Source organism: Paenibacillus sp. V4I5 (assembly GCF_030817255.1).
GTDB lineage: Bacteria > Bacillota > Bacilli > Paenibacillales > NBRC-103111 > Paenibacillus_E.
The window spans coordinates 2,076,054-2,133,724 of the sequence record NZ_JAUSZB010000002.1 but is presented as its reverse complement, the minus strand read 5'-3'; the positions used below and the strand labels follow the sequence as shown (position 1 = coordinate 2,133,724).

General features: G+C 45.3%; 38 protein-coding genes (1 of these 38 only partly in view). 27 read left to right on the top strand and 11 right to left on the bottom strand.

What is annotated here, in order from left to right; translation table 11 throughout:
* From QFZ78_RS11680 to QFZ78_RS38515, 4 genes are all read left to right on the top strand, one after another.
* On the top strand, positions 1-4,536 hold the 3' portion of the coding sequence (locus tag QFZ78_RS11680) for an OmpL47-type beta-barrel domain-containing protein (protein ID WP_307547611.1). Its footprint begins 2,181 nt before the window's first position; only the last 4,536 of its 6,717 coding nucleotides appear in the window; its start codon lies beyond the left edge, outside the window; it ends in the stop codon at positions 4,534-4,536.
* Between the two features lie 294 nt (positions 4,537-4,830).
* Complete coding sequence (locus tag QFZ78_RS11675; RefSeq protein WP_307547610.1) at positions 4,831-10,584, top strand: LamG-like jellyroll fold domain-containing protein; 5,754 nt, start codon at positions 4,831-4,833, stop codon at positions 10,582-10,584.
* A 244-nt stretch (positions 10,585-10,828) separates the two neighbouring features.
* A complete protein-coding gene (locus QFZ78_RS11670) occupies positions 10,829-12,904 on the top strand; it encodes an RICIN domain-containing protein (RefSeq protein ID WP_307547608.1) in 2,076 nt (691 codons plus the stop codon).
* 124 nt (positions 12,905-13,028) lie between these two features.
* Complete coding sequence (locus tag QFZ78_RS38515; protein ID WP_373461024.1) at positions 13,029-13,148, top strand: immunoglobulin-like domain-containing protein; 120 nt, start codon at positions 13,029-13,031, stop codon at positions 13,146-13,148.
* Between the two features lie 206 nt (positions 13,149-13,354).
* On the opposite strand, the gene QFZ78_RS11665 is transcribed toward QFZ78_RS38515, so the two are convergent.
* The gene (locus QFZ78_RS11665) at positions 13,355-13,552 is read right to left on the bottom strand and encodes a PspC domain-containing protein (RefSeq protein WP_307547605.1); all 198 of its coding nucleotides are present in this window, start codon (positions 13,550-13,552) and stop codon (positions 13,355-13,357) included.
* A 317-nt stretch (positions 13,553-13,869) separates the two neighbouring features.
* On the opposite strand from QFZ78_RS11665, the gene QFZ78_RS11660 reads away from it, so the two are divergent.
* The 8 genes from QFZ78_RS11660 (at position 13,870) to QFZ78_RS11625 (ending at position 24,133) form a co-directional block, all read left to right on the top strand.
* Positions 13,870-16,107 carry a helix-turn-helix domain-containing protein gene (locus QFZ78_RS11660; RefSeq protein WP_307547604.1) on the top strand — a complete coding sequence of 746 codons (2,238 nt, stop codon included), beginning with the start codon at positions 13,870-13,872 and terminating at the stop codon, positions 16,105-16,107.
* A gap of 291 nt (positions 16,108-16,398) precedes the next feature.
* Positions 16,399-17,325, top strand: coding sequence for an ABC transporter permease (locus QFZ78_RS11655; protein ID WP_307555628.1), 927 nt, complete (start codon positions 16,399-16,401; stop codon positions 17,323-17,325).
* Between the two features lie 133 nt (positions 17,326-17,458).
* The gene (locus QFZ78_RS11650; RefSeq protein WP_373460384.1) at positions 17,459-18,295 is read left to right on the top strand and encodes a carbohydrate ABC transporter permease; all 837 of its coding nucleotides are present in this window, start codon (positions 17,459-17,461) and stop codon (positions 18,293-18,295) included.
* Positions 18,296-18,415: 120 nt separating this feature from the next.
* Entirely contained in the window at positions 18,416-20,110 is a 1,695-nt protein-coding gene (locus QFZ78_RS11645) for an ABC transporter substrate-binding protein (protein WP_307547599.1), read from the top strand.
* 121 nt (positions 20,111-20,231) lie between these two features.
* Positions 20,232-21,467 (top strand): alpha-L-fucosidase, encoded by a 1,236-nt coding sequence (locus QFZ78_RS11640; protein WP_307547597.1) that lies wholly within the window; start codon positions 20,232-20,234, stop codon positions 21,465-21,467.
* Between the two features lie 44 nt (positions 21,468-21,511).
* On the top strand, positions 21,512-22,384 hold the full coding sequence (locus QFZ78_RS11635; protein WP_307547595.1) for a sugar phosphate isomerase/epimerase family protein: 873 nt from the start codon (positions 21,512-21,514) through the stop codon (positions 22,382-22,384).
* Between the two features lie 196 nt (positions 22,385-22,580).
* Positions 22,581-23,084 carry an AAA family ATPase gene (locus QFZ78_RS11630; protein WP_307547594.1) on the top strand — a complete coding sequence of 168 codons (504 nt, stop codon included), beginning with the start codon at positions 22,581-22,583 and terminating at the stop codon, positions 23,082-23,084.
* Positions 23,085-23,422: 338 nt separating this feature from the next.
* Positions 23,423-24,133 (top strand): YebC/PmpR family DNA-binding transcriptional regulator, encoded by a 711-nt coding sequence (locus QFZ78_RS11625; protein WP_307547592.1) that lies wholly within the window; start codon positions 23,423-23,425, stop codon positions 24,131-24,133.
* A 105-nt stretch (positions 24,134-24,238) separates the two neighbouring features.
* On the opposite strand, the gene QFZ78_RS11620 is transcribed toward QFZ78_RS11625, so the two are convergent.
* Positions 24,239-24,469, bottom strand: a complete 231-nt coding sequence (locus QFZ78_RS11620; protein ID WP_307547591.1) for a cold-shock protein — start codon at positions 24,467-24,469, stop codon at positions 24,239-24,241.
* Positions 24,470-24,539: 70 nt separating this feature from the next.
* A complete protein-coding gene (locus QFZ78_RS11615; RefSeq protein WP_056625586.1) occupies positions 24,540-24,740 on the bottom strand; it encodes a cold-shock protein in 201 nt (66 codons plus the stop codon).
* A 263-nt stretch (positions 24,741-25,003) separates the two neighbouring features.
* On the opposite strand from QFZ78_RS11615, the gene QFZ78_RS11610 reads away from it, so the two are divergent.
* On the top strand, positions 25,004-25,459 hold the full coding sequence (locus QFZ78_RS11610) for a CBS domain-containing protein (protein WP_373461113.1): 456 nt from the start codon (positions 25,004-25,006) through the stop codon (positions 25,457-25,459).
* A 92-nt stretch (positions 25,460-25,551) separates the two neighbouring features.
* Here QFZ78_RS11610 and QFZ78_RS11605 read toward each other — a convergent pair whose 3' ends face one another.
* Positions 25,552-25,773 carry a hypothetical protein gene (locus QFZ78_RS11605; RefSeq protein WP_307547585.1) on the bottom strand — a complete coding sequence of 74 codons (222 nt, stop codon included), beginning with the start codon at positions 25,771-25,773 and terminating at the stop codon, positions 25,552-25,554.
* A gap of 261 nt (positions 25,774-26,034) precedes the next feature.
* Here QFZ78_RS11605 and QFZ78_RS11600 point away from each other — a divergent pair, with 261 nt between their 5' ends.
* A complete protein-coding gene (locus QFZ78_RS11600; RefSeq protein WP_307547583.1) occupies positions 26,035-30,162 on the top strand; it encodes an OmpL47-type beta-barrel domain-containing protein in 4,128 nt (1,375 codons plus the stop codon).
* Between the two features lie 183 nt (positions 30,163-30,345).
* On the opposite strand, the gene QFZ78_RS11595 is transcribed toward QFZ78_RS11600, so the two are convergent.
* Positions 30,346-32,121, bottom strand: coding sequence for a cache domain-containing sensor histidine kinase (locus QFZ78_RS11595; protein WP_307547582.1), 1,776 nt, complete (start codon positions 32,119-32,121; stop codon positions 30,346-30,348).
* Entirely contained in the window at positions 32,118-33,656 is a 1,539-nt protein-coding gene (locus QFZ78_RS11590) for a response regulator transcription factor (protein WP_307547580.1), read from the bottom strand. Before QFZ78_RS11590 ends, QFZ78_RS11595 begins: the two co-directional genes overlap by 4 nt.
* 228 nt (positions 33,657-33,884) lie before the next feature.
* Between QFZ78_RS11590 and QFZ78_RS11585 the strand changes: the two genes are divergently transcribed.
* The 4 genes from QFZ78_RS11585 to QFZ78_RS11570 all read left to right on the top strand — a co-directional run bounded on the left by QFZ78_RS11585 (position 33,885) and on the right by QFZ78_RS11570 (position 39,591).
* Positions 33,885-34,808, top strand: coding sequence for an ABC transporter permease (locus tag QFZ78_RS11585; protein WP_307547578.1), 924 nt, complete (start codon positions 33,885-33,887; stop codon positions 34,806-34,808).
* Between the two features lie 29 nt (positions 34,809-34,837).
* Positions 34,838-35,728, top strand: coding sequence for a carbohydrate ABC transporter permease (locus QFZ78_RS11580; protein ID WP_307547577.1), 891 nt, complete (start codon positions 34,838-34,840; stop codon positions 35,726-35,728).
* 123 nt (positions 35,729-35,851) lie between these two features.
* The gene (locus tag QFZ78_RS11575; RefSeq protein ID WP_307547575.1) at positions 35,852-37,471 is read left to right on the top strand and encodes an extracellular solute-binding protein; all 1,620 of its coding nucleotides are present in this window, start codon (positions 35,852-35,854) and stop codon (positions 37,469-37,471) included.
* A 77-nt stretch (positions 37,472-37,548) separates the two neighbouring features.
* On the top strand, positions 37,549-39,591 hold the full coding sequence (locus QFZ78_RS11570; RefSeq protein WP_307547573.1) for an alpha-galactosidase: 2,043 nt from the start codon (positions 37,549-37,551) through the stop codon (positions 39,589-39,591).
* 616 nt (positions 39,592-40,207) lie between these two features.
* Here QFZ78_RS11570 and QFZ78_RS11565 read toward each other — a convergent pair.
* The 3 genes from QFZ78_RS11565 to QFZ78_RS11555 form a co-directional block, all read right to left on the bottom strand.
* The gene (locus QFZ78_RS11565) at positions 40,208-41,089 is read right to left on the bottom strand and encodes an AraC family transcriptional regulator (protein WP_307547571.1); all 882 of its coding nucleotides are present in this window, start codon (positions 41,087-41,089) and stop codon (positions 40,208-40,210) included.
* Between the two features lie 220 nt (positions 41,090-41,309).
* Positions 41,310-42,524, bottom strand: a complete 1,215-nt coding sequence (gene fdhA / locus QFZ78_RS11560) for a formaldehyde dehydrogenase, glutathione-independent (protein ID WP_307547568.1) — start codon at positions 42,522-42,524, stop codon at positions 41,310-41,312.
* Positions 42,525-42,561: 37 nt separating this feature from the next.
* Positions 42,562-43,413 carry a sugar phosphate isomerase/epimerase family protein gene (locus QFZ78_RS11555; RefSeq protein ID WP_307547566.1) on the bottom strand — a complete coding sequence of 284 codons (852 nt, stop codon included), beginning with the start codon at positions 43,411-43,413 and terminating at the stop codon, positions 42,562-42,564.
* Positions 43,414-43,760: 347 nt separating this feature from the next.
* Here QFZ78_RS11555 and QFZ78_RS11550 point away from each other — a divergent pair, with 347 nt between their 5' ends.
* From QFZ78_RS11550 to QFZ78_RS11525, 6 genes are all read left to right on the top strand, one after another.
* Positions 43,761-44,459: a helix-turn-helix domain-containing protein gene (locus QFZ78_RS11550; RefSeq protein ID WP_307547565.1), complete on the top strand. Its 699-nt coding sequence runs from the start codon at positions 43,761-43,763 to the stop codon at positions 44,457-44,459.
* 274 nt (positions 44,460-44,733) lie between these two features.
* Positions 44,734-45,639, top strand: coding sequence for an aldo/keto reductase (locus QFZ78_RS11545; RefSeq protein WP_307547564.1), 906 nt, complete (start codon positions 44,734-44,736; stop codon positions 45,637-45,639).
* 17 nt (positions 45,640-45,656) lie between these two features.
* Entirely contained in the window at positions 45,657-46,802 is a 1,146-nt protein-coding gene (locus QFZ78_RS11540) for a glycoside hydrolase family 88 protein (RefSeq protein WP_307547562.1), read from the top strand.
* Positions 46,803-46,815: 13 nt separating this feature from the next.
* Positions 46,816-48,750 (top strand): DUF8034 domain-containing protein, encoded by a 1,935-nt coding sequence (locus tag QFZ78_RS11535; RefSeq protein ID WP_307547560.1) that lies wholly within the window; start codon positions 46,816-46,818, stop codon positions 48,748-48,750.
* Between the two features lie 28 nt (positions 48,751-48,778).
* Positions 48,779-49,663: an amidohydrolase family protein gene (locus tag QFZ78_RS11530; protein WP_307547559.1), complete on the top strand. Its 885-nt coding sequence runs from the start codon at positions 48,779-48,781 to the stop codon at positions 49,661-49,663.
* Entirely contained in the window at positions 49,663-50,331 is a 669-nt protein-coding gene (locus QFZ78_RS11525; protein WP_307547557.1) for a hypothetical protein, read from the top strand. The genes QFZ78_RS11530 and QFZ78_RS11525 overlap by 1 nt, the downstream gene beginning before the upstream one ends.
* 55 nt (positions 50,332-50,386) lie before the next feature.
* Here QFZ78_RS11525 and QFZ78_RS11520 read toward each other — a convergent pair whose 3' ends face one another.
* Together QFZ78_RS11520 and QFZ78_RS11515 are read right to left on the bottom strand one after the other, a co-directional pair.
* Positions 50,387-52,195 carry a sensor histidine kinase gene (locus QFZ78_RS11520; RefSeq protein WP_307547555.1) on the bottom strand — a complete coding sequence of 603 codons (1,809 nt, stop codon included), beginning with the start codon at positions 52,193-52,195 and terminating at the stop codon, positions 50,387-50,389.
* Complete coding sequence (locus QFZ78_RS11515; RefSeq protein WP_307547553.1) at positions 52,179-53,780, bottom strand: response regulator transcription factor; 1,602 nt, start codon at positions 53,778-53,780, stop codon at positions 52,179-52,181. The genes QFZ78_RS11520 and QFZ78_RS11515 overlap by 17 nt, the downstream gene beginning before the upstream one ends.
* 227 nt (positions 53,781-54,007) lie before the next feature.
* On the opposite strand from QFZ78_RS11515, the gene QFZ78_RS11510 reads away from it, so the two are divergent.
* The 3 genes from QFZ78_RS11510 (at position 54,008) to QFZ78_RS11500 (ending at position 57,597) form a co-directional block, all read left to right on the top strand.
* Complete coding sequence (locus QFZ78_RS11510; protein ID WP_307547551.1) at positions 54,008-54,976, top strand: ABC transporter permease; 969 nt, start codon at positions 54,008-54,010, stop codon at positions 54,974-54,976.
* A 35-nt stretch (positions 54,977-55,011) separates the two neighbouring features.
* Complete coding sequence (locus QFZ78_RS11505; RefSeq protein WP_307547549.1) at positions 55,012-55,905, top strand: carbohydrate ABC transporter permease; 894 nt, start codon at positions 55,012-55,014, stop codon at positions 55,903-55,905.
* An 87-nt stretch (positions 55,906-55,992) separates the two neighbouring features.
* Positions 55,993-57,597, top strand: a complete 1,605-nt coding sequence (locus QFZ78_RS11500) for an ABC transporter substrate-binding protein (protein WP_307547548.1) — start codon at positions 55,993-55,995, stop codon at positions 57,595-57,597.
* Positions 57,598-57,671: the final 74 nt, after the last annotated feature.

Here is a 57,671-nt window from a genome sequence, read left to right as displayed (position 1 = left end):
CAGAAACTATTTGACTTGAACAGTGCAGTTCAAGGTCTTGAAGAATTGACGCCTTTGATGAATGACGGAAGCGTTAATTATACGAATATGTTTATCAGCTCAACCATGGGCAATGCCGTTCCCAACTGGTTGGATGGTACGAATGATAGCTTTGTAGGATTTTTTACAGCTCAAGATCGGACGCATTACATGGATTTCGGGCCAAGCTACAAAATATCGGCCAATGCCTTCGAGCTTCAGGTAAGAGCGAGCTTTCCGGAACGTATAGGCGGCGTTGCCATGTTCGGCTCCAATGATAAAGAAAATTGGACAAGATTAACCCCTGGCCTAACGACGGTTACGGAAGATATGCAGAGACTTGAGGTACAGGCCGGACTCGAAAATCAGAAATTCCGCTTCTTGAAAATGCAAATGATTCAACCGTCCAGCTCGATGCTGGAAGTGGGTGAGTTTAGAATCTTTGGCCAGCGTTTTGAGACAATAAACAAGCTGGAGTCCGTCTCCATCGGCTCGGACCAAAGCTTGAAAAATCGAATCGTTCCGGGCGATACGATCAAATTATCCTTCAAGTCAACCGAACAGATTCAAGATGTAGCAGCCACAATTCAAGGCCAAGCTGCAACGATTTCCACTACTGATAATCTGAACTGGACAGCAACGCTGGTTGCAGATCCAAGCGTGCAAGCAGGTACAGTCAAATTTAAGCTCAATTACAAAACGGCAGCGGGAATAGATGCGGCAGAAACTATCTTTTCAACGGATGGCTCATCTTTATTTATTTCTGATCAGACAGGTTATGTTTCCAATCTGCTTGAGATCGCCAATCTCATTGATTCCAGCGGCAGAAATCCGGCAGATCTTTTGGCAACGGCGAGCAATCTGTTTGATAGCAATTTAGGAACGTTTACTGATTTCCGTCTAAATGGCAGCGGCTATGGAGGATACCTTACCTTCGACTTTAAAGAAGGCGGCGAGGCCAGACTTTCGAAGGTGGAAGTGATTGCAAGGCAAGATGGTTTTTCTGGCAGAATTAATGGCACAGTGGTGCAAGGCTCCAACGACAATGTGACATGGTCAACCATCTCCAACGTAGCATGGAATACAACGGAATGGCAGACGCTAACAATTAACAGTACAGATCCATATCGTTATATCCGTGTAACAAATGGAAACAACTGGTTTGGGAATATGGCTGAATTACGCTTGTATGGCGATGTTCAAATCAAGTCCAAGCTTGATTCGGTTTCCATAGGCTCAGCACAAAGCATCCAAAAACGAATTGTTCCGGGCAACACAGTCAAAGTGTCCTTCAAGTCAACGGAAATAATTAATAATGTCAATGTCAATATTCATGGACAAGCTGCAACGGTGTCCACGGCTGACAATATCAACTGGACAGCAGCGGCCGTTATGGGCAGCAACACAAGTCCGGGTCAAGTAGCCTTCAGTATCAATTACAAAACGGCAGCCGGAATCGACGGGCCGGAAAAAACCACGACAACTGACAGCTCATCGCTATATATTGCCGACGAGACCGGGTTGATTAGCAATATACTTGCCATCACCACGTTAAGTGATTCCAGCGGAAGAACTCCGGCAGATCTTTTGGCAACGGCAGGTAATTTATTTGACGGAAATGCCGGTACAATTACCGATTTCCGTGTAAATGGCAGCGGCTATGGCGGATACATTACGTTCGATTTTAAAGAAGGCAATCTCGTCACGCTGTCGAAGGCAGAGGTGCTTGCAAGGCAAGATAGCACTTATACCCGAATCAACGGTACGGTGGTACAAGGCTCCAACGATAACACGAACTGGACGACCATTTCCACGACAGCTGGAAAGACGATGGATTGGCAAACCTTAAGTATTAGCGATACTGTACCCTATCGTTATATCCGCATTTACAATGCGAACCAATGGTTTGGCAATATGGCAGAATTACGGTTGTATGGCGCAGTTCAAGCCACGAACAAAATTGAGACGGCTTCGATCAGCTCGGCTCAGAGCATCAAGACGAGGATTGTGCCAGGCAACACGGTAAAACTGTCCTTCAAAGCAAAAGAAGCGATCAATAACGTCAAGGTCAAGATGCAAGGTCAGGATGCAACGGTTAGTTCTGCCGATAACATCAACTGGACAGCAGTGGCGACCTTAAATCAAGGTGTAGCAGCAGGAAACGTAACGTTCACTGTTAATTACATGACGCAAAGTGGAGTGGATGGATACCCGGCAACATCTACAACAGATAGCTCCAAGCTGTATATTGTCGATGAGTTGGATTTGATTCGCAATGTGACAAGCATCGCCAATCTCATTGATGCTACTTCAGGAAGAACTGCAGCAACAACCTTGTCAATAGCGAATAGTCTGTTTGACAGCAATTTAGCTTCGGTAACTGATTTCCGTTTGGGTACCAATGGATCGGGAGGCTATATTACCTTTGACTTTAAGGATGGCAATCAAGCTACGCTTTCGAGTGTAGAGATGATTGGAAGACAAGAAAGTAATTTGCTTGGCAGAATTAAGAATACCGTAGTCCAAGGCTCCAACGATAATACGACCTGGACGGATCTCACAAAAGCAGCTGTAGCTTCTGCGGATTGGCAAAGCTTCCCGGTCAGCAGCAAAGTACCGTACCGGTATATCCGCGTTTGGAATTGGAGTAACTGGTTTGGAAATATCGCTGATTTGAGACTGCATGGCGTAGTGAAACAGGCAGACCTGACGTCTCCGGTGACAACAGATAATGCATCGCAGGGAACGACGGTAAGCCTCAATGCCACTGATGCAGGTTCTGGTGTTGCGGCAACCTACTTCCAAGTAGACGGCGGCGCGCAGCAAACCGGGAACACGGTTACATTACCCACCGATGGAACGCATACGTTAGTGTATTGGAGCGTAGACTGGGCAGGCAATGTGGAGCTGCAGCATACGGTCGTCTACATCGATAAGACTGCACCTGTTGAGGCCGGTTTGTATGCAGATATTACAGTGCCGACCAACAAAGATGTTAATGTAACGATCTACTATCCGCTTGACGCTGCGGTGACAGAGTACAAAATTGGCGATAACGGCGAATGGACCGTGTACACTGCTCCTGTAATGGTTTCCGAAAACGTAACGGTGTATGCAAGAAGTTCGGATGCTGCAGGCAATGTTTCGGAGGTGGCGAGCTACATGGTAAGCAACATTTACAAGACAGCACCTTCGGACGCAATCTTCACAGCTGACATGACAGATCCAACCAACGGCAATGTCACTTTGACGATCAGCTACCCGGATAACGTGGTGGTCAAGGAGTATAAAGTAGGAGATAACGGCACATGGACAGCGTATGCTTCACCTGTGATCGTATCCGACAATGATACCGTCTATGCACAGAGCAAGGACATTGCGGGCAATGTATCGAATGTGACCAGCTATACCGTCAGCAATATCGACAGGATGCCGCCTGCGGACGCCGAATTGTCGGCCGACTTTACAGGGCCGACTAACCAGGATGTCACTGTAACGGTTACCTATCCGGACGATGCTGCGGTGAAGGAGTATAAGGTAGGCGATAACGGCGTTTGGACCGCGTACGGCGCGCCTGTGGTTATCTCCGAAAACAACACGGTGTATGCAAAAGGTACGGATGCTGCGGGCAACGTCTCGAACGCTACCCCATATGTGGTTGGCAACATCGACCGTATTGCACCGGCTGATGCAACCTTGGCCGTAGATACCTCAGCTCCGACCAATCAAGGTGTCACCGTAATGATCACCTATCCGGCCGATGCGGCGGTGAAGGAGTATAAAGTGGGCGAAAGCGGCTCGTGGAGTGCTTATACGGCATCCGTTATTGTCCAGGATAATGACACCGTATATGCAAGAGGAACGGATGCTGTAGGCAATGCATCGAATGTAACCAGCACTATTGTAAGCAACATTTATAAGATTGCTCCTAACACTACAGCTGTGTTAAGCCCATCTTCGCCTAACGGCAAGAACAACTGGTACTTGACGGATGTTACCGTTAGCTTATCGGTATATGCCAGTGTATATGGAGGAGCTGTAACAACGGAGTACCAGGTTAATGACGGTGACTGGATGGTATACACCGGATCTATTCCTGACTTTGGCGAAGGAGCTTATAAGCTGGGTTACCGCAGTATGGATGAAGCCGGCAACTTAGAACAACTCAAAACGATTGAGTTCAAAGTGGACAAGTCAGCTCCTGTATTATCTGTTCAGTTGGACAAAACGTCGATTTGGCCGCCGAATCATAAGATGATAACTATCAATGCCGCTCTGACTTCGAGTGACGATGGTTCAGGCGTTGAATCTGTGGTGTTGACCTCCATCACGAGCAATCAGCCGGATAGTGGACAAGGCGACATTCTAGCCAATTTCGGTACAGCCGCCACTTCATTCAGCGTGCGTGCGGAAAGAGGAAATATCTACACCATCACGTACACGGCTACTGATAAAGCGGGCAACAAAACGGTTTCAACTGAAACCGTCACCGTGCCTCACGATCAATCCGGCCATTAATAAGAAGAATTACATGAAACCGGAAGAAAGCCATTAATGTCTTCCTCCCGGTTTCAATAACTTTCTGTGCGCATCTATCACCATTAAGCCTCCAGCAAGACACTCAATATCATCGGTGAAGCCACAGTGATCAGTTCATCAAAATCAGGCTTATGAAAAACAAAAAAACATTCCTTACGGCATTAGAAACCCCCTCTACTGCAGGACCTTCATCATCGAAAGGTGCTAATGTCGGCACAACGCAACTGAATTTCAGTTTCTCGTTGATTTTATAAATAAATGGAGGAATGCATAATGAAGGTTCGAAAACGGCTTAGATTTGGAAATAGTCTTAAGCGTAAGTTAGCTATATTTGTTTCCATTTGTTTAATGGCAACGATCCTGCCTTTAGCGGCGGGAGTAGCTGCGGCGGAAACAACAGCATCGATGATTACGGATTATCAACCAACGATTAATGAGACCATCGATGCAAGCGGGTTCAAACATCCCGGTGTCGGACTTACCAAGGATATTCTTGAAAATATGAGGGCACAGGTAAGGGCGCAAAAGGAACCTTGGAATACCTATTTTAATGAAATGCTCAAATCTTCAGCAGCCTCAAAGACCGTCACGTCCAGCAATCAGAGCGGCACTGATCCGACGAAACCAGCTAGTGACGCTTTTAATAGCCAGAGCTTTGATTCTAGATTTATTGCCGATGCTTTGAAGGCTTATACCCAGGCTATTTTGTATGTTGTAACCGGTGATGAGACTTATCGGGCAAATGCCATGCATATTATTCGCATTTGGTCGCAGATGGACCCTGCGAAATACGTGTATTTTACAGATGCGCACATTCACACGGGAATCCCTCTGAACCGTATGGTTACCGCTGCGGAAATCTTAAAGTATACAAGCACCCAAACAGAAGAACTGAAGTGGACGGATAAAGATACCACCGATTTCACGACTAATCTGATCACTCCGGTAATCGAAACCTTTCAGCATACGAATTACCGCTTTATGAACCAGCATCTTTATCCGCTGATAGGAGCTATGGCAGGTTATATTTTTACCGGTAACAAAGACAGGTATAAGGAGGGAGTTGAGTGGTTTACCGTTAACAAGACCGCTGTAGACCAGGGTCAAAACGGCGCTATCAAGCAACTATTCAGATTGGTGGATAAAAATGACTTAACAGGTGAGACGGTAAATCCTCCGGTAGTTCAGCATGTCGAAATGGGCCGGGACCAGGCGCATGGCGCCGGAGACGTCACCAATGCGGAAATTTTGGCGCGTTTATTGCTTGCCCAGGAAACAAAAGTCGATCCGGTAGTGGGGACTGTTTCCACAGCGCCGAATGCTGTAGGCCCCTATGAATTTCTGAATGATCGAATCCTGGACGCTGCTGAATATTTTGCCAAGTTCATGATCGGTTATGATACACCATGGATTCCTGTGGCGGCACATACCGATGTCAATGGAAATCCAACTATCATTTATAAGGAACTGTCACAGCAATACAGAGGAAGATTGACTCAAAATACGTGGGAGCTGTTCTATTACTATAAGTATGTCAAGGGAATCAATATGGAAGAAAGAGCCCCATACTTTACCCAAATGTTCGCAGACCGAGTGTTTTACAATTGGGATGGAGTAGATGGAGGAGGAGATTTCTGGCTCTTCATACCTAAAGCAGCTGAGGCTGAGGGTACAAAGTATCTTGTAAAAACAATAACAGAACCATTGAGAGAGATTGAAGATCGTTACACGGCTTTTGACAGTAATTCTACGACAAAACAAGAGGGAGATACTTCCTTCGCTCAGATCAAGGCGACGGAAGCGGGAAGCAAAATTGCGCTCGTAGGTGCAGGCACCGGCGAGAAAACCATTGGATTCAGGATTCGGACCAATGGGGTAGCCAAACTGGAAATGAGCTATAGTATTAACGACACGTTGACGCTGCCGGATACGAAGGGGCAGTGGAGATATGTGACCTATAAGATGAATGATTTCCAGGGTTTTGGTGACCTTGCGTATTTCAAAGTAATTGGAGCCGGCACTAAGGTTGACATTGACCACCTTAATTATCAAGCAGGAACATTGCTGACGCCTCCGGTATTTTCGTCAGGAAATAAAGCTGTACACTTATTTACCTATGCCGGGTCTCAGGCAACGATCAACTACGATTTCTCCGCAACAGACGCGAGTGCTACCGATGTAGTTACTTATCAGATTGATAATAAACCTGAGGGTGTAGTGTTCAATGAAAGCACCGGCGCATTTTCGTGGAAGCCGACACAAGCCGGAACCTATTCCTTCGTAGTGGGGGCGTCGGACGGAACCACGGTTACAGCGAAAGATGTTATAGTTGTCGTAACCAATGATCGGCAATCGGCAGTAAGCGCAGTAATCGCTCCGTATAATGCCAATATTAGTTATATTTCGTCAACCCTTGATAATTATAATCGAGCGTATGCTGACGTCATGAATCTGATCTCCAGCGCATCCGATGATGTTTTCTATCAGAAATTATCGGACTTGAACAATGCAGTTGAAGGTCTTCAATTATTGACGCCATTGTTAAGCGACGGAAGCATGGATTATTCCAACATGTTCGTTAGTTCAACCTTTGGAACTCAATTACCCAACCTTCTGGATAATTATGCAGGCAGTTTTGCAGGATATTATTTAGCTCAGAATTTGAGTTATTTCATGGATTTTGGGCCTAACAATAAAGTGTCGGCCAATGCCTTCGGGCTCCAGGTAAGAGCCAGTTTCCCCGAACGGGTCGGCGGTACTGCCATTTTTGGATCCAATGATAGAGTGAATTGGACCCGGTTAACGCCTGGTCTGACAACGGTTACGGAAGATATGCAAACACTTGAGGTACAAGATGATCTCAAAAATCAGGAGTTCCGCTACCTGAAAATTCAAATGATTCAGCCGTCGAGCACCATGATTGAATTGTCCGAATTCAGAATTTTTGGAGAGCGCCATGAGATGGTTGATAAAATTCCGGGCACTATTGCCGAAGCGCTGGCGGAAGCGGCGAAGCTGCCTGCCGAAAATTATACGAAACAAAGCTATTATCTGTTCCAGAAAGAATTGGAATATGTGAAGAACGCCGTCGGCAATCCTGATTATACCGAGCAAGAGCTGATTAACGAAATTTATGATGCCCGCAGTTTGTTGGTACCGTACACGACGTCACTGTATTCGCTCGAAGGAAACGCAAAGAATACGTTCGGGTTTTCTTCGTCAACTGACGGAACCGTCTTTGGAACCGCAGCTTACGCACCAGGAAAGGTCGGGCAAGGGATCAGCTTGAACGGCACGGATAGCTACGTTATGCTGCCGGCCTCGCACCCTATGTCCGCTTACAACGAGATCACCCTCGCAACTTGGGTGTATTGGAATGGAAGCAGCCAGTGGCAGCGGATCTTCGACTTTGGCAACAACACTAATCAATACATGTTCCTTACGCCGAAATCGGGCAGTAATAAGCTGCTGTTCGATATCAAGAACGGCAGCAGCGAACAATCCGTGGAAACTGCGCAATTGCCTGCCAATCAATGGGTGCATGTGGCGGTGACGCTGGGGAATGGCACGGCGAAGCTGTATGTGGGAGGCGCGCTGAAGGCGACCAAAAGCGGTTTCACGATCAAACCGAGCGATTTACAGCCTGGCACGAACTACATCGGCAAAAGCCAGTTTGCCGATCCGCTGTTTAACGGCATGATCGATGAATTCCGCGTATACAATCGCGTCTTAAGCGATGCCGAAATTGGGGCCGTGTATAACCAACCAGGAAATGGAGCTGACAAGAGCTTACTTACATTCTTGCTGGATCAAGCTGCTGCAGCAGGCAATGCCGGCATCTATACGGCTGACAGCGTGCAAGCTTTGCAGCAGGCAATACCTGGAGCGCAGGCTGTCGCCTCCGACTCCGGCGCAAGCCAGGCTCAAGTCGACACCGCAGCCGACAGCTTACGCACGGCCTATGAAGGTCTGGTCTATCTGCCGGGCGTTCCGGCGATCGCGCCTGTCATGGATAAAGCCGTCATCGCGGACAATCAGCTCGCCTTCAAGCTTCATCAGTTGAACTCCGTTGCCGGCACCATATTCAGTGTCAGCGGACTGCCGCAAGGAGCGGTTTTCGATGCGGATAAGCGTACCGTCGTATGGATACCGGACAAAACGCAGGGAGGCGTCTATACCGTAACTTTAACCGCGGCAGCGGACGGAGGGACAACTTCCCGCACCGTCAAGCTCACCGTAAAAGGTCAACCGGTCATCGCACCCAACGAAACTGTGGAGCTTGCGTCAAAACAAGCATTTACGTATCAGGTGAATGCAACGGATTCGACGGGTGCGACGCTGACTTACAGCGCAGCCAAGCTGCCTTCGGGCGCGGCACTCAACCCTGTCACTGGCGTCTTCACATGGACTCCGGCTCATGCGAATTACGGCGACAACTTTGTCACCTTTACAGTGAGCAATGGCTTGTATAAGGTCAGCCAAACGGCCCAATTTAAGGTCAATCTCGGCATTTTGAAGCCCGACGGCTACACCAAGGGCAGCTACTACCTGTATGAGAAGGAATTCAAGCGGATCCAAGCTGCGCTCGCTTTGCCTGGTGCCGATAAAGCGGCGCTTGTAGCACAGCTCGCTCAAGCAGAAGCGGCGCTGGTGTCAACAATCACACTCACTGCGCCGAAAGTTGATGTGACGTCTTCGATGGTCGTTGCTTCCACTGTAGCCTGGCCTAACGCCAGCGCAGGGTCGGCCGCAGTGAACGGATGGCGGGCGTTTGACGGCAATACGGGCACCTATACCGATACCACGGCCAACCCAAGCTGGATTCTCATCGATTTGGGTGAAGGCAATGCCAAATCCATCGGCAGTCTCAGGTTCTATCCGAGAAGCAATTTTGTTCCCCGGATCAACGGCTCGATCATTCAAGGTTCGGGCGATGGAACGAACTGGACCGATCTTTATACGATTAACGGCATCGGTGCGTTGGCATGGAATTCAGGCGTGATCACGAATACGACGGCCTTCCGTTATCTGCGCTTCTATTCTCCGGGCGGGAGCTCGAACGTCGCCGAGCTCGAGTTCTACGAGAAGCCGATCGACCGAACCCTGATCAATGTCTTGAATTCGGAAATCAAAGCGCTGAACGGCACGCAGTACGCGGCGAATCAATGGCAAGCTCTACAGAATGCACTCGACAAAATGAATGCTGTGCCGGCTGCCGCGTCTCAAGAGATCATTGATGCGGCTACCGCGGATGTGATTGCCGCGCTGAAGGCGCTGCCGCCGGTGACGACGGCTGCTGTCTCACCAGCTCAGCCGGATGGGCTTAATGGATGGTATGTACACGCTGTAACAGTTAGCCTTAATGTTTATGACAATCTGTCGGGCACAGCCAAAACCGAGTACAGTCTGGACGGCGGCCATACATGGCGGGCTTATACATCGGCGTTAGCGTTCGACAAAGATGACAAATATACCGTGAGCTACCGTTCGACGGACAATGCCGGTAATGCTGAAGAGGCCAAAATAATTAGTTTCAATCTGGATGCGACTCTACCTGCGATTACGGTTTCCGGCGTGGTGTACGGAACGTTCAACGATTCCGGGGATATGACTCCGATCATTAAGCTGAGCGATAACTTGTCCGGAGTTGACGGCAGCAAGACAACAGTCACGCTGGATACGTATGGCATACAGCAAGGAGCGACTATTCCGCTTTATACGCTGCCTCTCGGCTCGCACACACTGGTCGTGACGGCAAGCGACCTGGCAGGGAATACGAACAGCCAGACGATCATGTTCCAGACTACGACAAGCATCCAATCCTTGCAGGCTTTGGTCACTCGCTTTATAAATATGGGATGGATCGATAACCCGGGAATTGCCAAAAGCTTGCAAAGCAAATTGGCTGCGAACAATCTGCCCGATTTCGTGAACGAAGTGCAGGTGCAAAGCAGCAAGCATATCTCTGTGCAAGCCGCAGACTACTTGCTTCGGGATGCCAAGTATTTGTCCGCCTCCGTAAAATGACGTATCAAATTTGCTTAGTATAATAGTCTTTTGTTTTTCAGCTCCCTCTTGTGCAGACAGTATGGAAATAAACTTTCCAATTGTATGAGAGGGAGTTTTTCATACACCCTGATTCGGAAAGGCCGGTATTAGGGCAAAGCAAAGGTGATATTTTGCAAGGGGGGGATGCGATTGGAGAAACGCCGGTAAAGTAGCTGCTGCGAAAAAAAGGCTAATGAATGTTCAAACAAAAAGGAGATGATTTATGATGAAGAAGATGTTAGCGTTTTCAATTATTTTAAGTCTTCTGGTGAGCATGATAGGATATGTTAATAAAGGACAAGCAGCTACTGCCTTTGTACATCCTGGCATCCTGCATACACAGACAGATTTCGACCGCATGAATCAGATGGTTAACGCGGGCACACAGCCGTATCTAGACGGTTATAATCAACTGTTGGGCAGCCCTCTTTCATCATCCAATTGGACCCCGCATGCTACGGATACGATCATTCGCGGCGGTGATGGCGACAATGTATCCTTGTTGTACGTCGATGTTGCCCGCGCTTACCAGAATGCCTTACTATGGAAGATCACCGGAAACACGGCTAACGGCGACACGGCGCGTAACATTCTGAACGCTTGGTCGTCCACACTTACGACGGTCTCCGGCAATGCCGACCGCTATTTGGCTGCCGGACTTTTCGGATATCAAATGGCTAACGCGGCAGAGATTATGCGCGGCTATTCCGGTTTTAACGTGACCCAGATGCAAACCATGCTGTTGGATGTATTTTATAAGCCTCTTAACGAGCGCTTCCTTATTGGTAATGAATACGGCGGGGATCACAACGGCGCATACATCCAAAATTACTGGGCGAACTGGGATTTGGCCAATATGGCGGCGACAGTTGCAATTGGCATTTTCACTGACCGCCGGGATATCTACGACATAGGAATCGAATACTTTAAACATGGCGCTGGAAACGGTTCCATCTATAATGCGATTCCATTCCTGCACCCGGGTGGGCTCGCACAGTGGCAGGAGTCCGGGCGCGACCAGCCGCACACACAGCTGGGCATTGGATTAATGGCTTCGATAAATGAAATGGCTTGGAATCAAGGCGACGACTTATATGGGTGGGCCAATAACCGCTTCTTTCGCGCCGCCGAATACGTTGCCAAATATAACAACGGAGATGATAACGTACCGTTTGCGACCTACGAATGGGGCTCTGGCACAAACGGCGCTGTTCAAACACAAACGGTCATATCGGGCGCCGGTCGCAACGAATTACGTCCGGTTTGGGAAATGATTTACAACCATTACGCAAACCGTAAGGGGCTGTCGGTGCCCAATATTGCCGCACGCGCCCAGCTAATGAGACCTGAAGGCGGCCCTAACACCCAATGGCCTTCGACATTTGACCAGCCCGGACTCGGTACACTTCTCTATACCCGGCCGTCCGGCAGCGGTGGAACTGCAACTCTTCCTGGCGGAAATATTCCCGACGGCACTTATCGTTTCATTGTGCGCCACAACAGCAAGGCTATGGATGCAGCCGGAACAGCAAGTGGTTCAAGTATACAGCAATGGACATCTAATGGGGGAACTGATCAGCAGTGGACTGTGACCCATCTTGGCGGAGGTCAATATAGCGTCAAGAATGTGCAGAGCGGACTATATTTGGATATAGCAAGTGCCTCTTTGGATCATGGCGCCAAATTTAAGTTGTGGACCAGTAATGGCGGAGACAATCAGAAATTTGCTTTTATCCCTGTAGGCAGCGGTTATCATCGTATCACCCCAGTGCATAGTAACAAGCCAGCTGACGTGGAAGGTATCTCCACAGCAGATGGAGCCCTTATACAGCAATGGCGATATACGCTTGGCAGTCATCAGCAGTGGAAGCTCGAACCGATATCAGTAAACGTTCGCTTGCAATCGTATAATAATTCGGACCGTTACGTGCGGCACTCTAACTATCGTGCACGGATAGATGCTAATGTTTCTCCGGCTCAAGACGCACAGTTTAAGATGGTTTCCGGATTAGCCGATTCGAACGGGGTTTCTTTCGAATCCATCAACTTCCCTGGTCGCTTCCTGCATGTCCGTTCCAATGGAGAGGTATGGCTGGATCAGAACGATAGCACGACAACTTTCAAAAGTGATGCAACCTTCCGTCGCGTGGCCGGATTGGCGGATGCCCAAAAATCGTCCTACCAAATGTGGACGGATTCTACCAAATTTCTGCGCCACTCCAATTATCTGATGTATGCTCAGGCTGGATCAGGATCAACGTTTAACGCGGATGCGACATTCACTGAGGTCGCTCCTTAGGCCAAGTATTTTTCCAGAGGGCAGCTTCTTGTAACTCTCTGGAAGAAATATGGATATCGGAGGATGGTAAATCTGCCATCCTCCCTTTTTTTGTGGACTCGGTACAGCCGCCACTTCCTTTAGCTTGCGTACGGAGAAATCATGCATCTACACCATCACGTACACGGCTACCGACAAAGCAGGCAACAAAACAGTAAAAACTGCAACCGTCACAGTGCCGCATGATCAATCCGGCAATAACTAAAAAGCACCAAGTTAAGGGAGGAAGGCATTTGTGCCTTCCTCCCGATTCCAATTTATCCGACTTGGTGCTGTATGCAACCGCCAGCTTCGGTAACCACTTGGCGATCAAGCAAGGAGGAATTTATCATGAGTCATAATGAGGTGAATACAGCGTATGTCATGGGCTATTAAAAAGCGGATAAGAGCTTTAACTCTTATCCGCTTTTTTTATATGTGGCTATAAGGCATTTTCGGAAAAAGGATAGAGCCGATGAAGTAAAGCAGTGTGATGGTTCCAAAGCTGCACAGAGCAGCAAAAACAACGATTAGACGAATGATGGTTGGATTAACTCCGAGCCATTCTGCAATTCCTCCGCAAAGGCCGGTTAATTTACTATCTGTAGTGGATCTGAATAATTTGTTCATCGTATAAGTCTCCTCTCAAATATAAGCATTTTGTATATCTGCTTCGTTCTTATGTCTTTATTGTAGCTTCTTTGAACTTCTACGAAAACGGACCGTTGGCGGTTATGGAGGCTGTACTAAAGTCGGGGATGTTCCACTACTTAAGGGGAGTTTAGGCTTCGACCCTCAGCCCATTGCTGAGGGCTTTTTGCTGTCCAACTAATGGCTATATAGTTCCATTTAGTCTGACATTTTCATTTAGTTTTAATAAGTTCAAAGGGAATAACCTCTGAATAAAGAAATAAACAGTAGCAGGTATTCTAAACGGGAGGCTGAACATGGGAAAAACGTTATTTCATCGGCTGCTGCTTTCGTATATACCAATCTTTTTTATCGTTGTCACGTTTACGTTTTTCGTCTTTTTTCAGCTGCTAAGCGAGCAAAGCCGCAAGGAGGCGCTGAACGCCAACAAAATGCTGTCACTACAGGCGATGCGCCTGATCGATACCTCCCTGAAAGCAATTGACAATATGGTGATGACCGAATCGATTAACAATAAGCAATTGATTGATTTCTTCAATAATGAAGCGAAAGATAACGTTTACATCAATATAAGTGCGGTAAAAAAAATGCAAGATATGATCTCTTCCTATCCAATTATCGATTCGATCTATTTGGTGCGTTTTGAAGACAATTTCGTTCTCAGCAATGCGACAAGCGATCAGCTCAGCAATTATAAGGATGAGCCGTTCATTAAGCGAGCCATGGTTCCACAGTTGTCCAAACACTGGTCAGGCGTTAGAGACTTTGAGCAGTTTACGGTGAAAGGCAGCAAGCCTGTTGTCAGTCTTGTCCGGGGGGCGCCGTTCATAACGAGCGAGAAAGGAATGATCGTTGTCAATGTGGCGACCGATTCTTTGCAAAAAAATATCGCCGACCTGTACGATTCGAAAGCAAGCTTTATCGGGGTTCAGGATGCTTCAGGCAACGATTTGTTTAAAGATGCGAGCTCTAATGAACAAGCAAGGGTATTCTCCAATTACGTATCGAGCTATACAGGATGGTCTTATCAAAGCGGACTTGTCAACGGCAGGGTGTTTCATATCGTCTCCTCGCTATATAATGTGTGGTTTATTATCGGGATCGCGATGATTGTGTTTGGATTCATATGGCTAGTTTATGTGACCAGACGCAATTCCAAACCGCTTGAGCAGATTGTGGCGCGTATTCGTGGTTACCGTCTTCCGCTGTCAGGTAGTGTGTCCAAGGAGGGCGGGGATGAGTTTTCATTCATCGAATCGGCACTCGTAAACATTATTGAGCAGTCGAATCAGTATCAGCAAAAGCACAAAGAAGACATGCATCTTCGAACGAAGTATTTGTTTCATCAGCTCATTGAAGGCGGTACGGGCTTAACGATGGATGAATGGATGGAAGAAACGAGCAGTCTACAGCTTCCGCGCCCTTCCGACGGACAAGTGGTGCTTGTGATCGAAATGGATAAATACAATGAATTTTGCCGCCAATACTCGCGCATAGACCAGAATCTGCTTAAATTCGCGCTTCGCAGCGTCATTCAGGAGCTTGCCCCTAAGCATGAGCTTGAGTTGTGGGCAGAGTGGACTTCCGCGTTTCAGCTTAGCGTCATGGTGTTCGTCGACAGCGAGGAGGAGACCAGCGAGCATTCTGCGATTCTCGAGCTTTTTGAAAGCGTACGTGTGTGGACGCAGGATAACCTTAAGTTTACGGTAACTATCGGTATCGGCGAGCAGGTTGTACAACTTTCCGATGTTGCAAATTCGTATAAAGAGGCGCTTACGGCGCTGAAACACAAAATTGTGCTCGGGGAAAACCGGCTCATTACAAGCAAGCACATCGCAAATCACGGCCAAGCCGAAGTGTTCTCGCATCTGAACGCGATTCGCTCCATTGTCCAGTCGTTCAGACTGCTCGATGACGAATGGATGGCGAAGTACGACGAGTTGTTTGGCGAAATGAAACAGGGGCTGCTGACGAAGGACGAGATTACGAATCTGATGAATTATTTAATTTACTATTTGGGTCGGGAAATGGCGGGCATGACGAAAGAGTTTCAAGAAATATGGGTTCGAGATGGTTTACCAAAGCTCAGTGAAACCATTGATAATTGCCATTCACTCGATCAAATGCGGGAAGAGACTTTAGTCGTGCTGAATAGTCTGGGTACTGTTTTGCAGGAAGCGCAGGAGCAGCGTCTGCATGCAGCTACGATTCGCGATATGCGGAAATTCATCGAAGAGCAATACGCCAATCCGAATATGTCGCTCGATTATCTCAGCTCAAACTTCAACATCAATGCCAAATATGTAAGTAAGCTGTTTAAGGAAGAGACCGGACAGAAGTTCGTCGACTTCCTGATCGATATCCGCATGCAGGTTGCACAGCGTCTCCTTGCGGAATCGCAAGTCTCCATGCAGGAGGTAGCTGAACAGGTCGGTTATACGAGCGCGATCTCATTCAGTCGCGCGTTTAAGAAAGTGGTTGGCTGCTCCCCCAGCGAATTCCGCGAGGAAGCGGCACGTAGGGAGACTGGGTGAAATTGGTTAAGCGGTAGAAAAGAGTTTGCAGAGCTTGTTCACCTATCAGTTTAATAATGATTATCCTGCAGCAGCTCCGGCTATTAACCGGAGCTGCGCGTATTTTTAGGCTATGCGAAAAAAGTTAGGGCCACGATTCTTGTTTCTTGCAGCGTCCTATTATCGCACTCTAATATTAAGATATGAAAGCGCCATCAGCACAGACGAAAGGAGAAGGAGCTAATGTCAATCATCCAAAAGGTAGTAAGGACGTCCATACCTCCAAACCACAGCAAGCAGCATAAAACGGCAATGCCCGGCAGTAAGTCATCTTTAAACATTGTTGGGAAAAAAATGAAGCGTCACTGGCAGTTATATTTGGTTGTATTGCTGCCGCTTCTTTATCTGGTCATTTTTAAATATATACCTATGGCTGGTGTTGTCATTGCTTTCAAAGATTACAACGTCATCAAAGGCATTTGGGGAAGTCCCTGGGTTGGTTTGAAATATTTTGAACAATTTTTTGAATCGCCGAATTTTTGGTTGTATATGAAGAACACACTCGGCATCAGTACGTACGGTTTGCTTGTCGGATTTCCGGCCCCGATTCTACTGGCGCTGGCTTTGAATGAAATACGCAACGGATTTTTCAAAAAGAGCGTGCAGATGGTCACTTACGCGCCTTACTTTATTTCGACGGTTATCATGGTATCTATTCTTATCGTAACACTGTCGCCGAACGTCGGAATCATCAGCAAGTTTCTGCAAATGCTCGGTGTGGAAAACACAAACTTCATGGGGATCCCCAGCTTGTTCAAATCGATCTATGTCTGGTCGGATGTTTGGCAGTATACGGGTTACGGTGCCATCATTTATATAGCGGCTCTGTCAGGTGTTAACCCTGAATTGTATGAATCGGCTAAAGTGGATGGCGCGTCAAGACCTCAGAAGATCATCCATATCGATATCCCTAGTCTTATCCCGGTTTCTGTCATCCTGCTCATTTTGAATTTAGGTAACATTATGAAGCTTGGCTTCGAAAAAATATATTTGATGCAAAATCCACTCAACGTCAGCACGTCGGAAGTCATTTCGACCTATGTGTACAAGGTGGGTCTGCTTAGCTCCAGCTTCAGCTTTTCGGCAGCAATCGGCTTATTCAACTCGGTCGTTAACCTGATTCTTCTCGTGGGTATCAATTATTTGGCAAAGAAGCTGTCTAATTCGAGCTTGTGGTAAAAGACGGCGAGACAAGAACCGATGATGCGCACAATTCCAGAGTGTCAGTCCGTAGTAAGGAGGAGTATATGTGTTAAAAACATCAACGATTCAGGAATCGCGGGGCGACCGGTTGTTTCTGCTAGGCATCTACATGCTATTAACCGTGGTGCTGATAATCGTCCTGTTCCCGCTCATTTTCATCATCAGCTCATCGTTTAGCTCGCCGCAAGCTGTCGTATCCGGTAAGGTGTGGCTGTTTCCGGTCGATTTTACGCTGGAAGGCTATAAAGCAGTGTTCCGCAATCCGCAAATCGTATCCGGTTACTCGAATTCGCTCTTTTATGCCGTCGCCGGTACGGCCGTCAATGTTGCATTGACCGTTATGCTTGCTTATCCGCTGGCCAGAAAAACATTCTACGGCCGCAATTTTATTATGGTACTCCTAGTCATCACGATGATGTTCGACGGAGGACTTATCCCGTTCTATCTGGTCGTGAAAAACCTGCATATGCTCGATACTCGCTGGGCGATGATTTTACCAGGGGCGATGGCGGTGTTTCAGGTTATTGTCGCCCGCACCTTTTTCCAGACAACAATTCCCGATGAGATCGCTGAAGCGGCTGAACTTGACGGCTGCAGTGACATCCGCTTCATTACCAGTATCGTGATTCCGCTCTCTAAACCGATTCTGGCAGTGCTAACGCTGATGTATGCTGTCGGCCATTGGAACGCTTACTTCGATGCATTGATTTTCCTGAAATCGCCGAATTTATTCCCTCTGCAAATCGTGTTGCGCAACATTCTGATTCTGAACACCATCGATCCGACCATGGTGTCCAAAGTTGATCAAATGTTGGCTCAGCAGGGGTTGAAGGACTTGCTCAAGTATTCGCTTATCGTTGTTGCGAGTGCACCTGTACTGATCATTTATCCGTTCGTGCAGAAGCATTTTGTTAAAGGCGTCATGATTGGTTCATTGAAAGGGTAGCGCTATAGCGTCCAAGCAGCCCAATTAACATGAAAGGTGGTGGTGAGTTCGTCGTGCAGCTTAGATCACTTCATTTGGGTTCAAATGATAGGGTTCGATAAAACGGGAGGAGTCGTCTATATGAAAAAATGGAATAAAGCTTACACGGGTACGATGGGGGTAGCATTAAGCTTATCGCTCGTTTTGAGCGCTTGCAGCACAGAATCAGGTACGCCAGCGGCAAACACACCTTCAGGTAGTGCGCCTGTCGCTAGCGATGTGTTCTCACCTGTAGGAGAGTATCCGATCGTAAAGAAGCCGATGTCGATCAAAATGTTTGCACCTCAGCTCGCCAGCATCGAGAATATGGAGACCAATACATTTACCAAATACGTTCAGGACAAGACAAACATTCAAATTAAATGGGACCTCGTACCTGACAAAGCGCTTAACGACCGCAAACAACTAATGCTGGCAAGCGGCGATTATCCAGAAGTGATTTTACATGGGTCCTTGACCAAAGACGAGCAGATGAAGTTCGGCAAGCAGGGTGTGTTTATTCCGCTGAACGACTTGATTGATAAATATGCGCCGAACTTCAAGAAAGCGATGGCCGATCTGCCATATCTGAAGAGCTCGATCACGGCGCCAGATGGCAACATTTATGCGCTTCCGCAAATAAACGAATGCTATCACTGTAACTACGCCCAGAAGCTTTGGATTAACCAGTCTTGGCTTGATAAGCTCGGGCTGAAAATGCCGACAACGACGGATGAGTTTTACGAAGTGCTGAAAGCGTTTAAGGAAAAAGATCCGAACGGCAACGGTAAAAAAGACGAAATTCCGCTTACGGGTTCCGACGACATGTGGGCAGGCAACATCTCCTCCTTTTTGATGAACTCGTTCATAATCGACGACCAGGTGGATAAAGACAGTGGCACATTCCTCCAGTTGAAAGACGGCAAAGTGGATTTGGTCGCCAATAAGGCAGAATGGAAACAGGGATTGTTGTACCTGAACAAGTTATATAAGGAAGGACTGATCGATCCAGCGTCATTTACGCAAAATTCCGACGCGATTCAACAGTTGGGCAACCGTCAGGATGCAAATGTGATGGGAGGCATTACAACGGCATTGATCAGTTACGCGCACTCGCCGGATGAAAAGCACCCGCGACATAGAGACTACGTAACCGTTCCTCCACTCAAAGGACCGAACGGTGTGCAGCAAGCAGGGTATTTTGCGGGAGTGGGCAGCTCGCAGATGGCGATTACGAATAAAGCGACGAAAGAACAGCAAATTGCCGCAATCCGTTTGGCCGACTATTTGTACACGGAAGAAGCGATCGTACTTCAAGAGCGCGGTCCGGAAGGCCAAGGATGGCGCAAAGCGAAGGACGGCGAGCAGGATATGAACGGCAAGCCGGCGAAATATGCCATTATTCCAAAAGCTGAAACCAAAACGACGCACAACGATGGTTGGGAGCAGATCGGTCCATCTCTCCGCACGTTCCAATATCGCGATTCGTGGGCAGCTCTTCAAGATCCGTTTGCAGAAGGCGCATATGAAGTTCGACTAAAGCGTGAATCGGCGAAGTATGAACCTTTCCAATCGAAGCATATGTACCCGTCTAGCGTGTTCATCGCACTGGAAGATGCGGAAGTGGCAGCTCAACTGAAAACGACAATCCGCGATTACATTAAGTCCAACATGGCACAGTTCATTACGGGCAGTAAAGACATTGAGAAAGATTGGGATAGCTATGTAAAAGGTTTTGACGGTCTGCAGTTAGGTAAGTATATCGAAATCTATCAAAAGGCAATTGCCAAAAAGTAACTATTATAGCTTCCTTATGTTCCGCCTCTGGATCTGATCTGGTGGCGGAACTATATGATTTCTGACTGCTCAATCTAAGGCGATTAACATACAAATGAAAGAAAGCGAGTGTGGCTCATTCATGGATACTAACGTTTTAGCGATACCGACCCTGCAGCAGATGGCCTGGCAGGACTTGGAGCTGGGTATGTTTTGCCATTTTGGCATGAACACGTTTTGCGATCAGGAATGGGGGGAGGGTACAGACTTACCACAAAAGTTCAATCCGACGCAGCTGGATGCGCGCCAGTGGGTGAGGACAGCAAAGCTGGCCGGATTTAAATATTTTGTTTTGACGGCCAAGCATCATGACGGGTTCTGCTTATGGCCAACGAAGACGACCGATTATTCGGTTAAGTCGAGCCCTTGGAAAGATGGACAAGGGGACGTTGTCCGTGAAGTGTCCAATGCTTGCCGGGAGGAAGGCTTGCAGTTCGGTTTGTACTTGTCGCCTTGGGACCGTCATGAGCCGTGCTATTCGGACAAAGCGGCATACGACGATTTCTATGCCGAACAATTGACGGAGCTGTTGACACGGTACGGTCCGCTTGTTGAGGTATGGTTTGATGGGGCAGGCTCTCAGGGACGGGAGTACGACTGGCAGAGAATTATCGGACTTGTCACACAGTACCAACCGGATGCGATGGTGTTCAATATGGGGCAGCCGACGATTCGCTGGGTTGGAAACGAAGACGGCGTTGCCCCATACCCGTGCTGGAATACGGCGGAGAGTGCACGCGAGAGTATGTTCACAAGTGACATGCTTACTTGGATGGAAGGAACTACGTCATGGGTGCCTGCGGAGTGCGATGTGCCGATTCGCAAACGGCATTGGTTCTGGCATCCGGACGACGAGAGCAGCCTGCACAGCTTGGAACACTTAATGGATCTTTACTACCGCTCTGTCGGGCATGGTGCTACACTGTTGTTAAACGTGGCTCCTGATGACCGCGGTTTACTGCCGGAAGTGGACGTTCAGCGTGTGATCGAATTGGGCGATGAAATCCGTCGCCGGTTTGATGCTCCGCTTGCTGTTACAACAGGAGGAGGAACGGAAGTTACGCTTCATTTGGAGGGCGAGCAATTCGTCGACCACGTTGTTTTGATGGAAGATATCGCGCACGGCGAACGGGTACGGGAATATGTGCTTGAAGCGAAGTGTAAGGGCGAGTGGGTGGAGCTTGTAAAAGGAAGCGCCATCGGTCACAAAAAAATCGACAAGTTTAAAGCGGTTGAGACAAGCGAATTGAGAGTCCGGTTTACCGCGTGCGCAGCGACGCCGATTGTACGTAAATTTGCCGCTTACTCAGTAAATTGATTCGAAGGTTGAATGTTAATCGATGAATACTTGGAGGTATGAAGATGAAAATCGGGCTTAGTTCTTATAGTTTGCTGCAGGCGTTGAAGTCGGAAAAAATGACTATTCTGGATGTTGTTCAGTGGGTGAAAGACAACGGAGGCGAGCATCTGGAGCTTGTTCCGTATGGCTATACGCTTGTAGATAACCTGGAGTTGGCGGATGCGCTCAGGGATAAGGCGAGATCGCTCGGCATTGACTTGTCGAACTATTCAATACCCGCTAACTTCGTGCAAGGGACGGAGGAGGAATTCGAAGCGGAGATGGACCGCGTCAAGCAGCACGTTGATCTTGTGCATCGATTGGGCATGAGGCATATGCGCCATGATGTTACTGCCTTTACACTGCCTCCAGAGAAAATGACAATCGAATACTTTGAAAACAGTTTACCGCTCATCGTTCGCGGAAGCCAAATTATTGCCGACTATGCGGCAAACTACGGCATTACGACAACGATTGAAAATCACGGTTTCTCCGTGCAGGCGAGCGACCGGGTGCAGCGCGTGCTAGCCGAAGTGAACCGCCCAAATTTTAAAACGACATTAGATGTAGGTAATTTTATGTGCGTGGACGAAGCCCCACTTGTCGGCGTGCGTAAAAATTTACCTTATGCTTCTTTAATCCATTTTAAAGACTTTTATTTCAGACCGTACTATCAAGACCCAGGAGAAGGTAATTGGTTCCGAACTACAAACGGAAATTATTTAAGGGGCGCAATCGTCGGCCATGGAGACATCGAGATCAGAGAAATCATAAAGCTGATCAAAAATACGGGCTATGATGGCTACGTAACTGTAGAATTCGAAGGAATGGAAGACTGTGAAATCGGTTCGCGGATAGGTATGAATAACTTAAGAAAATTGTGGAATGAAATGTAAGTGAAAGACTTCTGTCGAGCGTTAAGTTGCTAAGGATAATGTAAGGAAAGTAATCAATTACGAGAAGGCAGCCGTCCAGGATCGGCTGCTTTTTTCGCATAAGGGTAGCATGCTAAATTCAAACTTTCACTGTACAATATTTGGTTTTTCTCCTATGGTGGAAAATAATTCAAAAACTTTTCAAGGGGGAAGATGCATGTACGGAAAAATACCGTTGTTTATAGTGACAGGTGCAAGTGGTGCAGGGAAGACATCAGTTGTTAAGGAACTGAGAGGATTATTACCAGATGTTGATATTTTCGACATTGATTCCATTCATCCATTTGTGGGAGACGACTGGAACAAAATTCAAAATATTTGGCTTCGTGTTGCAAGAAATATAGCCGAAAGTGGTCGAATATCTATAATATGTGGAACAATGATGCCATGGGATGTTGAAAAGTGTGAGGATTATCATTACTTCAAGAATATTTACTATTTGAACTTACATTGTGATGATGAAACCCGTGAATTACGATTACGTGCAAGGAATTGGTCAGAGGAAATGATAGAAGAGCATAAATCCTTTGCAAAGTGGTTGCTTGAAAATGCTGACAAAGCATACACACCATCAATGCCGACCGTCGATACTTCTAAAACGGCGGTAAATGAAGTGGCTCTTCAAATACGTGAATGGGTACGTGGACATATCAAAGTGTAATTATAGGGTGTATGAATAACCAGAACTCATATTTTATCCAATTGCAGGTGTATACCATTAAAGGATGCATCTTCGAGGGCTATCCTCCGAATCCGAACGGAATCGGTTGAGGATATCCCTTTCCTTATGGTTTGGCGAGCCAAAGCTCGTCGGTAGAGTCTGAGAATCCAGAAATCGACTTCTCAGCAGACCGTCCCGCGCGTCCGTGCTGATTAGCTCATAAATGATTTCGAACAATGAAAAACGTTGGTACGGGAATAATGATGCAATTTTTTTTCCTTTTTGAATGAAAATCGGTTATTATGTTAATGAAATAAAAATAGAAAGTGGGATCAATCGTGGGCCGTAAGTGGAATAACATTAAAGAGAAGAAAGCTTCTAAAGATGCAAATACAAGTCGAATTTACGCTAAGTTCGGGCTAGAAATTTATGTAGCAGCGCGGAAGGGTGAACCGGACCCTGAAGCGAATCGTGCTTTGAAAGTTGTACTCGAACGAGCAAAAACCTATAATGTGCCGAAAGCAATTATTGATCGCGCCATCGATAAAGCAAAAGGAAGCTCAGATGAAATTTATGAGGAGCTTCGTTATGAGGGCTTCGGACCAAACGGTGCGATGGTCATCGTGGACGCACTGACGAATAACGTGAACCGTACAGCTTCAAGCGTACGTGCAGCATTTAGTAAAAATGGCGGTAATATGGGTGTAAACGGCTCAGTCGCTTATATGTTCGATGCCACCGCTGTCATCGGTATTGAAGACAAGAGCATCGATGACATCATGGAAATTTTGCTGGAAGCAGATGTAGACGTTCGTGACATTGCTGAAGAAGATGACATCGTTATGGTTTACGCTGATCCGGAGCAGTTCCATGCTGTTCAAGAATCATTCAAAAAGGCTGGAATCACGGAGTTTGCCATTGCTGAACTGACAATGTTAGCGCAAAACAACGTCACCTTATCGGAAGAAGGACAAGCCCAATTCGATAAATTGATTGATGCTTTGGAAGATTTAGAGGATGTGCAGCAGGTTTATCATAACGTGGAATAACCAGCAAGAAAATTGGTCTCATAAAACAACGAAAAAGGCTGGTTCCTGTACGCAAAAGGAACCAGCTTTTTTGTATAAACAAGATATGTTTCAATAGGCACCAGTCTACGAGATCTGTCTGCCTTTATTAAGGGACTTCATATCTATATTGGAGTTGGCAAGCAGAGGAAGCATCTTCACGCTACTAATCATGGGAGAAAGGCACAGGTGGCAAGTTGGAACGTACTCAAACGCAAAATTGTCCCGAATCCAGCCCTTACAACCTTCTTTCTTGCAAGCCCAGATTTTTGTGTTTTCCTGAGGGAGATCCTCTAACGATTTTCTTCGAAAATACAAAGTTAACTCCTCCTTAGATTAAAAAAACTGCCCTTAACACTTGTTAAGGACAGTTTACTTTGTTTGTTTATTACAGTTTTACAACATTCTCGGCTTGAGGTCCGCGGTTGCCTTGAGCTACATTAAACTCTACACGTTGCCCTTCGTCCAGTGATTTGAAACCATCGCCTTGAATCGCGGAGAAATGTACGAATACGTCATTTCCGCCTTCCATTTCGATAAAGCCAAAGCCTTTCTCTGCGTTAAACCATTTTACTGTTCCTGTTTCCATAATAAATTACCTCCAAATAGTTATTTAACATGTTTTTTTAAACAAAAAAATCACACATTGAAAAAGGTACCATTACACAAATGATCACTTTTTCAATATGTGAATTTATGTTAGAGCTGTTTATAAGATCATCTTAACACATAAAAGTATGTAAAGCAAATTAACATGGATCCAATTTGCTGATCTCCCAAAGACCAATCACATCATATAGTTGTATAATGCAAGTATATAGTTTCGTCATACAAAACTGGAGGGGAACCGTCATTAAGGCAAATGAAATCATGGTTCGTCAAGTCTACAAGGTAAAAGAAGGCGATACGGTACGCGTCGTGATTGAAAAATTTATTAAGCACCGAATCAGTGGGCTTCCCGTTGTTAACGATCGGAATGAAGTGGTTGCTTACCTTAGCGATGGGGATATTATGCGTTATATCGGCAAGCATGATGACCATGTCTTCGGTTCTTATTTCTACACGGCAATCATCAAGGGAGACAATGAAGAGTTCCACGAAAGAGTGCGCAGCTTGCTTCCTTTGAATGTGATGAAAATCGCCAGAAAGAAGGTATTTACCGTAGACTCAGAAGAGGAGATAGAGCAAATTGCTGCTATATTGGGTAAAAAACGAATTAAAAAACTGCCTGTACTGCACCAAGGCGTTCTTGTCGGAATAATAAGCAGGGGGGATGTTATTCGGCATTCCTTTCAGTCTATTTTATAAGGATCTTTCAAGCAATAAGACGCTATTTTTTTCAACAACAAACAAGGAGCAGACTGCAGCTGCTCCTTGTTTTTAATAGATAGGCAGAGTATTCACAATCCATTGGTAGCTGAGAATTGACCTTTGAAGAAATAAGCTCTTGATTTGTGAAAATACTGCAATTCCGCATAACGATAATACGCTACAGAATTGCTGGCATTAATCATCCTTTGTCGTTCATAATGATCCGCCAAGGCTGCGTGCTGTAAGTAATTTTGTTGTGCAGATTGAATCATGGATTGTTGACCTGCTGGCATTTGTTGAGGTTGATACATGTTAACAACCTACCTTTCCTGAAATTCGTTTATTATATGCCATAGGATTTTCCTTGGTCAAAGGTGTGGCTAACAGGCAGGTTAGCTGATGGTAAATTGTTGAAAATCGAACGAAAGGTTTGATTTGCACTTGCTTTTGCTTGGCGAATTACAAAGACCGTTAATTATCGTTATATTTCTGAAAATAATCGTGTAGAGATCTCTTTCATTTCATTCCTATAATGGACATGAATGTTATTACATTTTACAAGGAGAGATTTTATGCGAGAAAGGATTGCGAAATGGGTAGCTTTGTTCATGCTTTTGTTTATGACTGTCCCTTCCAATGCCGCTATTGGCGTTCAGACAGCGTATGCGGAAAGTCAAACCTACGAAGCGGAAGCACCGGTTAATGTTTTAAGCGGTAACGCGTCAGTGGCCGAATGCACCGTATGCTCGGGAGGAAAGAAGGTAGGCGGCCTCTATCAAGGAAGCTCGCTGCAATTCAATGGAATTACCGTGAGCGAAGCTGGAAGCTACAAGGTGTCGGTTTCTTACATATCCGGCGATCCTCGTTCGGTGAACATCCGTGTAAATGGAGGGAATGCGGAAAATTACGATTTTCCCAAAACGGCTGACTGGAACACGGTCGGCACTTTTGATGTCACGCTTCCATTAAATGCCGATACGAACACAATCATGTTCGACGACGGAAATTGGTATTCGCCGGACATTGACAAGATCGTAATCGCGCCCACAGCAACTCCAAATCCCGGAGGAGGTGGTGGAAGCGAGACTCCGCCGGCATATGCACAATATTACGAGGCAGAGTCAGCAGTAAATATGCTTAATGGTAAGGCTTCCGTATCCAATTGCGGCAAGTGTTCAGGAGGCAAAAAAGTCGGCGATTTGTATCAAGGAAGCTCGTTACAATTCAATCAAATCCAAGTGAATGCTCCTGGTATTTACACGGTGAAACTGTACTATATTTCAGGCGATCCTAGATCCGTGCAAGTCAGTGCTAACGGAGGGACAGCCGAGCTGTATGATCTGCCGAAAACGACGAATTGGAACACAGTAGGGACGTTTGACGTCGATCTTTCTTTAACGGCGGGCAGCAACACGATCATTTTATCTGACGGCAATGCATACTCCCCTGATATCGATAGGATCGCAGTGTCGCCCAAAATCGTTACCTATGAAGCGGAGTCTTCCGCTAACACACTTGCTGGCAAAGCTAGCATTGCGAATTGCAGCAGCTGTTCCGAAGGTAAAAAAGTCGGCAATATATATCAAGGCAGCTCCTTACAATTTAATGGGGTTGAGGTGGGGTCAACCGGGAATTATCAAGTAACGGTTTCTTATATATCCGGCGATCCTCGTACCGTACAAGTGAGAGTAAACGGCGGAGAAGCTGAAACGTACGATTTTCCGAAAACACCCGACTGGAACACGGTGAATACGTACGTCATTCCTTTAGCTTTAGTGGCCGGGAGCAATACGATCCAGTTTGCTGACGGCAACGGCTACTCCCCAGATTTGGATAAAATCGTGGTCGGTCCGAAGAGTGAACCGAATCCTGGCGAAGACGATAACGTTGGGGGCAGCCTTGGCGAGCCCGTCGAGTCGAAACAGTACGGTTCCATCACCGTAACGCATTATACGTATGGCGCGACTTTTTCGAACGGTGAGACTACCATTACGTATCATACAGACAGCGGTCTGGCGGATTATTCCTGGAAGGACGCCAAAATTGTAAAAGGTGTATACGGCAGCTTACAATTGGGCGAACTTGTTACTAGCAAGAGTTATACCAGTCATACCTTATCGGATGCTGCGATCGTCCCGGTTCATGACGGTTTCGGTACTGGGCTTCGGTTTACGGTAATCAACGAGTCACCCGGTAAACCTTCGCTGCATCAAATCTATACCATGTATGAAGGAAAGAGCTTCTTCCTTACCCAGTTAGAAGCGGTTAATACTTCATCCATGACGACGAATAACATGGCTCCTATCGTTGTAAACAATAGCGGCGGAGTGGATATTGGAAGCTATGCGGATAACAGAGCGCTATTTGTCCCATTTGATAATGATAATTGGATTCGGTATAAGGCCCAATCGATCAACACTGCGAACACTGGGTACGAAGTAACGGCTATTTACGATAACACGAATCGAAATGGTCTCGTGATCGGCTCCGTCACTCACGATACATGGAAGACGGGTATTACTTGGAACGGGTTTAATAATAAATTGAATAACCTGACGGTGTATGGCGGAGCAGCATCCAACATAACGCACGATGTCGAGCCTCACGGAAACATTTCAGGTACTGAATTAAAGTCACCAACCGTGTTTGTCGGCTATTTTGCGGATTACCGTTCTGGTCTCGAGGAATACGGACGTGCGAACGCTGTATTCACCCCGCCTTTAAGCTTCCAAGGCTCTGTTGCCCAAGAAGTACCGGTAGGCTGGAACAGTTGGGGGGCCTACGGCAGCAATCTCACCTATCAAGATGTGATAGATACGTCGAATTACTTCAAGACACACCTTCAAAACAATAATTATAACAACAATGGCGCACTCTACATTAACTTGGACTCCTATTGGGACAATTTATCGGATACCCAGTTGCAAAATGCAGTGGCAACAATCCGTCAAAATGGTCAGCAAGCCGGTATTTATTGGGGACCCTTCGTTTACTGGGGCAATAATATGAGTCAGACGGTCGAGGGTACGAACAACCAATATACGTACGGAGACATTGTATTAAAGGATAGCACTGGGAAAGTTTTGCCTACTCTGGATGGCGCCTATGCGCTTGATCCGACTCATCCGGGCACGAAAGCACGAATGGATTATTTTTTGGGGAAATTTAAGGCTTTAGGTTTCACTTATATCAAATTAGATTTCTTAACACACGGTTCTTTGGAAGGGAAGCATGCCGAGCCAACCGTGACCACTGGTATTCAAGCTTATAATCAAGGGATGGCTTACGTGAACAGTGTCATTGACGGCAGTATGTTCATTAGCGAATCGATTGCGCCGTTATTCCCCAGCCAATATGCACACAGTCGTCGAATCTCTTGCGATGTGTACGGTAAAATCAGTGAAACCGAATATGAGTTGAACGCGCTTACCTATGGTTGGTGGCAGAATGGTACGATTTACCCGTACACCGACCCTGATCATATGTCGTTGTCTAGGGCAAGTTCCTTGGACGAAGCGCGCAGCAGAGTAAATTCTGCCGTTATTTCCGGTACGGTCTTCTTGAATTCGGATGACGTTCGTAATGAGAGCGCTCAAGCCTACATGAACGAGTTATTGACGAACAAGGAAATCAACCGAGTCGCTTTACTAGGAAAAGCTTTCCGAGCGGTCGAAGGGAACACCGGAGCAAATGCGGCTGATACGTTCGTTCTGAATGACGATGGAACTTACTATGTCGCTGTCTTCAATTACAGCGCAGCTACCTCTTCGACGAAGTCTGTCGATCTGGCCCGTGCAGGATTGAGTGGCATCAGTCATTATCTGCGCACGGATTTATGGACGGGAGCCGAGGATAAGGTGAGCGGTAAGCTGAACGTAACCCTGAAGCCCGCCGAGTCTAAACTGTTTAAGCTTCAGCTTGATTCTATTCCTCCTACGACGAGCGTGGTCTTCGATGGGATCAGCGGTACTGGAGCCTTTACCAACAAAGACATCACGATGACGTTGAGCGCAGCGGATCAACCGGGAGGCTCCGGCATCCAGTTGACTGAATATCAGCTGAACGGTGAAAATTGGGTAACGGTCAACGGACCTGTAACGCTATCCGAGGAAGGCGTTTACAGCATTCATTATCGATCGAAGGATCGATCCGGTAATGTGGAGGATGCCAAGCAAGTGACTGTAGGCATCGATCGCACAGCACCCGTTGTCCGAATAACGGATCCATTAACCATCTGGCAAACAGATCCGTTGAGCCTGCCTGTTCAGATCACGGATGCGCTAAGCGGCATAAGCAATAGCACCGTTCAACTGGATAAGAAAATCATGGGCAATCCAATCATAGCTGCCCCTGCAGCTTTAGCCGTTGGAAACCATGTGATCGAGGTAACCGGGACGGATCTGGCCGGCAATGTAACGGCGAGTACTTATACGCTTCAGGTACAGATAGATGCCAATCATTTCATTGATCTCATCAACATCGGTGTTGCGAACGGTTCGATTACGATTTCAGACAAAGGGAAGGAATTGCTTGCCAAAGTGGAAGCGATTGTGCGCAGCAACAATAAAGAAGTGACTGTCCGCCAACTAAAGGCGCTGCGCATCTTTGTGGAAGCTTTAACCGGCAAAAAGATCAGCAAAGAATTTTCTGTGATTCTCATCGCTGACATTGATTATCTCATCCAGAATGTCAGTAAATAGACGTAAGAAAAAGGGGCTCTTGGAGCCCCTTTGTTACACATTTTTATTGGGTTAGGGTAAGGCGATTCCCCAATTGGCTTCGTTCGGCAGCTTCGTGAAGGTAGAAAGGCCATTGGGGTTATCAATGTTGTATCTTATAATATCCAATCTAGATCCCAATTTAAGCCATATTTTCTAATCAACTTATGAACTAATACCGTGCAGCGGAATACGAATTTGCGCCTTCGTCCCGATACCGAACTTACTATAAAGCGTAACACCGTATTCGTCGCCAAATGCTAATTTGATCCGCTGGTCAACATTGGTAATCCCATACCCCGAGACGTTGTCGGTTTTATTCAGAGCGCGTTCCAGTGTTTCAGTCCGCATGCCCATCCCGTCGTCGATCACTTCCAGATAAATATCACGATCATCTTTGTACACCTTGATGATGATATTAATTCCCACGTCATCGTCCCAAACGGCATGATTGATGGCGTTTTCGACAAATGGCTGTAACGCCAGCTTGACCGTTTGATAAGCAAGCACGGAGTCGTCAATCGCATAATGGAGTCGAAGCAGTCCCTCGAACCTGTGTTGCTGGATGGCGATGTAGTACTTGGTGAGTTTGATTTCTTCACTGATGGGCACTATCATTTTTCCTTTATTTAAGGAGATCCTGTAAAACTTGGCAAGGTGAGAGACCATTTCGCTGATCGTGTTATCTTTGTGTTTAACGGCTAATGCTGAGATGGACGCTAACGTATTATATAAAAAGTGCGGATTGATTTGGGCTTGCAGCATGTTCATTTCCGCTTCTTTCTTCGAAATTTCCTTCTTGTAGACCTCATTGATCAGTTCTTTCAGGCGACCTGTCATTTTTTTGAATGCAAATGATAACTGGCCTATTTCGTCATGCCCCATAAACTTCATACTGACATTAAAATCTTCCCGTTCTACCCGTCGGATGACCTGAAGCAGGGATTCGATCCGTTTGGTGAAGAACCGTGCTGTTATATAAATCAAAACAACGGAGATAGCTATGCTGCTCAAAGCCATGATTAGAATTCGCTTGGAGGCGATTTGAGCGTTGGTAATAAAGCTTTTGTATGGGATGACAGAAATCGTTTTCCAGCCATTCTTGATCGTGTTGTAAACGACGAGTGATTTCTCGCCATTGTACAGGCTGTCGAAGCTTCCTGAGTTGTTATCGCCGAAAGTACCGGGGATCAATGTGCCTATATTTTGGTTCAGAAGCGCTTTATTGCGGTTAGATAAGATATTGCCGTTCTCGTTGACGATATAAATATCTTTTTGCTTATCTTCTTTTTCCATGAGCCGATAAATGTCGGCTTCGGCAATATCGAACGTAAGAATACCGTAAGGAAAGTTAAGGCTGTTGTTATTGAGCAAACGAGCCAGCTTGAATACGGGTTCAGTGACAGCTGTAGTTGCGGAAACGCTGTATGTCACATTACCGTAAGAATGGGCGATCGACTCGTACCAATTGGTTGCTTTGGTCGCAGCATCAATTCGCTTAATATATACGCTGTCCGCAGGAAATGTCGTATTGCTCGTGTGGATGGATACAGCTCGAATGTCGGGATTCGTGGCCAGTACATTATTAATCACATTATTGAAATAAATATACGAATCCAAGTACTCTGTACTGTCTTCAGTGTAATCTTTGGTCAGGAGCAGACGCAGTGTGCTATCCAAATAAATGGATGCGGATATTTTCGAATAGGAATCTAGCTTCGTTTCCAAGTTGGCGTTAAGTTGATCTGTCGTTGCAATCATATTGGTATAGATTTGCGTCGTTAGCTCCCGTTTGGTCGTGTCATAGGAATATTTTACGAAAAACAATAACGGTAAGATCGAAACGATGCAAAAGACGGCGAACAACTTGCTGCGCAAACTGAGATTAAGAAACGTTTTGACTATAAACCGGAGTGGCTTGGGCAATCGTCCTTGTATCATAAAAGTTTTTTCCGGTATTCGTTGGGTGTCGTTCCTTTGAACTTCTGAAACACAGAGCAAAAATAAGAGACGTTTTCGTAACCAACGGATGCAGCAATCTCATGGATTTTTTTGGATTTGTCTTTAAGCAGTTCAGCAGCATGATGAATCCGCACACGTGTCAAATATTCCAAAATCGTTTCTCCTGTTTTATCCTTAAATATGGTTCGTACGTAATTTGGTGACAGATACACCTGTTTAGCGATATCTTCAATTGTCAATTGTCTGCTGAAGCTGCGGTCGATGAGACTTGCGATTTGATGAATGATATGAAGATTCTTGTCCTTATCCTTTTCCTTCATAAGGGAGAGGATGGAATGGCAAACAACCAGGATGTGAGCTTCGATTTCATTGATGGTTGAATAATTGGCTATACGCTTCCAATCGTCGACGTACATAGAATTGACGGAGTCACCCCCGAGTAAATTGGCAAAATGCTGCTCAATGGCCGTAATAAGGCGCAAGGAGCTTGAACATACCAGATCCCTGTCGACCTTCGAGGTACGCATTGAGTCAAAGAAGTCTTGAATCACGGTGATAGCTGCAGATTCCTGCAAGTGAGAAATGGCATGACAAAGGGATGCTATAATCGGCTCAGGGTTCACCTCTTTGTAGACCGGCTCGACGGCTTGATCGGCCTTTGTACACGATCCCAAGCCGAAATAAAATTTGCTTTCATTCGCTCGTTTGGCACCTGCACATAAATCATATAGACTTTCGTGGCCCATACCAACGTCCGATACACCGATTGAAAGGATGGCATCGTTGCTGCCGCTTACGGACCGAATCAGCTGCTCCGCTGCATGGCAAAGCTCTATTGTCGGGTTATCAAGCTTGTGACAGAGAAGTACGAAAGTTCCTTCCTTGATTTGACAGAGAAAGGAACGGGGTATTTCCGCCTGCGCGAAATTGCGGATAAGTGTCACGTGCTGCACACCATAATTGGTAATAGGGTCAACAGTTATATATAAAATTTGATAAAAACCGCTCGAAGGCATCATGGATGGCAGCAGTAACAATTTATCAATCCATTGGGACCTTACTGTGGGACTATTTTCAAAGATCAGCTCTCTCAGATAGGATTCCTTTAGTACTTCCGAGGTTTGGGAGGAAATCCGGAATTCCTCGCACTTCTGTTTGACTTTCTCCATTAAATGCTGGAGCTCCCCCATGTCGAGAGGCTTTAATAAATAGCCGATCGCTTCCACAGACAGTGCCGTTTTAATATAGTGAAACTCATCGTGGCCACTTAGGAATGCGATCTGGACATTGCGATTGATCTGTTTGGCCCGTCTGCTGAATTCCAGTCCGTCCATAATCGGCATACGGACGTCTGTTAATATGATATCAGGACGAAGCTCTTCCATGCGCTGAAGCGCTTCTCTGCCGTTCTTCGCCGTTCCAGCGACACGAATGCCCATGTCTCCCCAACGAACGTAATCGGCGAGCATCTCGAGCTCCATTTTTTCATCGTCTACAAGCAGTATGCTGTACACTGAAAGCGCTCCCACCTTTCCAAACGCTGATATAACTCATTTTATTGTAAAACGTATAACTCAAATAAACAATGACCTCGCCAAAGGATCGTTCATTTGGAATATGATTCTGAAGATGCTTGTATAGAATTGTTTTCTACTCATTCCTATAATGAGAATATACAAAATGATTATGGTTGTGACTGAGCGGCACAAGCCGCCGCAGCCTGGAAAAGGCGGGTTATACATATGGAAGCGCGACTCAGAAGGATGAAAGGACAAAAATATTTATACTTAATGATCCTGCCCGCCTTCATCTCTACCATCTTATTTTCATATGGTCCGATGTTCGGCTTGTACATGGCATTCATCAATTACTCGCCCGGCGGTGGTTCCTTTTTCCACCAGTTTTTTACGAGCAAGTTTGTCGGTTTCGAGTGGTTTCGGTACTTCTTTACAAGCGGTGATTTTTTTATCATCATGCGCAATACGATTGCGCAAAGCGTCTTATCGCTGTTGGTTGGATTTCCGGCGCCGATTCTGCTGGCCTTAATGATCAATGAGGTGAAGACCGGCTTATTCAAAAAAGTGGTACAAACGGTATCCTATTTGCCTCACTTTATATCCTGGGTCATAGCGGCCAACATCATCATAACGCTGTTATCCTCGCAAGGGCTGATCAACAAGCTGCTGATGCTTATGAACATCACGGAGCAACCGGTGCAATTTTTCCAAAACGGCCATTATTTCTGGGGGATTATTGCCATATCCAATATGTGGAAAGACATGGGATTTAACGCAATCATGTATTTGGCCGCAATTTCCGCTATTAATCCCGAACTATATGAAGCAGCAAGAGTTGACGGTGCCAGCCGCTTGCGCCAAATGTTTCACGTCACACTTCCGTCTTTACGCCCAACGATCGTAATTCTGGCAATATTGTCAGTGGGAGGTATCTTGAACGCGGGGTTCGACCAACAGTATCTGTTGCAAAACAACACCATCTTGAAATATTCGGATGTTATCGATACCTATACGTACCGATACGGATTACAGAACGGCATGTTCTCTTATGGTGCTGCGGTTGGGCTGTTCAAATCGGTCATTGCCTTTATCCTGGTCGTCAGCGTCAATACGCTCTCCAAGCGAATGAATCAGCAATCTTTGTTCTAATAAGAAAAGAGAGGAAAGGGTGGATCTGAATGAGAACAAAATCGAGTGGCGATATCGTCTTCGCCTGGTTCGTTTATGTGTTCCTTCTTCTGGTATTTATCGCAACATTCTACCCCTTCTGGAACATTCTCGTGCTGTCTCTAAACAGTGCGGAGGATACGATCCGGGGCGGCGTTTATTTCTGGCCGAGGGTGTTTTCCTTAACAAGTTATAAGCAGATTTTAGGCGATCAGGAAATTATTAATGGGGTCAAAGTGACTCTAGCACGTACGTTGATCGGCACGCCTCTCGCTGTTCTGGTTATTAGTCTGCTTTCTTACCCGCTCAGCAAGCGTGACTTGGTCGGTGGGAAGTTCATCACACTTTTCTTCATATTCACGATGTACTTTGGCGGCGGCTTAATCCCCTACTATATGATCTTAAAGAGCCTGCACCTCATAGACACCTTCTGGGTGTACATTGCGCCGGGTCTTATGAATGTGTTTTTTATGATTTTGGTACGTACATTTATTCAGCAGCTTCCTGGGGAATTAGATGAATCTGCGAAGATAGACGGCGCGAACGATTTGCAAATTTTCGTCAAGATCGTGTTGCCGCTGACGACTCCTGTGCTTGCTACGATAGGGTTGTTTGTAGCGATAGGCCATTGGAATTCTTGGTTCGATTCCTATGTATTCACCTACAAGCCTGAACTGAAGACGCTGCAGGCTGTTCTCGTCAAAATTTTGAATCAGTATCAGACGTCTTCTATGGTGTCGGATGCGCAGCAGATGGCGGATTCGGCCAAACGCCTTGCCGTATCGTCGGATTCGATACGCATGGCTGCAACGATCGTGGCAACGGTGCCTATTGTCATCGTGTATCCGTTCTTGCAAAAGTATTTTGTCAAAGGCATGACCGTGGGAGCAGTCAAAGCCTAATCCAGCTTTCTCATTCTTGAAAGGCGGTGGTTCGGAGCGCAATCCGCAGAGGATAGGACGGTATCCTATTAAGCAAGGTAATCAGATGTTTCCAATACAATTAGTCAAGGGGGATTTTATTCCATGTTCAAGACCAGGAAAACGTTCAACGTGCTGCTTTCAACGGTCCTTATGGGTTCTGTCATCGCTGGTTGCTCTACAAAAGAAAATACGGCTTCGCCAAGCGATAAGCCAGCCGTTGCAACCGATAACAAAGCAAACGATACGACACCGATTAAAATGACGTTCTTTGATAAAAATACAGGTGATGCCTTTACGAACGAAGTTGCCAAGGAAATTACGAAACGGACGGGCGTTACGATCGAAATCCAGCAGCCTACGGGCAATCCTTCAGAAAAACTGAATCTGATGCTCGCTAGCAGCGATCTGCCGGATGTTGTGCTAATGGACCGCGGAGGAGATATCGTCAGCAAGTACATCGCTGCAGGGGCGATTATTCCGCTGGATGATTTGATTACGAAATACGGTCCCAACGTGAACAAAATGTATGGGGACACTTTGAAAAAGACACGGTTTACCGACGGGAAAAATTACTACCTTTCTAACTGGTACGGCTCGGAGAATGAGCCTGTATTCGGCATGAATATGCGCAAGGATTGGCTTAAACAGATTGCTCCGGACAAAGCTGAGGGCGGAAAGCCGTTCACGGCAGATGAATTTGAAGCGCTGCTGAAGGATTTCAAAACAAAGCTTGGCAAAGTGGACGGCAAAGACGTATTCCCGATGAGCTTCAACGGTGAAAATATGGGCGCTGTGCTTGGAACGTTTAAAGGCATGTGGGGGATGAAGACATACTATGAAGATAATGGGACACTGAAGTACGATGTAAAGGACCCGATATATAAGGACATGCTGATGTACTTGAATAAGCTGTACCGCCAAGGATTGATTGATCCTGAATGGCCAGTCAACAAGAAGCAAACGTGGGAGCAAAAGATTTCTAACGGACTCGTATTTGCATCGCCAGGCGCTTATTGGGATTTCGGTACGCCTAACGGTGTGCTTAAGAAAGCAGGCGGACCTGAAAAGCAGCTCTACCCGTACAAGCTTGTGGGACCTGGCGTTGACCCGGCAAAAACAACATTAGGGCCAAAAAGCTCGCTCGGTTGGGATGCGATAGCGATCACAAAGACGAATAAAAACCCAGAAAGAACGATGAAACTCATTGACTTCCTGGCTAGTGAAGAAGGCCAATACCTTCTCATGTGGGGGATAGAGGGTGTGCACTGGGATATGAAGGACGGCAAGCATACACCGCGTCCGGAAGTTCTTCAAGGCTTTAAAGACGATTGGGATAACTTCGCGAAGAAAACAGGTATTCGCAAATGGACTTGGTTCGTGAAGAACGGTAAAGGCTCCGATGGTACGCCGTATGATTTGCCGGGCCGTTACCAGCGTGGCGAGATCGACCAGATGGCACTGAAGAACTTGTCCGATACGGTGTGGGAAACATCGGCTTATGATAATCTCGGCCCTGCCGGCGGCACCCCGGATGCGCTTGTCAGCCAGAAGATTTCAGATATTATGAGCCAAACGATTACGAAAGTCATCATCTCCAAGACCGAGACGGATGCAGCCGCTCTATTCGATAAAATGCTTGCCGATATGAAGGCAGCTGGCGATGAGAAAGTGGAGAAAATCATTAACGACAACTACAAGAAACGCATGGATCTTTGGAAATAAGAGAGGATGCAGATCAGGAAGCCGAGGCACTGTTCCGGCTTCCTTCTTCATTTAAAAGGCATGAAAGGAGCGGGTTAATGATGACATCCAATACGGTGATCTTTCAAGAGTTGAACGGGCAAGTGGTTGGAGAAAATGGGTTATGCCGAATTATTGTCGATCTGGCGAGCGGATTAACCGATTACGAATGGTTCACCGGCGGTCGCTTGAGCGGCGCTTACAGCGCAGCGCGGATCGAAGAGAAATACGTTGCTTCGACCGATTATTCGGAACACAAGCTAGCTGGTAGCGGCGCTCAAATGATCCGCGATGATTTCGGCACTGGCTGCCGGTTCTCTGTGATTCATTCGGCTGAGTCGCTTCCGGTCATTACGCAGACGTTTTGGCTATATGAAAAAGCGCCCTACTTTTTCGTTCAGGTTGAGCTGGAGGGTGTATCGGAAGCATTGGAGACAAACTACATTTCTCCAGTGACGGTGGATGCAGCTATGGGATCATCCGCGATCTCTTTGGAAATGGCAGCAGAGGAACTGCGCGCGCTGTTGGTGCCTTTCGATAACGACAAGTGGGTACGTTACGAATCAACTGCCATGCCGAACCAGCTGGAAAGCTATGAGGTAACGGCAATTTTCGAACCTGCATCGAGAAAAGGGCTAGTTGTTGGTTCAGTTACCCATGATACTTGGAAAACCGGTCTGAGAGTAGTTGGTCATGAAGGAGCGGCTATTCATCATCTGGAGGTTTACGGTGGAGCCGCAGGCGAGTATACGCGCGATACCATTCCGCATGGTACGCTGATTGGCAAAACGATTACATCACCGCGTATCTTTGTGGGCATGTATGCGGATTACAGAACCGGACTGGAGGAATACGGAAAGGCCAATGCTGTGATAGCTCCACCTCTTCAATGGGAACACGGTGTTCCTTTCGGATGGAATAGCTGGTCAGCGGCAGGGGGAGAACTCAACTACGAGCTTTACATCCATACGTCGGACTTCTTAAAGAGCTTGTACGATGGAGGGTTTCATCATCAGGGGACGGTCTACATAAACTTTGATTCCTTCTGGACGAATTTAACGCAGCAGCAGCTCGAAGACGCCGTGCGTCACGTTCGTGACAATGGACAAAAGCCCGGCATTTATTGGACACCCTTTGCCTTCTGGGGGAACGATTTCGACCGAGTCGTGGAAGGCACGGACGGCAAGTATACGTACCGAGATCTTCTGCTGCGTGATGGGCAGGGGCAAATTTTACCTGAATTGGACGGTGGACTTGCGATTGATCCTACGCACCCTGGGAATCTGATGCGGACGGAGTGGCATCTTGAACGTTTTGTTGGGTGGGGCTTCGAGTACATTAAACTCGACTTCCTTGGACACGGAGCTTTGGAAGGCATGCACTACGATAAGGAAGTGCGTACAGGGCTTCAAGCGTACAACCTTGGCATGGCGTTGATCAAGACTAGGCTTGATCCCATGGTTATCGGACGTCCATTCTTTATCAATTTGTCCATCGCGCCGATGTTTCCACATCAATACGCCCATAGCAGGCGCATCTCTTGTGATGCTTTCGGTACACTGCAAGATACGGAGTACATGTTAAATTCACTCACTTATGGTTGGTGGATGAATGGGACCCTTTATCCGTTCAACGATCCTGACCATACGGTGCTATATAAGAGCTTTAACCAAGAACCTACGATGGCGCAGGAAGGTAGGAGTCGTCTAAATGCTTCCCTTATTGCCGGAACGGTACTTCTCATGGGGGACGATTTTCGCAAAGAGGAAGCAAGAACGAGGGCGGAGGACTGGTTGACCCGGCCGGAGCTGCTAAAAATTGCAAAGACAGGAAAAAGTTTTATTCCGCTTGAGGGAAATACCGGTGCGGCTTCTGATGATGTTTTTTTCCAAATGGCAGATGAAGACTGCTTTATAGCCGTGTTTAACTATAATAAAGATGAAACGGTTGAGAAACGTATATCCATTGAGCGTTTGGGTCTGCCCCATAATGCGACGTATGAGCTGCGTGATATCTGGGAGGAAACCGCCCTTCAGACGTCAGGAGACATAAGCGTTCGCTTGGAACCGGCAGAGTCGAAGATTTATAAGTTGATTTTTTAGAGGGAAGAGCTGCGTAGGCAGCTCTTTTTTAACCACATAAATTTTCGGTTCCCGAAAACCGCTTTCTTATGTAGTCACCCATCTTTGAATGGCCACGATAGAGGTTTTCTCATTGGTGGAGTTTTGCTGATGAGCCCAGTCCAACCAGTCACCAAACCGTAAACCGCTCAAACGTCCATTTTGTGTCGATTCTCCAAAGCCGCTCCTTCTGCCAAGTAACCAAATAATTAATGTTTACTCACCTGTGAACATATTCTTGATTATCTACCTGCCCTCGCACTCAACTTTCTACAATATCTCATCTCATGCCCAATTTTAGGCAAGCCGCACCTTAGTTCTTCTATCTGCATCCGAAATTCAACCCGAATCCGACATCACCAGATTTTAGCGGAACGTAGATGCCTTATTTTGCTCAAAAACACGTATATCACGTTTTAGCGGAACGAGGATCCGCTATTTCTCGTTTTCGAGGTGTAAAATCGGTAAAAAGCCAAAATAGCGTACCCACGTTCCGCTCATCGGACTTGCAACGGCATAATTGCCGAAATAGCGGATCCTCGTTCCGTGTGATCCTCAGATTAGCAGCTTGTACAACAATTTTCCCATCGCTTGTAAATCATTCATGCTGTTGTAGTTTTTTTCTATATTTCATCGGTGTCGTGCCTACAAGCTTTTTGAAAGCCTGGCAGAAATATGGGAAATTGTTCATTCCCACCTCAATGCTGATCTGCTCAATCCCTTTGTTGCTAGTTATTAAAAATAGACAGGCTTGTCTGATTCGTCTCGCGAGAATATAATCCATCAACGTAGCGCCGGTTTCTTGTTTAAAGATACGTGAAACATAATATTTGGATATATGCAGATGATCCGCTAACGTATCGAGTGAAATTTCTTCTGAATAATGCCCCTCTAGCCAATTCATGATTTTTTCAGAATAACGAAGCTGTCTTTGTGGATTAAATCCATTTCCATTTTCAATTGGATTTCCAAATCCTTTTGCATAGAGAAATTGAAAAATCTGCAGCAGGAGTAAAGCGAAATTTTGCTGTTTGGCATCGTGCTGATATTTGGAAAACCCTGCATGATGATGCTGAAATAATTGGTTGATAAAGCTATTATTATCAATTTGCTGGAGCACCTGCTCTTCGAGTTCCTTTTTCCATAAATGCTGAAAATAAGCATTCAAGTGTGGAAATGAAGCGAAATAGGGTTCAAATATAGAGGGCTCTAAGGAGATAATCGTTCGTTCGAATGGGGCATCCGGACGAACTTCAACTTGAATGTGATGTAATTGATATGGTTGCAGGTAGAGGAAGGTGCCAGACTGAATCGTGTAGACTTTGCTATTCACCACAATTTGCCCAGTGCCTTGATGCACATATAAAAATTCCATCCCCTGATGGCAATGGTAGAATCCTTTATAATTCTCAGTCGTTATCTTGCGATAGCTAAAGCGATAGGGGATTTCATGTAATTCTACATCTTCTAAGAATTTCATCGTCTGCATGCCTCCTGATGATTAGCTCAGAATAGTGTAACATGTCCTAATCAATGATGACAAGAAAACAACAATTCCATGCAATACGGTGTAATTTAAAACAGACAGATTTAATAGTAAGGCAAGAGAGCCATTGCCTAACATGTGAGTTAGCAATGGCTCTTTTATTATTTTCAATTATCATCATTTAGAGGAATAAAATGAACAAACTCTCATCCAATTATTTAACAAGGGCATGTGGATCAATAACAAATTTCCGCGAAACGCCTCGATCAAAATCTTGATAGGCTTTGGGAGCATCATTCAATGAAATAAGTGTTGCATTTACAGCTTTAGCAATTTGTGCTTTGCCGCTAAGAATAGCCATCATCAAATCTCTATGGTATTTCATGACAGGTGTCTGACCTGTAACGAAGGTATGGGATTTTGCCCAACCCAGTCCGAAACGAATTTTTAGTGTACCTATTTTTGAATCTTCGTCAATAGCACCTGGATCGCCAGTCACATAAAGCCCTGGAATTCCCAAGCTTCCTCCTGCGCGTGTTACTTCCATAATTGAATTCAGCACGGTAGCTGGCGCTTCACCATGAGATTTCCCATGTCCATGAGCTTCAAAACCTACGCAATCAATAGCTGAATCCACTTCAGGTGAGCCCAATATTTGATCGATTTGCCCAGCTAAGTCACCATTTTCACGTAGATTGACCGTTTCACAACCAAAACTTTTCGCCTGAGCAAGACGTTCCGCATTTAAATCTCCGACAATAACAACGGCCGCTCCCAGTAACTGAGCAGAGTGAGCCGCTGCAAGACCTACTGGACCCGCGCCGGCAACATATACGGTTGATCCAGGACGCACACCTGCACTAACAGCACCATGATAACCCGTTGGGAAAATATCAGAAAGCATCGTTAGATCAAGGATTTTCTCCATCGCTTGCTCTTTATTCGGAAACTTCAATAATTGGAAATCTGCATATGGCACCATCACATATTCCGATTGTCCTCCAACCCAACCGCCCATATCGACATAACCATATGCGGAACCTGGACGATCCGGATTGACATTTAGACATACGTTTGTATTCCGTTCTTTACAGCTCCGACAACGACCGCAGGCAATATTGAAAGGAACGGAGACGAGATCTCCCTTTTTAATAAATTCCACATCGCGTCCAACCTCAATAACCTCACCAGTAATTTCATGACCTAAAATGAGGCCTGATGGTGCAGTCGTTCTACCTCTAACCATGTGTTGGTCACTACCGCAAATATTAGTTGTCACGACTTTAAGAATAACGCCATGCTCACATTTGCGGCCCACATTCAATGGATTGACGCCTGGGCCATCCTTAAGCACCAAATCTGGATATTCCGTATTTCTAACCTCTACACTACCTGGCTTACTGTAGACAACAGCTCTGTTTCCTGACATTTTCATTAACCTCCTATTATCGATTTTTTCTTCAAAATTAGGGTGTGATCGTGCTCCATAGATCTCTTACTACGCGCTGCAAGTACAGAGACTGCTGCCATCGGTCACTAATCTCTTTGTTCCTCCCGCTTGCTTCATTCGTTGTTATTGCATAAGGGGGAGGACCTAGTTCAATTACGACTGGGAATACATCATTTGTATTAGCCTGAAGCAGCCAATTTTTCATTCCCAATTGCCACCATTTAATAAAATGGGAGAACATGGGATGATTTTGTTCCTCACCAGGGTCAATTTGTATTTGCTCTCCGTTCGATATTCGTGTATGTATGCTAGAAGTGTTCGAAAGTAATGAAAGAAGTAACTCGTCCGCTTCTTGAGAAACAGTATGCAGTTCCCCAGCGACGATGTAATGGGAAAAGTCGATTGTTAAAGGTAGAGACTTTAGTTCTCTAACGTATTCAACGGTACGTATTAAATCTTGGGTAATAGTACCCCTATGTGTTTCAATGAAAACAGGAATTCCCGCATCTTTAGACAGTTGCTCAATTCCCTTCAAGAGCTGAATGGCAGATTGACCTGTCATGAATGGTTGCATGACTTGTGCATTAATAAATCCAATACCGCCAAAGGCTTTTGCTCTTTCTAGGAAGTCAGCTAGATCCTCGTACGATTTAGGGTAAGCGTTTACACTAAACGAAAGGCGATACTTGTCCAATAGATGTTTCCAGTAATCAGCTTTCTCGGGTGCAGGAAGGAATCCATTAATGCCGTCAAAACCATTGCTAGCGATTAAGGTTATTTTCTCTTCGTCAGACAATGTGTTTCCTTCAAAAACATCTAGATTATCCATCGCCCACCAAGACATTTGAACCTCTAATTGATTGTTCATGTTTCTCACCTCTTTTCTCGACGTTCATAGGGATTGTAAGTGACATCCATCTCACAATCTATAGTGTATGTTGAATTTCATATAGAAAGAAGTAATAATCTTGCTTTTTTTTCATGTAATCCTGCTATTATGAAGATTATTTTTGGTGCTAATTGTTTAAATAATATAAATCGTCTACTATGTAGTTGTATAAATGCTGCTATTATCAGATGAATGATTGGAGGAGCTGAAATCCAATGTTTCAATCATCGGTGGAACATCCCAAATACCAAAATATAGAACCAGGCATTATCATCGCTGACCATTTCAATGAAACGGACACCTATTCTACCAAGTGACCACAAGGTATGAAGGACTGGCTGCTCACGTATACGCTAGGGGGTCAAGGGTATTTCAGTGTCAATGGTAAGACAATCTATTGTAGTCCAAACCAAGTTGTTCTCTTAAGACCGGGAGTACCTCATCAATATGGTACATCCCATGGACAAACCTGGAATTTTGTATGGGCTCATTTTTCATCTCAATTGTTTGAAGCCCATTTGTTGCCTTTAGAAGATTTGATTATCCAAACCATTAATACAGATTCCACACGTAAGCGTATATATCGTGCCGTCAAGAAAGTCATAGCTGATTCTCGCGAACGCAATGTTTTATGGCATGAGCTTTGCAAGAATGCACTAAGTGATATCCTACTCCTTTTGACTGTCAATCAATCCAAAAAAACGGACCCTCGTGTCCAAGAGACACTCAATCTTCTCTCAGAAAGAATGCGAGAAACCATTAAAATTGAAGTAGTAGCTAAAATAATCGGCGTCTCATCATCCCGGCTTTCCCATCTCTTCAAAGAAAACACCGGATTTTCTATCATAGAAACATTGAACCGAATGCGACTAGATCAAGCTGCTCTTCTGTTACAACATACAAATCGAACCGCGTCAGAGGTTTCATTAGACGTTGGTTTTCAGAATTACAACCATTTCGCAAAATTATTTCATTCGCGTTTCGGAGTAAATCCAAGCAAGTTAAGAAACGAATTGATTAGTTAAACCTCTTCATTACAATAGGAGACAATGTCTCTTTTGTGAATAAAGAGGTTTTTTATCTAGGATGTATCCACCATATATAAGGTTTGCAACATATAAGGAATCGAAAAAAGTAACAAAGAAAACGTTCACAAACTAGTAGTAATCTATATAACATCAATGGGTTGTGCAAAATAACAACATTTCGGTGTCAACCAGCAAAACTAAAAAATGACCTTGTGCCTTATAATAGGAATATCAGTATCAGTTAACGAAGACAAATAAGGATGTGAACATAGTGGAATATACCACATTTGGCAAAACGGGAGTTCGAGTTTCGAAGCTAGGTCTTGGGGGCGCTCCGCTTGGCGGGGATTACGGTCCGGTCACGGATGAACAAGTAACTGAGGTGATCGATCGGGCCTTAGAGCTCGGGGTCAACTTTATCGATACAGCACCGTTATATGGAAGAGGAGAAAGCGAACGCCGTATTGGGAAAGCGCTGCAGGGCAAGAGGGAGAAAGTATTTCTTGCGAGCAAAGCTGTTATGCGGGGTGAGTCCTATTCGTACGACAATACGATTCGTTCTGTGGAGGAGAGTCTTAAGCGCCTAGGGACAGATTATCTGGATCTCATTCAAATGCACGAGCTTTCCGAGTCGAACACGGAAATTGGAATGAACGAAACGATCCCCGCCTTTCTTAAACTGAAGGAGCAGGGAAAGGTTCGCGCCATTGGGGTCAATGCATTTGATCCGTCTCTGTTGCTACCATTTATTCGATCAGGACATATCGATTCGATACAGACGTTCTGTCGTTATATGCTTATCGATTATACGGCCATGGATGAGCTTCTGCCGACTGCCCGAGAGCATGGCGTATCCGTTATTAATGGAAGCGTTCTCGGAATGGGGCTTCTTGCGGATAATCCAGCACCATTTATTAAGAAAGATTCGCCTCTAGTTAAAGAAGCGGAGCGTCGAATCCAAGAGATAGCCTTCTTACGGAAGACGGAGCCCAAAGGGTTGATTGAGCCTGCTATGCGGTTTAGCCTTTCTAGTCCGGACATTACAGTAACATTAACTGGAACGACTTCGTTATGCTCACTTGCCCTTAATGCAAGCTATAGCGATGGAGTTGGCTTACCTCAGGATGAATTAGATCGATTGCTTACTTTATTTCCAGGTCAGCCAATAACATGGTAATAGGAGGATGTTGAAGAATGTCTAATGTAAATGCAAGCATTGGAACGGATGCAACGCGTGCATCATGGCTAGACCAAGTTTGGGATAACATCATCGGCAAAGTGGAACGAATGAGTCATTCCGTCGGCGCTGATTTTCCATATATATCATACAATGGGAAATATAAGAGTGAGCAAGCAGATTGGTGGACGAATGGGTTCTGGCCAGGCCTTCTGTGGCTGATTTATCGCGAGTCCAAGGAAGATCAGCTCAAAGATACAGCAGCACAGATCGAAGCCTTGATGGATCCAGTGCTTACCGACTTTTATCCCCTGCATCATGACGTAGGCTTTATGTGGAGCTTATCTTCCGTGGCGCAGTATAAGCTGCTTGGTAGTGAAATTTCGAAGCGGAGAGCCATGACGGCAGCCAGTCATCTAGTTGGGCGTTACAATGCGAAAGGCCAGTTTATTCGCGCTTGGAACCAACCGGAGCGGGTTGGTTGGGCAATTATTGACTGTATGATGAATCTGCCGCTGCTATATTGGGCAAGTCAGGAGTCGGGCGACCCTCGTTTTCGGCACGTGGCGGCTCTTCATGCGGATACGACGTTGCGTGCATTTCTTCGTCCGGATGGCTCTTCTCACCATATTGTGTGCTTCAATCCAGAGACTGGAGAGAGACAAGAAGCGCTGGGGGGACAAGGCTACTCGCCGGATTCAGCATGGTCCCGCGGAACCGCATGGGCGTTATACGGCATGGCACTAAGCGCACGCTACACGGGAGATCAACGTTATATCGATGCAGCTAAGCGTTCAGCGCATTTTTTCCTGGCCAATGTTTCCGAAGATGGATTACCGCCATGGGATTTCCGAGCCCCTTGGGAAGAAGGAATGGCAATGGACTCAAGCGCGACAGCTTGCGCAGCCAGCGGCATGCTGGAGTTGAGTTTGTTGGTGCCGAAGAGCGAGTCTGAGCTATATCGAAGTGCAGCAGAGAAGCTGATTTTTAAATTAAATGAAAAATACACAGCTTGGGATGATCCGAACGAGGAAGCGATTCTTCTGATGGGTACTGCCAATCGACCTAAGAAAACTCACGTGAACGTACCGATGATCTACGGGGACTATTTCTTCGCAGAAGCCGTTTGTAAGCTGCGCGGCGTACAAGATACATTCTGGTAGGGGGAAGCAATCAATGACACAGACAAACAAATCCAATCCCAGAACCAGTGCCATCTATGCACGGGACTCGTGGACAGCGCCAACTTGGGCGCTTACGGAGCGGAAGTTAATTGATACACTGAACGAGGCAGTGGTTGAATATGTACGTCGTTATACGCGGGAAGATGGAACGATCGTTTGGCGTGAAGATTGGCCAGGGATGGACGGATCGGATGATCCTTATGAAGCGTTCATGAATTTATCTCTGCTTTACGCACTCGGGGGCAATGAGGAGATTCTACGCTTGTCCCGCCTCATGTATGATGCGATTACTTGGCAATGGACGGAATATGGTCAGATTCATAACGAATTTGATGCTTACTATGACTGGATGCACCATGGCGAGGGCTCCTTATATCTCTATTTCCTTGGCTTGTCCGATCCGCATTTGCTGAAGAATAGTCAGCGAGCGGTCAAGTTTGCCGAGTTATATACCGGTAAGAATCCGGAAATACCGAACTATGATGCAGAACGAAAGCTGATGCGCTCACCAATTACGGGCAGCAAGGGACCGCGCTTTCAGATGACAGAAGAGGACTGGGTCACACATCGAGGTGTGCTCGATGATTATTTGGCACCATTCGAGGATATTCCTGGTGTTGACTTCGCAAGCGGTAAGTGTAAATGGTCAGATGATAACATCTACCGAGAAATCATAAGCAGAATGAACGAACGGAAAGCGAAGGGAGACGTCCCGCTTAATTTGAACGCAACGGGGTTGATTACGAATGCTTTCATGTACACAGGCGATGAAAAGTATCGACAGTGGGTGCTGGAGTACTTGGCCGCTTGGGAAGAGCGCACACTGCGTAACGACGGTTTGACACCAGACAACGTGGGATTAAGCGACATTATTGGAGAGTACAACGATGGCAAATGGTGGGGTGGTTACTACGGCTACCGTTGGCCGCACGGTTTTATGTCCATCATTGAACCGCTCACAAATGCTGGCATGAACGCTGTACTACTGACAGGAGATCGGAGTAAGTTAGATTTGGCACGTTCACAATTGGACCGTAATTGGGATCTAGGGAAAGAAATCAATGGAAAATGGCACGTTCCGAATAAGCATTTTGATGCCGGCTGGACGGACTTCCGAATCCAAGTTCCAACCTACCCGATTTATTTATGGACGATATCGATGGCCGAGGAAGATGCGGCACGTGTTGACCGTATTCCCTATGAAGACCATTTTCGATTGATTGATATGCCCACCATCTCAGGCAGAAATCCAGTAACCCGTAAGGAAACAAAACATTTTATTGCTAATACAGTACCTTGGTACTTATATATGCGAGGGCAATTCCCTGACTATCCAGAGCGGATTTTGCAGCAGAATCTGGAGATGATCGCGATCCAATTGGAGAAGCTTCGATCTCCAGAGGGCGATCCTACCAGCTGGGATTGGGATTCACCCTATAGTATTCATATGTGGCAGGAATATTCACCTGTCTATTTCGAAGGATTACTGCAAATGATGCTAGGCGCTCCCATGCACATTTCCCACGGTGGCTTACAGCATGCCAGAGTACGTTATTTCGATGCCGCCCTTAAACGATGCGGTCTTCCAGAGGACGTCGGTGCTTTGGTGGAATCGCTTGGTGATGAGTTTGTAACCCTAACATTTGTGAATCTATCAGCGTTCAAGGAACGTGAAGTGATCGTACAAGCGGGCAGCTTCGGTGAGCACCAGTTTACCTATATGGAGAGCTTTAATCAAAGCGGTCAAAAGATTGGCGAGGGAGAGCTCGATGGGAAATGGTTACCGGTTACCCTTGCTCCAGGAGCAGGCATTCAATTGAAGCTTCATATGAAACGCTATATGAATCAACCGACCTATGAGACGCCATGGAGTGCAGAAGTGGCAGGGGGGACGGCTAAGTTTATCCGAGGCCGTAACCAAGTATAGGAGTAAGAATGAGGAGTGTATGTAATCCATGACATCTATTCGTCAATCATTTACAAGTGATGTTAACCATGCCTATCTCGATAGCCATGTCCACTTCTGGAGGCTGGAGCGTGGCGATTATCATTGGCTTACACCTAGCAATCCAGTTCTTTACCAAAATTATGTACCATCAGATCTGTTTGGTCTTGAAGATGCTAATGCTTTACGTGGAATTATCGCCGTACAGGCGGCACCTACAATTGCTGAGACGGAATATTTACTTGAGCTGGCAGGTGAAAATGAGCGAATCCTCGGTGTCGTTGGTTGGCTTGATCCTTTCGCAGATTCATTCGCTGATGAATATAGACGTTTACGTAACAATCTGCAATTTGTTGGGATCAGGTTGGACCGTTCCGTCTTCGTGCCGAACACAGAGCAAGTGTCGGATCGCTTGCTAAAGCATCTTCGTCTATTGGAGGAAGATGCTTTTCCCATCGACCTGCTGATCGGACCGGAAAATATGCCAACCGTAATTAAATACTTAAAGTCCGTGCCTAACTTAAAGGCGGTTATTAACCATCTAGGCGGTCCGCCTATTCGTACTGGTGAAATCGAGCAATGGTCGGCATACATCGATGAGTTATCCGCATTTCCTAATGTGTATTGTAAATGGTCGGGTATGATCACACCGGCTGGCGGAATGAATCCACATCTGTTAGCACCTTATATCCGTCACACTGCGGAGCGATTTGGGCCTAATCGCATCATGTTCGGTAGTGACTGGCCGGTAGCTTTGATGGCAGGTACCTATAACAATGTTGTTCAATTCTTCGAGCAGTTGCTGCCTAAACAATGGAGCGATGAGGAGCGTGCAAATGTACGCATGCACAATGCGAAAGTATTCTATTTTGGCAATGAGGATAGCGAAGCCTGATGCATAGACACCTCTATTACTCTCAACTTCGCAAAGGGATGGAGAACGAATTCCAGCAATTCGTCAAGGCAGATACACATGCGCTGCATAAAGAATGGGCAGCGTTAGGACTATCGAATGTCTCGGTTTTCGCTTGCGATCTGTATGTTTGCGTCTATGCCGAGGTATCAGGTGGCTCGCGTGTTCAAGTTTGGGATTGGCCAGTTTCTTTCGACCGATACTTAGAGAAGTGGCCAACTGAACCTGATCATGATGTCTATTCTAGTGAGACGATGCACAGGCTAGCGATCCCCATGATAGACGTTTTTCACGACGGGTTGTCAGAAAACACGGATTTCTGGAGCGGCAGCCGATCGGTCGAGGAGCGGGTTGGCTCAATAGCCAGATTGAAACCAGAAATGGCTTCGAGCTATATCTTTTATCATTATCAGAAGCAGGAAGAGTCCCCAGATAGCTTTAATTCAACTTATATGATCGGTTCTTTTGGCAGGTTTTTATTCTCCTATCACGAGTTACCTTCTAGGATCAGTACAAGGAAACGCCAAGGATTACTAACAACCAAACATTCTCCGGACAATTGGCATGAGGTGATGCTGCCACATTTCGAGCCTTGGAAAGAAGCACCGGATGAGAAGCAATTTTGGCGTAAAATGGAGCGGCTAATGTGACAACTGCCGGTTATGAGTCAAGTGACTCTTAACCGGCAGTTGCGATTTTAAGCTCTTATTCGATTTCATCAACATCTATATGTTCCGGAATAACAATGAACACCGCTGTACCCTTGTGTAGATTTCTTGTAAGGAACACTCCGTACGCATCCCCAAACAGTAATTTAATTCGTTGGTTTAAGTTTTTCAACCCAATATGTTTTTCCTCCAAATTAACCCCGCTAGACATGCTTTGTTGAAGCTTCTTCAGCTGAGCGTCAGGTATCCCTGTGCCATTATCGGAAACGGTGATCACAATGCCATCCGACGTGCGCAGCCCCGTAATAATAATCTGTCCTGGGTTTCGAGTGGGAATAATACCGTGCTGAAATGCATTTTCCAATAACGGCTGAATGGAAATCTTTAAGATCTGGCAAGTAAGAAGACTTTCTTGGATTTGCCATACGACATCGAATTTGTTCGGATACCTGGCCTGCATGATCTCCACATATTGCTTGGCATGCTGTATTTCATCCCGAATATCGGTTAATGGATTGTCTGTATCTAGACTGCGGCGTAACAGATCAGAGAGCGCAGTTACCATATGAGACACGGAATTGTGGCCTTTCGTTAACTCGATAGCCAGATATTTAATGGTTTCCAAGGTGTTGTATAAGAAATGTGGCGTAGTCTGATTCTGTAAAGCGATCGTTTGCGCCTTCCGTAAGGAGTGCATACGCAGCTGCAGCTCTTGTTCTAAGCCCTTCTTCGCATCTAAGGTCCTGAAGATCGAACTGGTGATCGTTCTTACCTCGTTCCATTTGCTTTTCTCACTGGAGGCCATCAAAGGCTCTACCTTTTCCTGGTCTTCAATCATAGACATGATTTGATTAACCGGTGAGAATGTCTTGATGGAGATCACTAACGAAACAATCAAGACAATGATCGTGCCAACGCCAAAAAACACATACAAAAAGGCACGAAGATCTTGCATTTTTTTCTCGTAATTTTTTAGCGGTAACAGCGATACATAGGTTAGCCCTTTATCCTCTGAAGGGAGCACGGAAACAATATATTTTTGTCCATGAATGGATTTAATGGAAGAATGAGGCCCACGAATATCGGTAAGGGCATCTGCCGCATTGAGTAGTTCAACGTCATGAATATTGGACATGAACTCATTGCGATTGAGGCTGTATAAGACGACATCTCCATCGACGATATAAGTGTTTTCGAATTGTTCCGTTGTTTGATTTAAAAAGGTGCGAAGCTCTTCAATATCAATATTAGCGGTCACCGCACCAATCTTGTTCTCATAAAGATAGGCAGGCCTCGTAAAGGAGATGTAGAACGGATAAATATCATTCCGTTTACGAAGATCACGGTAGGACATGTTACTGTCGATTTTTTGATAGACATTACTGGACCAGCTCTTGTCATCGAACTCTTGTAGCGTAGAGTCTAATCGATTTGAGAGCATGTACTGATTTCTCTCAGAGAACACATATAAGGAATCTATATACTTAAAGGAACGTGTGTACATCGAGATCTTATCATGAATGGATTTCATTTTGGGCGTAAGATTGTTATTGGTGAAATCTGTTAACATGAAGGCCGATACATCATCTTGAAAAATCATCTCCAATGAAACATGTTCCATTTGCTTGAAAATAGTATCGATACTATCCTTCACGCGGTATAGGGAGTTCATGTTAACTCCGCTTACTTCCGTTTCTATAGCCTTATTCATCTGAAAATACATAACGACGCTCAAACAGGTGAACGGAACGATAACCAGCAGGAAAATGAGAATTAAGCTCTTAATAAAGAGACTCTGGAACTTGTACATACGTACGGCTTGAATTAAATTATGGTTTGTTTTCATGGTTAACACCTTTATCCTGCAGGCTTATTTGACGAATATAATCCTTCGGACTGACTCCGGTGGCTTGCTTAAACAAGCGAGTAAAGTACTTACTATTGACGTAACCTACTTTTTCCGTAATTTCATGAATTTTATATTGGCGGGATTCCAACAATTCAATCGCTTTCTGAATGCGGAGTTGCGTTAAATAATCAATATAATTGGTTCCCGTGGTTTGTTTGAAGATTCGGCTAAAGTAAATGTGATTTAAGAAAACGTGATTAGCGACCTCTTCGAGTGACAAATCCTTATGAAAGTTATGAAGGATATACTTTTGTGCAGCGTCCACGATCAGCTTCGCATTGGTCTCTTTGGAAGTCACATTGAGAACCATGAGATCGCTAATGTACTGCTTGGCCCATTTCCGTATGTCCTCCAAGTCATTGATCTCAATGACAGCATGGTAATTGTGAGCTGTCTCATGAGGTGTTTTCCCCAGCAGTCCCCGATCGGAGTAAGAGCGAAATACCATGGCAAACAGGTCCATAATCAACCGATGCACAAATGAGACAGGCAAATCGCGAAACTCATCCAGGAATCGGTCGAGTAAACTCATGGTTTCCTCTTTTTGGTCATCTGTTACATTCGCTAAGAATAGCTTGTACTTCTCCAGCAGCTTCTCATATTCCACTGGTGCTAGCCGATCTTTACCTCGCGTTTCTTCATAAACGAGCTTTAGAGGTTCACTAAATTGAGCCAATTCAATAAGCGTACTGAACGTAGCAGTCAAGTGATATCGAATCACAATATCAAAGTTGTTCTGAATATGGGAAATGATTGCATTAAGTTCCACAATTAGCTGCTCGCGAAGCATTTCTTGGCTAAGTAAATGGTTTGGAAAGGCAATTAATTTCAGACCCTGATAATCATTGAAAACAGCTTTATACAAGAAATTGGCATTCTCCGCATGGAAAATACTTTTTAAGGAGTAGGTAAGTTTTTCTCGTTTCATGGAAAGCTTCTCGGGCTCACACAGCTCCAGTTCAACTAAAGCGCAGGGGCAATGGGCAGGATCTAGTGAAAGGGATAACAAGTTGATTCTTTTATTAAGCTCCTCCGTATTCCGTAACGCCCCCATCACTAGGTCCGTATAAAATTGTTCTTTTAATAGAGGAAGCAATTCATGGAAGCGAACGGATTGCTGCTGCTGATTCATATATTGAGTTTTTAGTTTGTCCATCTTTTGTTTCAAAGCCTGAAACACTTCTGTAATTTCATCGTATTTCGTAGGTTTTAACAAATAATGCTCTACATTATATTGAATGGCTTGCTGCGCATAGTCGAAGTCCTTGTAGCCACTAATGATAATGACGCGAATATGGGGGGATTGCTCGTAAATATGCTTGGCTAACTGGAGACCATTGATCTCTGCCATACGAATATCGGTTAGAACTAGATCAACCTCATGGGTTTTTAAGTACTCGATGGCTTCTTTGCCATCCTCGAAATCGGCAACGATTTGAAATCCAAGTGATTCCCAATCCAGGAAATACTTCAATCCCCTGCGAACAATTTCTTCGTCGTCAACCAGAACAAGCTTGTACATGGAACTTCATCCTCTCGATGTTCTCAAGCCATTATAGCTCAACGTGACATGGTTATAGGAGTCTTTCATTAGGGAATCGCTTAAAGAGTTGAAAAAAGTGACTTTTATTGCTTTTAGTGTCCTCGATTTGTCGAATTGCGCAACTTCGTAACCGTATCTTTAATTTGACTCCCTATTCAATTATACGCCAATTACTTAAAATTTAAGTATGCAGAGGGGGAAACAGTATGAGAGATACGGTTATAAATAAGATGCCTGAAAAAACAGTTGCAAAGTCTTTCAGGAGTAATTCATTTAGACGATTAGTTAAAGAGAATATAGCATTATTTGCCCTAACCTTACCGGCAATTCTATATTACCTCATTTTTCACTATACGCCGATGTTCGGTGTCATACTCGCTTTTAAAGATTATAAGTATAGCGATGGCATTCTAGGGAGTTCTTGGGTCGGTTTCAAAAATTTCGAATACTTCTTCACATCCATGGATGCATGGCGGATTACTAGAAATACAGTAAGCTATGCTAGTGTATTTATCGTCTTGGGAAATATAGCAGCTGTCACAGTTGCACTCTTGTTATTTGAGGTTCGTGGGAAGTTGGCATTGAAATTCTATCAAACATCTATGATTATGCCGAAATTTTTATCATGGGTACTAGTTGGGTATATGACGTATACGTTATTCAATCCCTCATTAGGTTATTTCAACCAACTGATCCAATTTTTCGGTTTTGAGCCGCTAGATGTTTACTCCAATTCCAAGTATTGGCCATATATTATCGTCACTGTCGAAATTTGGAAGACGGTTGGATTAAGCTCCATCATTTATTACGCAGCCTTAATGAGCGTTGACCCGGAATTGTTTGAAGCGGCTAAAATTGATGGTGCAGGAAAAATGAGACAAATATTCGCTATTTCACTTCCGTCACTTAGCCCTGTTTTAACTATCATTATCATTCTGGCGATTGGTAACCTGTTTAGAGGAGATTTTGGCTTATTTTATCAAATACCAAGGGATATCGGCGTGTTGTATCCAACAACGGATGTCATTGACACTTACGTATATCGTGGATTACGAGCAGGGGACTTCGGTATATCAGCTGCTGTTGGATTGTTCCAATCGGTGGTCGGACTTATCCTAATCGTGATCAGTAACTGGATTGTAACGAAAGTAAGACCGGAAAATGCTCTATTCTAATTTTGTATAAATGAGTAAGTAGGAGGCGGTTAAGAATGCCTAAGTCATTCAGAGCTAATATTGGTAATACGTTGCTTCATTTGTTCATGATTCTGTTCAGTTTAGCGTTTATCATTCCATTTCTTCTAGTCATAGCTGTCTCATTCTCCAATGAGGAATCATTGTTGAAGTATGGGTACAAGTTAATCCCAGTTGAGTTTGATCTTGAGGCATATCGCCTTATATTCGGAAAGCCACAGCAAATCCTATATGCCTATCTAACAACATCCGTTCAGGCAGTTGGTGGAATGATTTGTGGATTGATCGTCATGTCCACTTGCGCTTATGCGCTGTCTAGAAGAAATTTTAAGCTACGCAGACCCATTGTCCTCTTTATTTTCTTCACTTTGCTGTTCGGTGGCGGACTGATTCCAAGCTATATTCTTATTACCCAGTATCTTCATATTAATAATACGATCTTGGTGTATATTCTACCGACGCTTGCCAATGCTTTCTATATCATTATTTTACGTACATTCTTTCAAGGCTTACCGGATGCGCTGGTTGAATCGGCCAAAATGGATGGGGCTAGTGAGTTTCGAGTCTATTGGCAAATTATTCTTCCGCTGTCTAAACCAGTTCTTGCGACCATCGCTTTGTTCGTTCTACTGGACAAATGGAATGATTGGTTTACATCCTTAATTTATATACGTGATGAGAGGCTGTACACCTTGCAATTTCTGCTGCAACGAATCTTAATGGAAATGGAATTCCTTAAAACTTCAATGACGTATAACTTAAATATGGAGAATGTAAATCTGTATAAGCTGCCATCGGAATCAATTAGATTTGCAATGGCGATCGTGGCAGCTGGACCACTTCTGATGGTATTTCCATTCTTCCAAAAATATTTTTCAAAAGGACTTACGGTTGGAGCTGTAAAAGGTTGATTACCTATTTATACCAAGTATGGACATGTAGCTATGTTCCATAACTGTATAATATAATATTCGAGCAGATCATTAGGGGGATAACAAATGAAAACGCTTAAAAGTGTGTTTAGCAAGACGATTGTTCTTAGTATGGCTACAGCGTTAATATTATCTGGTTGCGGTAAAACTGCTACCGAGACACCAAGTACAAACACCAATGCATCACCTGCACCTGTAGCTACAGAAGCAGCTAAGCCGGTGACACTAAAGTTTGTGCAGTTAAGTCCAGGTAAGCAAGCAGATGCACAAGAGGTTTGGGATGAGTTTAACAAGAAATTGGCAACATTATTGCCAAACACAAAGGTAGAATTCGTACCCGTTACTCCTGCGGAATACGCTGACAAATGGAAGCTGATGGCAGCTTCAGCAGAGCCGATTGATATTGCATGGACAGGATATGCATTGGATTATCCAAGCGAGGTCAACAAAGGATCTTATATGGAGTTGGATGCATTGGTTGATAAATACGCACCTGAGCTTAAGAAAGAAATACCTTCTTGGGTATTGGACCGCGCTCGTGTAAACGGTAAATTGTATGCGATTCCAAACTATCAGCAAGCTGTAGATAGCCGTCCAACCCTGCGTGTACCGAAAGAGTTTATTGATAAAGGATACATCGATCCGAAGCTAGCACAGGAAACCTTTTATAAGAATGGTCCAGTTTCCAAAGAGTCTTTCGCTGTCATCGAAGGCTACCTGGAGAAATTAAAAGCGAACAACCAATTACGCAAAGGATTTAGCCCGAATGTACTTACAAGTATGCAGCATCACAATATTTTAATCTCAGCAACCGCTCCTTTCAAACTGGTTGGTGATTTGAAAGACCCGAAAAGCTTAAAAGTTATCAATTGGTATGACACACCGCAAGAGCAACTGTTTATTAAAACAATGACGGACTGGTATGCCAAAGGTTACATCCGTAAAGATATATTGAGCTTGCAAAATCAACGTCAAGATGAAGGCAAGCCGGACGGTAACATTGCTTGGTTCCATTCTTTAATCGGTAGCATTGAAGATCAATCAAAGACGGATAGTACTCGATATGGCTTCCCGATTCAAGTAATTCCTATGGAAGAGAAGTATACGATTTCTGCATTATCCGATAGCACAAATTTAGCTATTCCAAGAACATCCAAAAATCCAGAACGCGCTATGCAGCTTATTAATTTATTAGATACAGTGAAGGGTAAAGAATTGTATAACCTTCTTGTTTGGGGAATTGAAGGCAAGCATTATAAGAAAATTTCCGATAACAAAATTGAAACAATCGGTTACTCAGGCCAAGGGACTGCAGATGCTAAATATGGTATACAAAACTGGGGTTCTGGCAATACGGCGAATAGTTACGAAACGCAAGCTAACCCAGCCAATTTTACACAAATTTGGAAGGATATCAATGCCGGTGCTACCATTTCTCCTCTACTTGGTTATAAGCCTACTCTTGATCCAATTAAAACAGAGCTTGCACAAATTGCGGCTGTTGTTAAAGAGTATCAAGGTACAGTTAATGCTCTTGTCCTAGAATCAGGGGCAGTTGCTGACTCTGATGCAAAGTATAAGGAGTTTATCGACAAAATGAAAAAAGCAGGCTCAGACAAAGTAATAGCTGAACTTCAAAAGCAAATCGACGAATTCTTTAAAACAAAATAATAATTTGAAGTAAACATTTGAAAGAAAGGGGGCATTGCTTGTTAACAGAGCAAGTAATGCCCCTTTTTGTATGG

What these genes read in the sequence shown, in the direction of transcription:
- QFZ78_RS11675 (WP_307547610.1), top strand. Translation starts at nt 4,831, where the DNA reads ATGAAGGTTCGAAAACGGCTTAGATTTGGAAATAGTCTTAAGCGTAAG.
- QFZ78_RS11670 (WP_307547608.1), top strand. Translation starts at nt 10,829, where the DNA reads ATGATGAAGAAGATGTTAGCGTTTTCAATTATTTTAAGTCTTCTGGTG.
- QFZ78_RS11665 (WP_307547605.1), bottom strand. Translation starts at nt 13,552, where the DNA reads ATGAACAAATTATTCAGATCCACTACAGATAGTAAATTAACCGGCCTT.
- QFZ78_RS11660 (WP_307547604.1), top strand. Translation starts at nt 13,870, where the DNA reads ATGGGAAAAACGTTATTTCATCGGCTGCTGCTTTCGTATATACCAATC.
- QFZ78_RS11655 (WP_307555628.1), top strand. Translation starts at nt 16,399, where the DNA reads ATGCCCGGCAGTAAGTCATCTTTAAACATTGTTGGGAAAAAAATGAAG.
- QFZ78_RS11650 (WP_373460384.1), top strand. Translation starts at nt 17,459, where the DNA reads ATGCTATTAACCGTGGTGCTGATAATCGTCCTGTTCCCGCTCATTTTC.
- QFZ78_RS11645 (WP_307547599.1), top strand. Translation starts at nt 18,416, where the DNA reads ATGAAAAAATGGAATAAAGCTTACACGGGTACGATGGGGGTAGCATTA.
- QFZ78_RS11640 (WP_307547597.1), top strand. Translation starts at nt 20,232, where the DNA reads ATGGATACTAACGTTTTAGCGATACCGACCCTGCAGCAGATGGCCTGG.
- QFZ78_RS11635 (WP_307547595.1), top strand. Translation starts at nt 21,512, where the DNA reads ATGAAAATCGGGCTTAGTTCTTATAGTTTGCTGCAGGCGTTGAAGTCG.
- QFZ78_RS11630 (WP_307547594.1), top strand. Translation starts at nt 22,581, where the DNA reads ATGTACGGAAAAATACCGTTGTTTATAGTGACAGGTGCAAGTGGTGCA.
- QFZ78_RS11615 (WP_056625586.1), bottom strand. Translation starts at nt 24,740, where the DNA reads ATGGAAACAGGAACAGTAAAATGGTTTAACGCAGAGAAAGGCTTTGGC.
- QFZ78_RS11605 (WP_307547585.1), bottom strand. Translation starts at nt 25,773, where the DNA reads ATGTATCAACCTCAACAAATGCCAGCAGGTCAACAATCCATGATTCAA.
- QFZ78_RS11600 (WP_307547583.1), top strand. Translation starts at nt 26,035, where the DNA reads ATGCGAGAAAGGATTGCGAAATGGGTAGCTTTGTTCATGCTTTTGTTT.
- QFZ78_RS11595 (WP_307547582.1), bottom strand. Translation starts at nt 32,121, where the DNA reads ATGATACAAGGACGATTGCCCAAGCCACTCCGGTTTATAGTCAAAACG.
- QFZ78_RS11585 (WP_307547578.1), top strand. Translation starts at nt 33,885, where the DNA reads ATGGAAGCGCGACTCAGAAGGATGAAAGGACAAAAATATTTATACTTA.
- QFZ78_RS11580 (WP_307547577.1), top strand. Translation starts at nt 34,838, where the DNA reads ATGAGAACAAAATCGAGTGGCGATATCGTCTTCGCCTGGTTCGTTTAT.
- QFZ78_RS11575 (WP_307547575.1), top strand. Translation starts at nt 35,852, where the DNA reads ATGTTCAAGACCAGGAAAACGTTCAACGTGCTGCTTTCAACGGTCCTT.
- QFZ78_RS11570 (WP_307547573.1), top strand. Translation starts at nt 37,549, where the DNA reads ATGATGACATCCAATACGGTGATCTTTCAAGAGTTGAACGGGCAAGTG.
- QFZ78_RS11565 (WP_307547571.1), bottom strand. Translation starts at nt 41,089, where the DNA reads ATGAAATTCTTAGAAGATGTAGAATTACATGAAATCCCCTATCGCTTT.
- fdhA (WP_307547568.1), bottom strand. Translation starts at nt 42,524, where the DNA reads ATGTCAGGAAACAGAGCTGTTGTCTACAGTAAGCCAGGTAGTGTAGAG.
- QFZ78_RS11555 (WP_307547566.1), bottom strand. Translation starts at nt 43,413, where the DNA reads ATGAACAATCAATTAGAGGTTCAAATGTCTTGGTGGGCGATGGATAAT.
- QFZ78_RS11550 (WP_307547565.1), top strand. Translation starts at nt 43,761, where the DNA reads ATGAAGGACTGGCTGCTCACGTATACGCTAGGGGGTCAAGGGTATTTC.
- QFZ78_RS11540 (WP_307547562.1), top strand. Translation starts at nt 45,657, where the DNA reads ATGTCTAATGTAAATGCAAGCATTGGAACGGATGCAACGCGTGCATCA.
- QFZ78_RS11535 (WP_307547560.1), top strand. Translation starts at nt 46,816, where the DNA reads ATGACACAGACAAACAAATCCAATCCCAGAACCAGTGCCATCTATGCA.
- QFZ78_RS11530 (WP_307547559.1), top strand. Translation starts at nt 48,779, where the DNA reads ATGACATCTATTCGTCAATCATTTACAAGTGATGTTAACCATGCCTAT.
- QFZ78_RS11525 (WP_307547557.1), top strand. Translation starts at nt 49,663, where the DNA reads ATGCATAGACACCTCTATTACTCTCAACTTCGCAAAGGGATGGAGAAC.
- QFZ78_RS11520 (WP_307547555.1), bottom strand. Translation starts at nt 52,195, where the DNA reads ATGAAAACAAACCATAATTTAATTCAAGCCGTACGTATGTACAAGTTC.
- QFZ78_RS11515 (WP_307547553.1), bottom strand. Translation starts at nt 53,780, where the DNA reads ATGTACAAGCTTGTTCTGGTTGACGACGAAGAAATTGTTCGCAGGGGA.
- QFZ78_RS11510 (WP_307547551.1), top strand. Translation starts at nt 54,008, where the DNA reads ATGAGAGATACGGTTATAAATAAGATGCCTGAAAAAACAGTTGCAAAG.
- QFZ78_RS11505 (WP_307547549.1), top strand. Translation starts at nt 55,012, where the DNA reads ATGCCTAAGTCATTCAGAGCTAATATTGGTAATACGTTGCTTCATTTG.
- QFZ78_RS11500 (WP_307547548.1), top strand. Translation starts at nt 55,993, where the DNA reads ATGAAAACGCTTAAAAGTGTGTTTAGCAAGACGATTGTTCTTAGTATG.